The following is a 54,598-nucleotide window of genomic DNA, read 5'->3' as shown; positions in this document are numbered from 1 at the left end:
CGCCCCCGTGCCTGAAGTTATCGAGACCGTCGACGTCGAGGCCCCGCCGGAGCAGGTGTGGGCGGCGCTGGTCGACTGGCCGCGGCAGGGTGAGTGGACGCTGCTCACCGACGTCCGCACCGTGGACGGCGACGGGCAGGGGGTGGGCGGCCGGCTGGCCGCCCGGACCGGCGTCCCACGCCCCGGCGGCGGGCACCTCGGCGTCCTGGACACCATGCTGATCACCGGGTGGGACCCGCCGCGCCGGGTCGACGTGCGGCACACCGGCCGGGTCGTGCGCGGCACGGGCACGTTCGAGGTGCGCCCGCGCGGGGAGTCGGCGTCCACCTTCGTGTGGACCGAGCAGCTGGACCTGCCACTGGGCCGGCTCGGCGCGCTGGGGTGGCCGCTGGTCCGGCCGGCGATGGTGGCCGGCGTCCGGCTGTCGCTCAAGCGCTTCGCCGCCTACGCGGCCGGCCACCCCTACTGAAGAAGGACCGACCTGCTCCCCACCACTCGCGAGCTCGCGGCGGGCCCTGCAGGTCGGCCGACAGCCCGGACGGGAGTCAGGCGGTGCGGCGGGCGCGCCGGACGGCGACGAGGGCCCAGACCGCGGCGACCAGCCAGATGGCGGCCGCGATCAGCAGCAGGTTCCTTCCGTACTCCCGGGGCAGGAACGAGGGGTTGTTCGGGTCGGCGCCGTAGCCGAGCACGAACGGCAGCACGACCAGCGTCAGCATCCCGGTGACCGCGGCGGCCACCACGACCGGCGGGCGGGCCGGGCGGTGCAGGAACCGGGCGGCCAGCCAGCCCAGCCCGATCCAGACCGGCGCGATCACCAGGTCGTGCAGCAGCGCGCTGCCGAGGAACCAGGTGAACCACGAGCTCAGCGGGACCCGGCCACCGGCGCCGAGCAGGCCCTGCGCTCCGTAGACCACCGCAGCCAGGCCGGGCAGCAGGAACAGCCACCGCCACCAGGGCCGCCGGGCGCTGGTCACCGGCCGGTCGGGGTCGGAGGCGTAAGGGTCGCCGGGCACCCGGTCGGCGGCCCGGTCGTCGTACTCGCGGGCGGCCTCCTCGGACAGGGTCATGCCCCGATCCCCCCGCGGCCGGGCGCCACGCGGGTGACCCACTTGGTCTGCATGACCCCGGGGCGGTTGGGGGCGACCAACCGCACCGGATAGCCGTGGTCGAGGTCCAACGGTTTCCCTTCCAGTTGCAGCGCCAGCAGCGTGCGGGAGCTGCTCACGTGCGGTCGGTTGACCGTGGATATCCGGTAGAGGCCGCCCGTCTGCAGCGACTCGACGGTCACCGGCATGTCCCGGGGCAGACCCGCCTGCTCCAGCAGGTCGGCCAGCACCACCCCGGTCCACGTGCCGCTGGCGCTCCAGCCCTCGACGCAGGTGATCGGCAGCCGCACGGTCCGTTGGGGCAGAGCCTGCAGGTCGGCGAGGGTCAGCTCGAGGGGCGTCGGCCCCTCGACGATGAGCCGGTAGGCCGGATCGACGGCGGTCCCGGTGACTCCGGCTCCCTCGGCCGCCTGCCGGACCGGCAGGTCCTGCGGGCCGACGTGCGGCAGCCGCGGCGCCAGCAACGAGATCGGCGCGAGGGGGGAGAGGGACTGCCCCACCGTGCTCAGCGTGACGGCGGCGATGCCGAGCCCGGCGGCGGCCACGAAGGCCCGCCGCGGCACCGGGTTGTCCTCGGCCGCCGCGTCGACGTGGCGCACCTCGGCGGCCTGCTCAGGGGCCAGCCCGACGGTGGCCGCAGCGGATCCGCGACGGGCCAGTCCGCGGCGGATCTCCGGCGCCTTGGCGCCCACGTGCACGGCCACCGCGCCGATGGCGATCCAGCCGGTCCAGTAGTGCGCCACGGTGAAGAAGAACCCGAACGGATACCACTCGGAGATGTTGATGAGCCCGGTGAGCAGCTGCATCGTGGCGGCACCGACCAGCACGAGGATCGACAGTCGGCTCACCGCGCGGGCGAGGGACTGCGCCGGCGGCCACTCGAAGAGCTTCGGGTAGACCGTCCACAGCTTCGCCAACAGCAGCGGGATCGACGCCAACCCGGTGGCCACGTGCGTGCCCTGGGTGACCCGGTAGAGCCAGACCGGCGAGGCGGGCCACATGAACCAGCCCGGCGGGTTCTGCACCAGGTGGCTGGTCAGCCCGGTGAGGAAGCAGACGGTGAACGCGATGCCGAGGAACGCACCGGTGCGGGCGGCGCGGCGCTCGGAGTGCAGCGGGCTGGCGAACGCCCCGGACCGGAACGGGCCGCGACGCAGGGCGTCGGGTGGGCCGGGCAGCCGGGCGCCGAGCACCCGGTCCAGCGCGGACGTCATCGGATCTCCACCAGCCCGGCGGAGACCGCGTCGACGACTCGGCGGGTGCGGCTGTCCGGCGGGCAGAGCGCGGCCACGGCGACCGCGTCGGGGAAGTGGTCTATGTCGGTGAGCGGGAGGAGGTCCAGCACGGCGAGCCCCACCCGCTCCAGCGCGGCGCGGGTCAACTCGGCGGTGTCGTCGCGGGACATCGGGACGTCGGGCAGCACCGCAGCGTCCGCGGCGGAGTGCACGCCGAGAGCCCACCAACCGCCATCGGGCGCGGTGCCCAGCACCGCGGTGCCCGGGCCTGCGGCGACCAGCCGGTCCAGGCTCTCGGTAAGCAGCCCGGGGGAGACCTGCGGGGTGTCCATGCCGATCACCAGGGTGGGCAGCCGACCGTCCGGGCCGGTCATGGCGTCGGCGAAGGCGTGCGCCAGCCGGGTGCCCAGGTTCCCCTCGACCTGGGGGACGACGGTGCAACCGGACAGGTCCAGTTCCCCGGGGGTGCCGTCGAGGGCCACCACCCGGCGCTGCACCGGCGTCGCGCGGACGACGTCGAGGGTGTCGCCGACGGCCGCGGCGGCGATCGCGGCGGCCTGGTCGGGCGTGCACGGCGGGGTAAGCCGGGTCTTGCTCCTCCCGGGCACCGGGGCCTTGGTGATCACCAGCAGCTGTGTAGCGCTCATCGGGCCAGCACCTTCCGCATGTCGTTGATGGTGCGCGCGGTGCCGAGCACGGTGCCGGTGACCTTGGACTTGGTGCCCTCGGCGCGTGGGGCGTAGCCGACGTCGACCTCGGTGATGCGCCAGCCGGCGTCCGAGGCCCGGGTCACCATCTCCAGCGGGTAGCCGAAGCGGCGGTCGGTGATGCCCAGGTCCAGCAGCGCCTGCCGGCGGCCGGCCCGCATCGGGCCCAGGTCGTGCAGTGCGACCCCGGTGCGGCGGCGCAGCATCACGCCCAGCGCGGTGTTGGCCACCCGCGCATGCAGCGGCCAGGCGCTGCGGGAGGTGGGCCGGCGGCGGCCGAGCACCAGGTCCGTGTCACCGGCGAGCACAGGGTCAGCGACCCGCGGCAGCTCGGCAGGGTCCATCGAGGCGTCGGCGTCGCAGAAGCAGACGACGTCGGCGGTGGCGGCCTTCAGGCCGGCGTGCGCGGCGGCACCGAACCCGCGCTGGGGCACGTGCACCACCGTGGCGCCGTGGTCGGCGGCGATCTGCGCCGACCCGTCGGTCGAGCCGTTGTCGGCGACGATGGCGCGGTAGCCGGCGGGCAGCCGGCCGAGCACCCAGGGCAGGGCCCCCGCCTCGTCGAGGCAGGGGAAGACGATGTCCGGCACGGGCGGACGGTACCCACGGTCGGTGTGCATCGCCGGTCGTTCGCAACGAATCGCCGTCCCGGATCACTCAGCCGAGCGACCTAGGCTCCGGCGTCGTGACCACTCGCGCCCCCGTCCCCTCCCGGGCACCGGAGCACCAGGTCCGGGAGCCCCGCTGGCTGCCGCTGCTGGCGGTGGCCGTGGTCGTCAGCTTCGTCTGGGTGGTCGGCCGGGTCGGCCGGCGGCTCGCCCTGGACGGCACCGTGCTGCACCTGCTCGGCGGGTGGGTGCTGCGCGGCAGGTTCGACGTCATCTGGAGCCCGCGGGTCGTGCTGCCGGGGCTCGTGGCGCTGGCCGTGGCGCTGGCCGGCCCGTCGCTGGCCGCGCGGCTGCGCTGGCGGGTGCTGCTGGCCGGCTCGGCGGTGCTGGCGGCCGGATGGGCGGTGGCGCTGGCGCTGACCTCGGGCTGGCACCGGCTGCCCGAGCCGCTGTCGGTGCGTTACGAGTACCCCTTCGACGTTCCACGGGTCGGCTCTATCGGCGCCTTCCTGTCCACCTTCGTCGACTCGGTCCCGGCCGACTCGGCCGACCCGTGGACGACGCACGTGGCGGGCCACCCGCCGGGTGCGTTGCTGGCCTTCGTGCTGCTGGACCGGGTCGGGCTCTCCGGGCTGGGCTGGGCCGCGGCGCTCTGCATCGCCGGTGGGGCCCTGGCGGTCCCCGCTGTCCTGGTCGGGGTGCGCGCGGTCGCCGGGGAGGCGCCGGCCCGGCTCGCCGCCCCGTTCGTCGTCCTGGCCCCGTTGGCGCTGTGGGTGGCGACCAGCGCCGACGCGCTCTTCGCCGGCGTCTCCGCGTGGGGGGTCGCCCTGGTGGCGACCGCCGCGGCCCGGGCGCCGGGCCGGGCCGCCGACGTGCGTGCGCTGGCCGGGGGGCTGCTGCTCGGGTTGGCGCTGTTCCTGTCCTTCGGGCTGACCGCGCTCGGGCTGGTGGTGCTGGTCGTGGTGGGCGTGCACCGCGCCCGGCTGGGCTGGGGCGGGCTGGTCCGGGTGCTCGCTGTGGCGGCTGCCGGGGTGCTGGTGGTGGTCGCCGCCTTCGCCGTCGGCGGCTACTGGTGGGTGGAGGGGTTCAGCGTCGCCGGCGACCGGGTGCGCTCCGGGCCCTCCTACGCCGACCGACCGCTGGGCTTCTTCGTGTTCGCCAACCTCGCCGCCGCGGCCCTGGCGCTCGGGCCGGCGGCGGTGGCCGGACTCGCGTCGCTCCGCCGCACGGGACTGGCGCTGGTCCCGCTCGCCGCCCTGGTCGGGATCGGAGTCAGCGACGCCACGGGGCTGGTCCGCGGGGAGACCGAGCGCATCTGGCTGCCGTTCTACGTGTGGATCCTGGCCGCGACCGCGTTTCTCCCCGCGCGCCAGCGCCGGGCCTGGCTGGCGCTGTCGGCGGTGGTGGCGATCGGGATCGAGGTGATCGTCCGCACCGAGTGGTGAGGTTCGCGTGCCGCTCTCGGCGCCGAAAGCGGGCGCCCGCTTTCGGCGCCGAAAGCGGGCGCCCGCTTTCGGCGCCGAAAGCGGGCGTTGCGGAAGGCGTCGGTGCGGTCGGCGATGATGGGCCGGTGAGCGTGCGGACGACGGCGGTGCAGGCATGAGCCGGCGGGGATGGCTGCTGTTCGCCGTCCTGTCGGTGATCTGGGGTGTGCCCTACCTGCTGATCAAGGTCGCGGTCGGGGAGCTCTCCCCGGTGGTCGTGGTCTTCGCCCGCTGCCTGGTCGGGGCCGCGCTGCTGGTGCCCTGGACGCTGGCCCGCGGGCAGCTCCGCCTGGTGCTGCGGCACTGGCGGTGGCTGCTGGTGTTCACCGTGCTGGAGATGACCGGCCCGTGGCTGCTGCTGTCCTGGGCCGAGCAGTCGCTGTCCAGCTCGCTCACCGGGCTGCTGGTGGCCGGCGTGCCCTTCGTGGCCGCGCTGGCCGCCCGGCTGGCCGGTGAGGGCGACCGGCTATCACCGCTGCGGGTGCTGGGCATGCTGCTCGGCGTCGCCGGCATCCTCATCCTGCTCGGCCTGGACGTCGGCGGCGCCCAGCTCACTGCCATCGCCGCGGTCGCCGTTGTCGTCATCGGCTACGCCACCGCACCGATGGTCATCAGCCGCAAGCTGCCCGACGTGCCGGGGGTGGCGGCGAGCGCGTTCGCCCTGGTCGTCACCGCCGTGGTCTACGCACCCTTCGCCGTCCCCCGGCTGGGCGAGGTGGGCAGGGCTTCCGGTTCGGCGCTGGTGTCGGTCGCCGCGCTCGGCGTGGTCTGCACCGCCCTGGCCCTGGCGCTCTTCTTCGCGCTGATCCGGGAGGCCGGCCCGCAGCGGGCGCTGGTCATCACCTTCGTCAACCCGGCGGTCGCCGTCCTGCTCGGCGTGCTGCTGCTCGACGAGCCGTTCACCCTCGGCCTGGCCGTCGGCCTGCCGCTGATCCTGGCCGGCTGCGTGCTGGCCACCCGCCGCAACGCCGTCCGCAGCACGGCGTCCGAGTTCGGCGACGTCGACGCGGCCGTCCCCTGAGGAGGGCCAAAATGGCCATTTCGGCCCTCGGCGGACGTCAGGGGGCTGGGCGCAGGGGGGCGGTGGCGAACTCGCGCATCCCGTCGGCGAAGGACACCCGCGCCGCGTAGCCCAGTTCGGTCTCCGCGCGCAGCGGGCTGGCCACCACGTGACGGACGTCGCCGATCCGGTACTCCCCGGTGACCACCGGGGCCGGTCCGCCGAACGCCCCGGCCAGTGCCGACGCCATGTCGCCCACCGTGTGCGGCACTCCGGAGGCGACGTTGTAGGCGCGCAGCGCGGAATCCGGGGGAGTCGCCTCCAGAGACCGCAGGTTGGCCTGCGCGACGTCGGTGACGTGCACGAAGTCCCGCTGCTGACCGCCGTCCTCGAACACCGACGGCGCCCGGCCGCCCTCCAGCGCCGACCGGAAGATGGATGCCACCCCGGCGTAGGGGGTGTCGCGGGGCATGTGCGGGCCGTAGACGTTGTGGTAGCGCAGCGCGATGGCCCCGCCGCCGGTCGAGCGCGCCCAGGCGGCCGCCAGGTGCTCCTGGGCCAGCTTGGTCGCCGCGTAGGTGTTGCGCGGGTCCAGTGGGGTGTCCTCGCCGACCTCGCCCCAGGTCAGCTGCCGCCCGCACATCGGGCAGGGCGGGTCGAAGCGGCCGGCGTCCAGGTCGCTGCGCCGGCGCGGGGCGGCCGGGACGACGCCGTGCTCGGGGCATTCGTAGCGGCCCTCGCCGTAGACGACCATCGAGCTGGCCAGCACCAGCCGGCCGACGTCCGCCCGGTCCATGGCGGCCAGCAGCACCGCCGTCCCGAGGTCGTTGATGCCGGCGTAGTCGGGCATGTCCTGCACGTCGACGCCCAGGCCGACCATCGCGGCCTGGTGGCAGACGGCGTCGATCCCGTCCAGTGCCCGGTCCACCGTCGAGGGGTCGCGGACGTCGCCGACCACCAGGTCGACGTCGGCCAGCCCGGGCACGCCGTCGGGGTAGGGCGGGTGGACGGCGGGGAGCAGGGCGTCCAGCACCCGGACCTCGTGACCGGCCTCGCGGTAGGCAGTGACGACGTGCGAGCCGATGAAGCCCGCCCCTCCGGTGATCAACACGCGCACGATCGGCAACGCTAGTCTCGTCGCCCGTGGCCGACCCGGTGAGCGTCCAGCGGTGCGGGTGGGCGACCAGCGCCCCGGAGTACGTGCGCTACCACGACGAGGAGTGGGGCACCCCGCTGCGCGGGGATGACGCCCTGTTCGAGCGGGTCTGCCTGGAGGCCTTCCAGTCCGGGTTGTCCTGGATCACGATCCTGCGCAAGCGGCCTGCCTTCCGGGCCGCGTTCGTCGGGTTCGCCATCGATGCGGTCGCCGACTTCACCGCCGACGACGTCGAGCGGCTGATGGCCGACTCGGGCATCGTCCGCAACCGCGCCAAGATCACCGCCGCCGTCGGCAACGCCCGGGCCGCCCGGCAGGTGCCCGGCGGCCTGTCCGAACTGCTGTGGTCCTTCGCGCCGACCGGGCCGCGGCACCGCCCGCAGACGATGGCCGACGTGCCGGCGACCAGTCCGGAGTCCGTCGCACTGGCCAAGGACCTCAAGCGTCGGGGGTTCTCGTTCGTCGGGCCGACCACGGCCTACGCGCTCATGCAGGCGACCGGGATGGTCGACGACCACGTCGTTCCGTGCTTCCGGGCGAGTGAGCCGGACCACTCCGGAGGCTGACAACCGGAGGCCAGGTTGGTCGAACGTCGACGGATACGGGATCATTGGCCGGAGAGCTCTGGCACGACGCGGATCTCGCACTGAAGGAATGCCACACCGCGGCCACCCTGGCCAGCGGGTGGCCGGCGAAGGAGGCACGCATGGCGGCCATGAAGCCGCGCACGGGTGAAGGTCCCCTCGAGGTCACCAAGGAGGGCCGTGGCCTGGTCATGCGCGTTCCGCTGGAGGGTGGCGGCCGGCTGGTCGTCGAGCTGTCCCCCGACGAGGCGGCCGCCCTCTCCGAGGCCCTGAAGGGCGCGACCAGCTGAACCCCGACGCGAGCCTGCCCCCGGGCAGCCCCGCGAACGACGTCACGGCCCCGGCCGCCGGCAACACGCCGGCGACCGGGGCCGCGCCGTTCCCGCGGGTCGACCTCGTCGCCGACCTCCCCGCATTGGGTGAGGACGACGTCCTCGCCGTGCCGGTCGGCGCCTCCGGGGCACTCCCGGCCTGGCTGACCGAGCCCGCGCCGGGCACTGCCGCCCCGGTCGACGCCGGGCTGCTGGCCGGCGCGCTGGCCGACACCGGCAACGGCGGCAAGCCCGGGGGCATCACCAACGTGCCGGTCCCCGGACGGCGCCCGCGCAGCGTGGTCGCGGTCGGCACCGGCGACGCCACCCTGGCCGACCTGCGCTCCTACGTGGCCGTGGCGGTCCGCCGCGCGCAGACGCTGGCCGAGCACGGCGCCCGCCGGCTCGTGCTGCCCGTGGACACCGTGGTCGCCCCGGCCGGCGCCGATGAGGTGCGCGCCGCGGTGGAGACCGTGCTGCTGGCCGGCTATCGCTTCCGGGACACCTCCACCGCGCACCCGCCCCGGCTGGCCGAGGTCACCGTGGTGGCCGCCGACGCCGCCGACCCGGCCGTCGCCGCCGCCGCGCACGCCGGGCAGGTCACCGCGGAGTCCGTCGCCTGGGCCCGCGACCTGGTCAACACCGCCAGTAACACCAAGGACCCGGCCTGGCTGGCCGAGCAGGCACTCGGCCGGCTCGGCGGGCTGGCGCACGTGACGGTGACCGTGCTGGGTCCGGACGAGCTGCGGGCCGGGGGCTTCGGCGGTGTGCTCGCCGTGGGTGGGGGATCGGCGTCCCCGCCGCGGGTCGTCGTGACCACCTACCGCCCGCCGGCCGCCGGTGCCGCGCACCCGGTGCTGGTCGGGAAGGGCATCACGTTCGACACCGGCGGCATCTCGGTCAAGACCAACGCCGGCATGCGGGAGATGAAGACCGACATGGCCGGCGGCGCCGCGGTGCTCGCCGCCGTGGACGCCGCCGCCCGGCTCGGGCTGCCCGGTGCGGTCACCGCCGTGGTCGCCGCCGCGGAAAACCACCTGGGGGGCGCCAGCTATCGGCCCGGCGACGTGGTCCGGCACGTCGGCGGCCGGACGACGGAGGTGCGGAACACCGACGCCGAGGGCCGGATGGTGCTCGCCGACGCCCTGGCGCATGCCCACCTCGAGCTCGGTGCCACCGCACTGGTCGACGTCGCCACCCTCACGGGGGCCATGAAGACCGCCCTGGGCGCGAAGACGGCCGGGCTGTACGCCACCAGCGACGGGCTGGCCGACGCGCTGCTCACCGCCGGCGCGCACACCGGGGAACGGTTCTGGCGGATGCCGCTGGGCGAGGAACACGTCGCCTCCCTCGGCCCGCTGCTGGACTCCCCGGTCGCCGACGCGAACAACGCCCCCGGCAATCCCGGGTCCACCACCGCGGCGCTGTTCCTCCAGCCGTTCACCGGGGGCCTGCCATGGGCGCACCTGGACGTCGCCGGGCCGGCCCGCGCCGGCAGCGATGACGCCGAGGTGGTCAAGGGCGGCACGGGCTTCGCCGTCCGGACGCTGCTGCGCTGGCTGGAGGCCGGTGCTCCGGTCGACGTGCCACCGACGGTGGTCGACTGATGGCCGGCGACGAGCGCGGGGTCGTCTTCCCCGCCGGCCCCGACGGCCGGCGGAGCACCGCGACCGTGGGCCGGGCCGTGGTCGCCGCCGCGCTTCACCCGGTCGACCCCACCGGTGCCCGGGCGGCCGAGCAGGAGACCAACTGGCGGGCGGGCTACCTGTCGCACATGCGCCGCACGGTCGAGGCCGGGCTGGCGTCCCGGGAGGCCGCGCTGGCCATCGCCGACGCCGGCCTGGACTCGCTGCACGCCCGGATGCGGGTCGCCACCGCCGACGGGGAGGCCGAGCTGGGCACCCTGCGGTCCGCACCGCCGGCCCGGGCGCTGCGCACCGAGCAGGTGACCGGCACCGCCGAGCCCGAGCGGGAGTTCACCCTGCCCTACCGCGGCTCGCGGCTGAGTGGGGACGACCTGTTCCGCCGGCTGGACGCCTGGATCGCCGCCGGAGTCGTCGAGCCTAGCTGCGCCGAGGCGGTGCGCACCGTTGCCGCGCACCCGGAGTGGCTCGCGCTTCCGGGCAGAACCGTGACCGTGCTCGGCGCCGGTGCCGAGATGGGCCCGCTGACCGCGCTGCTGCGCTGGGGCGCCACGGTCGCCGGCGTCGACCTGCCGCGCCCGGCGCTGTGGCAGCGGGTGCTGGAGACCGGCCGGCGGGGCGCGGGCACGCTGCTGGTACCCGCCGCCGAAGATCTCGGCGACCTGGCCACCCGCGCAGGCGCGGACCTGGTCAGCGAGGTGCCCGAGGTCGCCGACTGGCTGGTCGACCTGCCCGGTGCCCCGGTGCTGGGCAACTACGTGTACGCCGACGGCGCCACCAACGTGCGCGTCTCGATGGCCGTCGACGCGCTCACCCTGCGGCTGCAGGCCCAGCGCCCGGACGTCGCGCTGGCCTTCCTGGCCACCCCGACCGACGTGTTCGTCGTCCCCGGGGAGGCGGTGGCCGCCTCGGTGGCGGCCTACGCGAACCGCTCCCGGACGGGGAAGCTGCTCGGCCGGCCGCTGCGCACCCTGTCGGCCGGCCGGCTGCTGCGCCGGGCGTACGTGCCTGGCGCCGACCCGGGCATCAGCGACAGCCTGGTGCCGCAGCAGGGGCCGAACTACGCGCTGGCCAAGCGGCTGCAGCGCTGGCGGGCCTCGGTCGCCCGGGACGGCGGCAGCACCGTGTCGATGAACGTCGCCCCGCCGACCCGCACCCGGTCGGTGGTGAAGAACCGGGCGCTGGCCGCGGCCTACGCCGGTGCGGACCGGTTCGGCGTCGAGGTGTTCGAACCGGCGACGTCCAACGTGCTGATGGCCGCGCTGCTGGTGCACGACCTGCAGACCGGCGGGGGTCCGGTGCACGCCCACCCGTGGCAGGACGAGGCGCACGCGGCGGCGCACGGCGGCCTGTGGCGCGGCCCGTACGCGCCGCGCAGCGCGCTGGGGCTGGCGGCCGTGCTGGGGCTGGGCGCTGCGCGGGGCTGACGACCTCCGCACCCGGGAGGACGGCGGATCTCCGGCGTTCTCAGGGTGCGGTCGGGGTCGGCTCAGGGTCCTTCCCGATGTGGCCGGCGCCGTCCGGACGACAGCATTCTCGGCATGACTTCTGCACCGATCCAGGAGACGTCCTTCGCTCTCGATCTGCTGGTGGGCCGGAACCCGCCGGTGGTGGTCACCGGCGCCATGCGCAATCCGACCCTGGCCGGTCCGGACGGGCCGGCCAACCTCCTGGCGGCGGTCCAGGTGGCCGCGGCCCCAGCCGCCGCGGGGCTGGGCACCGTCGTCGTGGTCAACGACGAGGTGCACGCGGCGCGCTTCGTGCGCAAGACCCACACGTCCAACCCGGCCACCTTCCGCTCGGTCACCGCCGGCCCACTGGGCTGGCTCGTGGAGGGCCGTCCCCGGATAGCGTTCCGCCTGCCGGCGCTGGCGGGCGTCCCCTACGCGCTGGACGGCGGTGCGGTGCCGCCCGTCGCTCTGCTCACCTCTGTGCTCGGTGACGATTCCCGGCTGCTCGCGCACCTGGCGGCCTCGGGGTACGCGGGGCTGGTGCTGGAGGCCTTCGGCGGGGGCCACGTGCCTGCGCCCGTCGTCCCGGCGCTGGCCGAACTCGCCTCGCACCTGCCGGTCGTGCTGGCCTCCCGGACCGGTGGTGGGGAGGCGTTTGCGGCGCACCTACGGCTTCCCCGGGTCCGAGCGCAACCTGCTGTCCCGCGGGCTCATCCCGGCCGGGTTCCTCGACGGCCGTAAGGCCCGGATCCTGCTCAGCGTCCTGCTGGCCTCCAGTAGGGACCTGGCGGGCGTCCGGACCGCGTTCAAGGTGGTGAACGACTCCGTCTCGCTGCCGGACACCGCGCCGGCCGCCCGCTGACGACGGGTCAGGCCGGGCCGATCAGCCCCGCCACGATCTGTGCGGACAGGGTGACCAGCGGCAGTCCACCGCCCGGATGCGCGGAGCCGCCGACGAGGAAGAGGCCGGGCAGGGCGGCGGCGTTGCCGGGGCGCAGGAAGGCCGCCCGGGCGCCGTTGCTGGAGGTGCCGTAGATCGACCCACCGACGCTGCCGGTCTCCCGGGCCAGGTCGGCGGGGGTGCGCACCACCCGCCAGCGCATCCGGTCCCGGACGTCGAGCCCGCGGCGGGCCATCGTCGCGAGCACCGCGTCGGCGTGCCGGTCGGCCAGCCCGGGCGCCGTCCAGTCCACCCCCCGCCCGGGGTCGTGTCGCGGTGCGTTGACCAGCACGAAGCAGGACTCGCTGTGGGCGTCCGGGCGGGTGGCCGGGTCGTCGGGGGCGCTGACGTAGACGGCCGGGTCGGCCACCGGATGCGGCCGGTGGGTGCGGGTGCCGAAGAGCGCGTCGAACTCGGCGTCGTAGTCCGCGGGGAACAGCACGGTGTGGTGCGCCAGGCCAGGCGTCCGGCCGCGCAGCGCCAGCAGCAGCACGAACCCCGAGGACGACGGGGTGACCCGGCGCAGCGCGGCCCGGGCGCGGCGCACCGGCGCCTGGGCCGGGAGCAGGTCGCGGTACAGCGCGGCGGCGTCGGCGTTGCAGACCACCACGTCGGCGGGCACCCGTTCGCCGTCGGCCAGCCGCACCCCGGCGGCCCGACCGCCGCTGAGCAGGACCTCGACCACGGGTGCGTCGGTGCGCAGGGTCGCCCCCCGCTGCACCGCCCGGGCGGCCACCGCCTCGACCAGCCGGCGCAGCCCGCCGGGCACGTACCAGGACCCGAACGCCTGCTCGGCGTAGGGCACGGTGGCCAGCGCGGCAGGGGTGCGCCGCGGGTCGGAACCGGAGTAGGTGGCGTAGCGGTCCAGCAGCATCCGCAGCCGCGGGTCGGTCAGGTACCGCGCACCCAGCTGCCGCAGCGACAGCCACGGCGCGATGGTGGCCAGGTCGGAGGCATCCCGGGCCAGCCGCAGCAGCGTCGCCGGACCGGCGAGCGGGGAACGCAGGAAGGGCTCCTCGGTCACCCCCCACATCGTCGCGGCCCGCTCCAGGAGGGCCGACCACTGGGCGCCCGCGCCGCCGCCCAGGGCGTCGTCCAGGGCAGCCGGGACGGCGTCGAGCCGGCCGGGCATCGACAGCCGGATGCCGTCGGCGAAGCGATAACCGACCGCGGTGTCCAGCCGCCGCAGCTCCAGGACGTCGGACAGTGGTGCCCCGGTCGCAGCGAACAGCTCCTCGAGCACCTGCGGGAGGGTGATCAGGCTGGGGCCGGTGTCGAAGCCGTGGCCGTCGCGGGCGTACCAGCCGAGCTTGCCGCCGACCTGCGGAGCCTGCTCCAGGACGGTGACCGCGTGACCCGTCGCGGCCAGCCGGGCGGCCGCGGCCAGACCACCCAGCCCGGCGCCGACGACGACGACCCGGGCCACTCCGCCACGCTAGGGCACCCAGTGCTCACTCGAATGGGGGAGGGCCCGACTGTGGGCGATTGGAAAGCTCCCGTTCTGGGAATCGGGACCTGTGGGCGGGACAGCTTCCCCGTCGTCCGTCAGTGCCCTGGAGAGGAACGTCGTGTCGAACTACTCGGAGGCTGGCCGCGCGCCAGCCCACAACAACGACCTGCTGCGCATGGCCGCCCGCGTCGTCGGCGTGGTCTTCCTGCTGGTCGGTGTCCTCGGGTTCATCCCCGGCATCACGACCAACTACGGCGACATGAGCTTCGCCGGCCACGACTCGATGGCCCAGCTGCTTGGGGTCTTCCAGGTCTCGGTGCTGCACAACATCGTCCACCTGCTCTACGGCGTGGCTGGGATCGCCATGTCCCGCACCGACTCGAACGCTCGCGCGTACCTGATCGGCGGCGGGGTCATCTACCTGGTGCTGTGGATCTACGGGCTGGTGATCGACATGAACAGCGCCGCCAACTTCGTGCCGCTCAACACCGCCGACAACTGGCTGCACCTCGGGCTGGGGCTGGGCATGATCGGCCTGGGTGTCGCGCTGGCCCGTCGGCCCGCGGGTGCCACCCGCTGACCGACTGACCTGAGCGACGGACGGCCCCGCTCCGCACCCTGGTGGTGCGGAGCGGGGCCGTTCGTCTGACCGGGGTCAGCGGACCAGGCGGATCTCCGCGACGCCCGCCCACTCGCCATCCAGTTCGGTGCGGGCGCCATCGGGGGCGAAGCCGTTGCGCCGGTAGAAGGCGATCGCCCGCGGGTTCTGCTCGGCCACCCACAGCGAGGCCGGCCGGTCGCCCAGGACGGAGCCGAGGAGTGCCTGGCCCAGTCCGCCGCCATGCGCGGCGGCGCGCAGGTAGATCGTGGTCAGCTCCAGCGGGCGGACCGGCGGGTCGTCCCGGCTGGGGCTGATGGCGGCGGCGAATCCGACCACCGCCCCGTCGACGTCGGCGACGACCACCGTCTGGCCATGCGGGTCCTCCAGCACCCGCCGCCAGTTCGCGGCGAAGCGGCTCTCGTCGCGGCGGGCGAAGAAGGCCGGGGAGAGCAGACCGGTGTACGTCTCCCGCCAGCACGCGAGATGGCAGGTGCCGATGCCCCGGGCGTCGTCCGGCGTAGCCGTCCGGAGCGCGGCCGGGAATGCGGTACTCATGACCGGATCATCTCCCCGGCGCATCAGCGGTAGACGACGTCGACGCTCCGGAAGGCCCCCAGGGCGTGGTCGCGGACGAAGTGCCAGTGGTCGATGCGCACGCGTGCGGCGGCCTCCTCGGCGAAGCGCAGCATGTCGTCGACGAACAGGTCGTGGCCGCCGATGGCGTCCAGGATCGCCGGCTCGATGTCGTAGTCGATGTTCCCGGTGTCGTCGGACATGGCATGGGTGTGGGCCAGCACGCGGCCGCAGATCTCGGCGTAGTCCTTCCAGTCGCCGGTGGACAGGCTGCCCAGGCTGATGCCGTCGCGGTAGGGCGCCCGCTCCCGGACCATGAAGCTCATGCCCTCGAAGTCCAGGCTGCCGTAGAAGATGTCGCCGTCGACCAGATGCACCCGCTGGGCGTGCCGGATCCGGTCCGCCTTGCCGTCGACGACATAGTCCGTCGGGGGCACCAGGCCCGACAACGCGGACTGGCGGGCCTGCTTGATCTCCAGCAGCAGGTCGTCCGTGCCGTCGGCCTGGGGGCCTTCGACCAGCACGTAGTAGCGGCTCAACCCCAGCGACGCCGTCCCGGCGCCCTTGCGCTCGGCGACGTCCTTGACCCGCATCCGGCCGGCCCGCTCCGGCACGGCCAGCTGGTCGTCGGTGACGTAGCGGTCGATCAGGCCCTGGAACTCCTCCCGGCGGCTGCTGATCGGGATCAGCCGGTCGGTGGCGCGGAAGCCGCGCCGCGCGTCGTCGAGATAGTCCCCGGCGAGCCACTCGGCCCGGCTCCGGGCCAGGGCGCGCTCGATGAGGTCGGCGATCAGTGCCGGGGCGTTGTCCATCCGCAGTTGCTCGCCGGACTCGGTCCCGTCCGCGGCGTAGGAGGCGATCCCTCCGATGTAGCCGCGGACGAACCGCTCGGCGATCGCCCGCTGCTTCTTGCTCCCGTGCTCGCCCTTGGTCTCGGCGGCGAGCAGAAAGCCGACGGCGCCACGCTTGAGGTCCCAGGTGAAGGGCGCGTAATAGGCCTCGTCGAAGTCGTTGACGCCGAAGATCGGCACGTTGTCCGAGCTGGGCATCACCCCGAAGTTGCTCGGGTGGACGTCCCCGAGGGCCAGCACCGTGGGCATCCGCGCGTCCTCGCCGGCGAGGTCGCGGTAGAAGAGCAGGCTCGTGCCGCGGAAGAACGAGAAGAGCGAGCCGGCCAGTTTGTCGAACTTCTGCCGGGCCTCCACGTTGTGGCCGGCGATCCGGGTCTCGTGGTCCTCCCGCACGGTCTCCCGGACGTGCATCCGGCGATCGTTGCCGGTGAGCATCCGGGGGATCAGCACCATCTCACCCCGCGCGCGGGCCGCCGCCAGAGCCGTGAAGGCGTCGACCCGGGAGCCGACCTCCCGCCGTCCGTCCGCCCGCTTGGCGCCGGATTCCAGCTCCGCGGCGTCCGGCTGCGGCTGTTCCACCTGCAGTGCGGTCACCAGTTGTTGCTTGCTCATGCTCGTATGGCCGCTGATCCCGCGCTCCCGGGCACGGCGCAGGAGCTCGGTGCGGCTGGCGGGTGTGGGCGTGGTGGTGTCCATGGCTCCGCCCTACCCGGGGGCTGCCCCTGGGTCACCGGGACGGGCATCCAGTACCGCGTCCCCGTCTCCGGAGGTGGCTGTCGGCGTCCTCAGTGCAGATCCCGGCGGGCGAAGACGCCGACCCCGGCAGCCACGACGACGGCGGTGACCACGCACAGGAAGATGCCCGACTGCAGGTTTGCCAACACGTACTCCGGCGGTGACCAGCTGTTGTAGTCGGCGCCGTCCGGCGGGTTCCAGTCCAGGACCAGGCGCAGCCCACCCGGCACCAGCAGTCCCGCCGCGTCGTTGGTCAGCAGCCACGGCTGCCAGATCGGGCTCAGCGCGCGCACCGCGGTCTCCAGGACGGCGAAGTACACGAAGCCGATACCCAGTGCCGCCCCGGTGTTGCGGGTCAGGTTGGTCAGCCCGAAGCCGAGCAGCCCGGCGAGCACCGCGAGCAGCAGCCCCCGACCCTGGGTGCCCAGCAGCTCGGGCCAGAAGCCGTCGGGCAGGGCGGCGCCGTCGCCGACGGCGGACTGGAGCCCTCCGGCGGTGGCCAGCCACGCCACGTGCGCCACGACCCCGAGCACCACGCAGGCTACGGCCACGACAGCGGCCTTCGCCAGCATGACCCGGCCGCGCCGCGGCTCCCAGAACAGCATGGCCACCATCGACCGGGTCGACCACTCCGCGCCGACGAACGTCGCACCGATGAGGAAGGTCAGCACGGCGGTCGCGGCGCTGACCGCGACCGCTCCGCCGGTGCCGAACTCGCCGAGGGAGAACGGCCGCGGGTTCAGGAAGTCCTCCACCCGCAGGTCCGAGGCCTGCAGCGGCGGCCCGCACTGGAGGTCGGCGTCCACGCCCGCCGGGCGGGTCGGGTCGTCCAGGCACTGCTGGCGGAACTGCTCCTGCTCGTCGACGACGTCCTGCACACTCGCCCGGGCCTCGGCCAGGCGCTCCGGGGTCACCGACCCGAACTGGGTCAGGGCGAGGAGGACCGCGCCGATCCAGCCCAGGACGGCGAGCAGCAGGAGCACCCGGATGAACCGTCGGGACACGAAGCGGTGTGCCTCGGCCCGCAGCAGGCCGCCGAAGCCGCCGGCGGGGGCGGGGTCGGCCACGGTGGGCCGGGCGGGTGCGACGGTGGTCATGCCGGCTCCGCCGTGAGCTCGAGGAAGGCGCTCTCCAGGTCGGCGGTCACCGGGGTCAGTTCCTCCAGGTAGTGACCGTGCTCGGCGAGCACCCGGGTGATCTCGCCCGGCGCGGGGACGGCGTGCACCAGCAGCCCGCCGTCGGCCGGGCTGACCGCGAACCCGGCTGCGGTGAGAACGGCCGCCGCCTCGGCGAGGTGCGGAACGCGCACGCGCACGTCCCCGGACGAGCGGCTGGCCAGCACCTGACCGACCGGCCCGGTCACGACCCGCCGGCCCCGGGCCATGATCGACACGTGGTCGCAGACCTGCTCGATCTCGACCAGCAGGTGCGAGGAGAGCAGCACCGTGGTCGAGCCGTCGCGGCCGAGTCTGCGGATGAGCTCCCGGACGTCCCGAATGCCGGCGGGGTCCAGGCCGTTGCTCGGCTCGTCCAGGACGAGCAGCCGGGGGGATTTGAGCAGGGCGGCGGCGATGCCCAGCCGCTGTTTCATGCCCAGCGAGTAGCCCTTGACCCGGTCCTCGGCCCGGTCGGTGAGGTCGACGAGGGCAAGCACCTCGTCGACCCGGGTGTAGGGCAGGCCGGCGATGTCGGCGAGCAGCCGGAGGTTGAGCCGACCGGAGAAGCCGGGGAAGAACAGCGGGGTCTCGACGAGGGCGCCGACGCTGCCGATCACCTGCGGCAGGGCGGCGGGGACGGGCCGGTCCAGCAGCCGTACCTCGCCCGCGTCCGGCCGGATCAGGCCCAGCAGCACCCGGATGGTCGTGGTCTTGCCCGACCCGTTGGGGCCGAGGAAGCCGTGCACCCCGCCGGCCTCGACGACCAGGTCCAGCCCGTCGAGGGCACGCTGCGGCGGCCGGCCACGCCGGCGGTAGGTCTTGGACACCCCGTGCATCTCCACGGCTGGCACCGGGGCCTCCTGGCTGCGGACGGACTGGAGGAGCACCGTGGCACAGCTGACGCCCAGGCAACACCACCCACGCCGCGCTCGCCGTCCGGGCCGCCGCTGCAGGCGTTCTCAGTCCAGGTCCCGGTAGGCGAAGACGGCGACCGGTCCCACTTCCCGGTGCCTCCGATCAGAAGTCGGCGTCGAGGTGGCCGAGCAGCGCCGGGCCGTCCCAGGTCGGCGGCGGCATCACCCGGCGGATCGTCAGCATCGGGTAGTCGGGATCGGTGGCGTCGGCGAGCTGGAACGCCGCCCGGTAGCCCGCAGCCGCCACATGCGCCAGGGTCTCGGGCGACCAGACGCCGTAGGGGTAGGCCATCAGGTCCACCGGGTGTCCGAGGATCTCGGCCAGGTCGGCCGCCGGCTGGTCGAGTTGCTGCGGCCACTGGTCGCCGGAGATCCGGTCCAGGCGCTGGTGGTCCCAGGTGTGTGCGCCGATCGTCATGCCGGCCCGTTCCAGCTCGCGGAGCTGGTCGCGGCTGAGCCAGTCCGGTTTGTCGAGCACCACGGTCATCGGGAAGAAGACGGCCGGGAAGCCCAGCTCGGCCAACACCGGCAGGGCGACCGTGGCATGGGTGGCCGACCCGTCGTCGAAGCTGAGCAGCAGGGCGCGCTCGGGCAGCGGAGTGCCGAATCGCAGGTGGTCGATCAGGTCCGGCGCGGAAACCGGCGTCCAGCCGCCGTCCCGGATCGCCAGCAGCTGATTTCGGAAGACGTCGGGCGGGGTGATGAGCGTGCGGGCGTAGGCGCTGTCGTCGGCGCGGAACTCGCGCAGCTGGTGGAAACAGAGGACCGGCACGTTCGACCGGGCCAGGATCTCCGCCACGGTCCCCTCGGTCGGTGGCGCGCTGGAGGTCGGGCTGGCTACCGGGCTCGGCGCAGTGGACGGCGGCGGCGTCGGGCTCGAACCGGTGGACAGCGCCGGCGTCGCCGACCGGGTCGTGCAGCCGGCCAGGAACAGTGCGCCGCCGGCGGCCAGGAAGTCACGTCTGCGCATGCAGCGACAGTCGCTCACCACCGGGGCTCCCGCAAGGAGCCGCTCCGATCGTCCATCGGGGCTGGGTCGGCCGGGAAGGGGCGCGGCGGACGTCGCCGCGCCGATGGCTGGCAGGCTGGGCGGATGGTCTCGCTGCCCGGGCTCGCCCGCCGTGCGGACGACGCGGTGCGGGGCACACTTTCCCGGGTCGCCCGCCGCCGTGGCTGGACGCCGGCGGTGCTCGCCCACCCCGGCTACGGCAGCGGGGGCCGGGTGCGGGTGCTGGGCCGGGTGCTGCTCGCCCCGCCGTCGGCGCACCCTGAGCAGCGCCGCGCGCTGCCGGGCTGGCAACGGTTCCTGACCCTGGAGAGCCCGCGCACCGACGTCGGGGTGGAGATCGGCGGTTCCCACGTCGTGGTGCGCAGCGACGCCGACGGGCTGGTGGACATCACCCTCGATCTGCCGCCGGGGGTCGCCGAGGCGGCGCGGGACCGCGGGCAGCTGCCCGTCGTCCTCCGCGCCGGGACCCGGTCGGCCACCGCACCGGTGCACCTGGCCTCACCGGACGCGGCCCGCGGCGTGGTCTGCGACATCGACGACACGGTGCTGGTCACCGGGATCGCCACGCCGCTGCGTGCGGCCTGGCGCACGTTCGTCCAGCCGATGGGCGAGCGGTCCGCAGTCCCCGGCATGGCCGAGCTGCTGCGCCTGCTCACCGCCGGTGCCCCGCACGTGCCGGTCGTGTACCTGAGCAACGGGCCGTGGAATCTGGCGGGTCCGCTCGCGGTATTCCTCGAGCGCAGCGGCTTCCCGCCGGGCGCGCTGCTGCTCACCGACTGGGGCCCGAGCGCGAGCCGCTGGTTCCGGGATGGCCAGGCGCACAAGCGGGCCGCGCTGCAACGGCTGGCCGCCGACCTGCCCGGGGTGCGCTGGACGCTGGTGGGCGACACCGGCGAGCACGACCCGGAGCTCTACCGCGAGTTCGCCACCGCCGCGCCGGCCCGGGTCCGCGCCGTCCTGCTGCGCGATGTCACCTCGGGTGAGCCGCGGGTCGAGCGGATCGGGGATGTGCCGGTCGTCTACGGCCGGGACGGCGCGAGCCTGTCCGCGGCGCTGCCCCCGCCGGACTGACCTGCCCCGCCGCGGCCCAACAGCGCGGCCAGCGCCGCATCGGAATCGGCGAGCGCCGCGCGGTCGTAGGTGCTGCTGGAGGTGACGAGCTCGGCGGCGCCGGTGCGGGTCAGCAGTTCGCCGAGCCGCTCGGCGACCTGGCCCGGCGTCCCGGCGATCGCCGCCGCGGTCGTCTCCGCCACGTACCGGCGCTGCACCGCGGTCCTGGCGTGTGCCCGGATCACGGCCACCGGCTCCAGCGGCGGGAAGACGCCGGTGGTGCGTGCCTGGGCCATCGCCCACGCCTCGGGGAGCACCAGGTCCCGGGCCTGCTCCTCGGTGTCGGCGACCAGCACGTCCAGGCTGATCGCCACCCGCGGCTCGGGGGCCTCGGCCGAGGGCCGGTAGTCGTCGCGGTAGCGCGCGAGCGCGGCCAGCCCCGGGGCGGGGTCGCCGGCCACGCCCAGCAGCGGCCCGCCGACGATCACCGGCAGCCCCAGCTCGGCGGCCACGGTGAGCCCCCGTCCGGTGGCCAGTACGTGCACCGGGACGGCGCCGGCCGGGCGCGGGTGGGCGATGATCTCCGCCGTCCCGGCCAGGTGGGCACGCACCTCGGCGAGGTCGGCGGCGAAGTCGCGGATCCGGTCCGAGCGCAGCGCCCGGCGCACCGGGGCGGTGAAGCCGGGGGAGCGGCCCAGGCCCAGGTCGACGCGGCCGGGCGCGAACGCGGACAGGGTGGCGAACTGCTCGGCGACGATCAGCGGCTGGTGGTGCGGCAGCATCACGCCGGCCGAGCCCAGCCGGATGGTCGACGTCCGCGCGCTGACCGCGGCGAGCAGTACCGCGGGCGCCGCACCGGCGATGCCCGGGACGCCGTGGTGCTCGGCCACCCAGAACCGGTCGTAGCCCAGCTGCTCGGCGGCGGCCGCGCGCGCGACCGTGCTGTGCAGCGCGGTCGCGTCGTCCTCGCCCGCGCGGGTGCGCGACCGGTCCAGCAGGGAGAGCGCGGCGGAGGTCTCCATCGGGGTCCAGTCCATCAGAACGCGTACCGGACCGTCAGCCACGGGGCGTGCTCGCCGATCAGTGCCCGGATGCGGACCACCGCCGCGCGCTTGACGTCGGCCCGGTACCGGACGTTGTCCTGTCCGTTCTGCGAGCGCTTGGCCTCCTGCACGTCCGGGCGCCAGAGCACCTCCTCGGCCTGCGGGTGCCAGCCCAGGTTGACCTCGTGCAGGCCGGCGTTGTGGGTGAGCAGGATGACCTCGGCGGCGGCCTGGGCCTTCGTCGCGGGGGACAGGACGTCGTCCAGCTGCTGCAGCAGTGCCGTCCAGTCGGCCTGCCAGCCCTCCCGCAGAACCACCGGGGAGAGGTTCAGGTGCACCTCGTAGCCGGCGTCGACGAAGTCGTCGACCGCGGCGATCCGCTCCTCCACCCGGCTGGTGCGCACGTCGAGCAGCCGGGCGTCGCGGTCGGGCATCACCGAGAACCGGATGCGGGTGCGCTCGGCCGGGTCGAGGTCGAGCAGCTGCCGGTTGACGTACTTGGTGGCGAAGGACGCCTTGGCCGTCGGCAGGTCGCGGAAGGTGGCGACCAGGTCGGCGACGTTGTCGCTGACCAGCGCGTCGACCGAGCAGTCGCCGTTCTTGCCGATGTCGTAGACCCAGGCGGCCGGGTCGACCTGGTCGGGTTCGGTCTTGGGCCCCTGCCGGGCGACGTGCCGGCGCAGGTAGCCGGTGATCTGGTCGATGTTGGTGAACACGGTGATCGGGTTGGCGTAGCCCTTGCGCCGCGGGACATAGCAGTAGGCGCAAGCCATCGCGCAGCCGTTCGCGGTCGAGGGCGCGATGAAGTCCGCCGATCGGCCGTTGGGCCGGGCCGACAGCGACTTCTTGACCCCCAGGACCAGCGTCTCGGACTTCACCCGCACCCAGCGGTCGACGTTGCCCTCGTTGCCGTGCAGGTCGGGCACCTGCCAGTGCGAGGGCACCTCGACGACCTCGGCGGCCGGGAAGCGGGCCAGCACCTGCTGGCCGCGGGGGGAGGCCGCGGCGCCGGGCTCGGCGTAGACCCGCCGGACGTCGAAGAGCCGGTTGACCACGGGGGCCTCGGCGGCGACCGGCTCTTCGACCGGGTCGTCGAAGAGGGTGAGGGGCGAGTCGGCAGGGGCCACAGCCGGTACAGCACGGTGCGCGGAGGCGCCATTCCAGGAGCAGGTGTGCGATGCCCCTAGGCTCGGTCCTCCGCCGTCCCCACCCGGAGGTCCTCTGTGCTGGCCAGCATCGGTTACGCCGCCGCCTACACCGGTGTCGGCATCCTGCTCCTCGTGGTGGGCGGGTTCGCCCTCGACCTGCTGACCCCGGGCCACCTGGCCCGGCACATCTACGAGGAGCGGTCGGTCAACGCCGCCATCGCGCTGGCCGCGGGGTTCCTCGGCCAGGGCGCGATCGCGTTCACGACCATCTGGACCAACGCCACCAGCGGGTTCGGGAGGGCGCTGGGCTACACGGTCGTGTTCGGGCTGCTCGGCGTGCTGCTGCAGGTGATCGCGTTCGTCGTCCTCGACCTGTTGACGCCGGGCAAGCTGGGCACCACGCTGATGCAGGTGGACTTCCATCCGGCGAGCCTGGTGACCGCGGCCGCCACGCTTGCGGTCTCGGCGATCATCGTCGCCTCGATCTGGCCCTGAGAGGAGCTGACGATGGCCCGGGTCAACGACGTCGGTGGCATGGCCGGCTTCCCGCCGATCGTGGAGGAGCCCGACGAGCCGCGGTTCCACTCCGACTGGGAGGCGCACGTGTTCGCGCTCAACGGGGCGCTGATCCGGCGCGGGGTCTACAACCTCGACGAGTTCCGCGACGCCATCGAACGGATGCCGCCGCAGGAGTACCTCGCCTCCTCCTACTACGAGAAGTGGTTCACCGCGATCACGACGCTCCTGGTGGAGAAGGGCGTGGCGACGGCCGAGGAGCTGGCGGTACCCGATGACCACACGCACTGAGCGGTTCGCGCCGGGTGACCGGGTGCGCACCCGGTCGGTCGACCCCGCGGGCCACACCCGGCTGCCCCGGTACGCCCGGGGCGCGGTCGGGCTGGTGGTCGAGCCGGCCGGCGCCCACCCGCTCGCCGACGACCGGGCGCGCGGGGTCGCCGGCGCCGCGCAGACCGTCTACCACGTGCAGTTCGCCGCGGCCGACCTCTTCGGCGCCGGCGACCACACGGTCACGGTGGAGCTGTGGGAGCACTACCTGACACCGGTGGAGGAGCAGGCATGAGTGGAGACCACGGCAGCTCGGTGATCTCGGCGCACGTTCGGGAGGTCGAGGCGCTGCTCGAGGAGCGCGGCCTGCTGGACGACGGCGAGATCGACCGCCGGATCGACGAGTTCGCCGCCGGGGGCTCGCCGGCCAACGGCGCGCGCGTCGTCGCCCGGGCCTGGGTCGACCCCGGCTTCGCGGAACGGCTGCTCGCCGACGCAAACGCGGCGCTGCCCGAGGTGGGGCTGTCGATGTCCGGCGGGCTGCAGGAACAGCGACTGAAGGTCGTGGCCAACTCGGCGACCGAGCACCACGTCGTGGTCTGCACGCTGTGCTCCTGCTACCCGATCGCGCTGCTCGGCCCCTCGCCCAGTTGGTACAAGAGCGAGGCCTACCGCTCCCGCGTCGTCCGTGACCCCCGCGGGGTCCTTCGGGAGTTCGGCGTCGAGCTACCGGCGGCGACCCGGATCTCGGTGTGGGACGCCAGCGCCGAGTCGCGGTACATGGTGGTGCCCCGCCGTCCCGAGGGCACGGAGGCGCTGTCGGAGGACGCGCTCGCCGGCCTGGTCAGCCGCAAGGGGCTGATCGGCACCGCCCTCGTCTGATGCGCCGGCACCGGACTCGCGCCGGAGTCGCCGTCCTCACGCTGTGGCGCGAGTCAGGCGACCTCAGGCTGAGGACGGTCAGCCACGGTCAGCGAGCCAAGGCTCCTGAAACGGGTCGGTGAGCGCCGAGCGTCTGACCCCCGCGGGATAGGACGCGGCTCCCGTTTCGGTCGATCATGGTCGGGCACCGAGCGGAGGACAGTTCTCGAGCGGAACGGTGGCACCGGCATGAAGGCAGTGACCTGGCACGGCAAGAAGGACGTCCGCGTGGAAGAGGTGCCCGACCCGTTCGTGCAGGCACCGACCGATGCGGTCATCCGGGTCACCACCACCAACATCTGCGGCTCCGACCTGCACCTGTACGAGCCGTTGGCACCCTTCATGGGCGTAGGAGACATCCTGGGCCACGAGGCGATGGGTCAGGTCGTCGAGGTCGGTGCCGAGTGCGGCGACCTGAAGGTGGGCGACCGGGTCTCCATCCCCTTCCAGATCTCCTGCGGGCACTGCTGGATGTGCGATCAGGGGCTCTACACCCAGTGCGAGACGACGCAGGTCCGCGACCAGGGCATGGGCGCGGCGCTGTTCGGTTTCTCCAAGCTCTACGGCGAGGTGCCGGGCGGTCAGGCGGAGTACCTACGGGTGCCGCAGGCCCAGTTCACCCACATCAAGTTGCCCGAAGGCCCGCCCGACGACCGGTTCGCCTACCTCTCGGACATCCTGCCCACCGCATGGCAGGGCGTGGAGTACGCCTCGGTCCCCGAGGGCGGGACGCTGGTGGTCCTGGGGCTGGGCCCGGTCGGTGACTTCGCCTGCCGGATCGGCGTGCACAAGGGCTACCGGGTGATCGGGGTCGACCTGCTGCCCGATCGGCTGGCCCGGGTGCAGGCCCGTGGCGTCGAGGTGGTCGACCTCCGCGAGCACGAGGACGACCTCGGCGACGTCATCCGGGAGATGACCGGCGGTCGCGGCCCGGACTCGGTGCTCGACGCGGTCGGCATGGAGGCGCACGGCTCGCCGGCCACGAAGTTCGTGCAGAAGGCGGCCGGCCTGCTCCCCTCGGCGATCGCCGCGCCGATCCAGAAAGAGGTCGGGGTCGACCGGCTCAACGCGCTGTACTCCGCCCTGGACATCGTCCGCCGCGGCGGCACCGTCTCGCTGACGGGTGTGTACGGCGGCGCGGCCGACCCGATCCCGATGCTCACGATCTTCGACAAGCAGATCCAGCTGCGCGGCGGTCAGGCGAACATCAAGCGCTGGATCCCGGACATCATGCCCTTGCTCACCGATGACGACCCGCTCGGCGTGGACTCCTTCGCCACCCACCGGCTGCCGCTGTCCGAGGCTCCGGAGGCCTACAAGGCGTTCCAGGAGAAGGCGGAGGGCTACGTGAAGGTGCTGCTCAAGCCGGGGGTCTGAGCCGGCGGCGGGATCGGGTGGTCGGGTGTCACGCGCGGGCGGCGAGCACCGTCTCGTAGACCTGGAGGGTCTGCGAGGCGATCGCCGGCCAGCCGAACTCGGCGAGCACCCGCTCCCGGCCGGCCTCGCCCATTGCCTGTGCCCGCGCCGGGTCGGCGAGCAGCTCGGCCATCCGGGCGGCCAGACCGGCGGCGAACGCGGTCGGGTTCCCGGCGTCGTAGTGCACGAGGAGCCCGGTGCGGCCGTCGTCGACGACCTCCGGGATGCCCCCGACGTCGCTGGCCACCACGGCCGTGCCGCAGGCGGCGGCCTCCAGGTTGACGATGCCCAGCGGTTCGTAGACCGAGGGGACGACGAAGACCGTGGCGCCGGTGATCAGCGGGACCAGCTGCTCGCGGGGGAGCATCGCCTCGATCCACACCACGCCTGAGCGCCGGGTCTGCAGCTCGGCCACCGCGTCGGCGACCTGCTTGCGCTCCGCCGGAGTGTCCGCGGCGCCGGCGCAGAGCACCAGCCCCGCCTCGGGGGGCAGCTGCTCGGCGGCGGCCAGCAGGTGCAGGAGCCCTTTCTGGCGGGTGATCCGGCCGACGAACAGCGCGTACGGCCGGTCGGGGTCCACGCCGAGTGAGGAGACCACGTCGGGGGCCTGGACCGGCCGGTAGGCCTTGGCGTCCACCCCGTTGCCGACGACGAAAACCTTCGCCGGGTCGAGGCCGGGGTAGACCTCGAGCACGTCGGAGCGCATGCCCCGGCTGACCGCGATGACGGCGTCGGCGGCAAGGTAGGCGGTGCGCTCCACCCAGGAGGACAGCCGGTAGCCCCCGCCCAGCTGGTCGGCCTTCCACGGCCGGCGCGGCTCGAGGGAGTGCGCGGTGACCACGTGCGGGCTGCCGTGCACGAGCGAGGCCAGCTGCCCGGCGTGGTTGGCGTACCAGGTGTGGGAGTGGACGACCTCGGCGTCGGCCAGCGCCGCGGCGATCTCCACGTCGACCCCGAGGGCCTGCAGTGCCCCGTTGGCCGACTGCAGGCCCGCCGGCACCCCGTGACCGGTCGCTGGGTACCCCGCCTGGCCCGGGACCCGCGGACCGCCGAAGCAGTGGACGTCGATCTCGGGCCCGTGGGGCAGCCCGCGCAGGGCTGCCACGAGGTGCTCGACGTGGACGCCGGCTCCGCCGTAGACGTCCGGTGGCCATTCCCGGGTGATCACTCCCACGCGCACGGAGTCACCCTAGGTGGTGAACGGCGCAGGCGGATGGGCGTTCGCCCAGCGGACCCGTTACGTTGCGCTCATGCGTGGCGGTCCTCGAGTTCTCGGCATCGTGCTCGCCGGTGGTGAGGGGAAGCGGCTCGCGCCGCTGACCCAGGACCGGGCGAAGCCGGCTGTTCCGTTCGGCGGCAACTACCGGCTGATCGACTTCGTGCTGTCCAACCTAGTCAACGCCGACATCCGGCGGATAGCGGTGCTCACCCAGTACAAGAGCCACTCGCTGGACCGGCACATCACGACGGTGTGGCGCATGTCGACCCTGCTGGGCAGCTACATCACCCCGGTTCCGGCGCAGCAGCGGCTCGGCCCCCGCTGGTACACCGGCAGCGCCGACGCGATCTACCAGAGCCTGAACCTCATCTACGACGACCGGCCCGAGATCGTCGTCGTCTTCGGTGCCGACCACGTGTACCGGATGGACCCGGCCCAGATGATCGAGCAGCACGTGCAAACCGGTGCCGCGGTGACCGTGGCCGGGCTGCGGGTGCCCCGTCGCGAGGCGACCGAGTTCGGGGTCATCGACGCCGACGCCGACGGCAAGGTGCGCGGCTTCCTGGAGAAGCCGGCCGACCCGCCGGGCCTGCCGGGCTCCCCGGAGGAGAGCTTCGCCTCGATGGGGAACTACGTGTTCACCACCGACGCACTGCTGGACGCGCTGCGCGCCGACGCCGAGGACGAGGATTCGGTGCACGACATGGGCGGGTCGATCATGCCGATGATGGCCGACGCGGGCAGTGCCTACGTCTACGACTTCAGCACCAACATCGTTCCGGGGGCCACCGATCGGGATCACGGCTACTGGCGCGACGTGGGGACGATGGACTCCTACTACGACGCCCACATGGACCTCCGGTCGGTCACCCCGGTCTTCAACCTCTACAACGACCGCTGGCCGATCTACACGCTCCCTCCGCAGTTCCCGCCGGCCAAGTTCGTGCTCGGCGGCCGCGCCGAGGAGTCCATGGTCAGTGCAGGGGTCATCATCGGCGGCGGCGCGGTGCTGGGCTCGGTCGTCTCGCCCGGTGTCCGGATGGAACGCGGGTCCTCGGTCGAGGACAGCGTCCTGATGGACGGCGTCCACATCGGCGAGGGGGCCGTCGTCCGGCGGGCCATCCTGGACAAGAACGTGGTCGTGCCGCCCTGGGCTCGGATCGGAGTCGACCTGGACGCCGACCGCGAGCGGTACCACGTGAGCGCCGGCGGGGTGACCGTGCTGGGCAAGGGCGCCCGGGCCATCGTCTGAGCCCCGCCCCTCCGCTGGTCGTCACGCTGCTGCTCGACGAGTCGGCGCAGCAGCGCTTCGACCGGCTGCGGGCCGCGCACTTCCCGGCCCGGCCCCTTCCCGGGGCCCGCCCCGAGCGTGCGAGGGGTGGGGAGGAAGGGGTGTTTCGACTCGCCGCGCACGTCACGCTCTTCCACGCCCTCCCCGGGGCACAGCTGGCCGAGGTCCGACGCGAGCTGGCCGCGGCCGCGGACCGCCCAGCCTTCCCGGTCACGGTGAGCCGGGTGCGGCTGCTGGGCCGCGGGGTCGCCTTCGACCTGGAGTCCGCGGAGCTGACCGGGCTGTGGGCCGGGTTGGCGGACCGGTTCCGGCCGTGGCTGACCCGGCAGGGCCGGCAGCCGGGCAGGGCGCATGTCACGGTGCAGAACAAGGTGGACCCGGCGCTGGCCCGCGCGCTGCACGTCGAGCTGGCGGCCGGCTTCACGCCGGAGACGGTGGCTGCCCGTGGGCTTGGCCTGTGGCACTACCTCGAGGGCCCGTGGGGCGCCGAGGCCGAGTTCCTCTTCCGCTGACTGATTCCAGGCGGTGTGGCGGTCACGTGGAGGTCCCCGCCGCGGACGACGGCGGAGGGTGTGAACGTGGCGTCGACCAGCGGAGCTGCGGGTGACTTGCCGGCACCCGACCCGTCACCACCAGAAGATCGGGCACCGGAGAAGGCTGTCGTCCCGCTGGCGTCAGCTGCGCCGGGCGGCGACGAGCAGGCCGGCACCGATCGGCAGCACCGCCGAGGTCAGCGTCTCGTCCTCACGCACCTTGCGGGCGAGCCCGCGCCAGGCCACCGACTGCGGGTCGCGGGCCGAGCGGTCGGCGATCTTGCCGTCGGCCAGCAACCCGTGGCACACCAGCGACCCGCCCAGGCGCACCAGGGCGAGCAGACCGGGCAGGTGCGGGACGTAGTCGGTCGGCGGGCCCGAGCAGGTCACGAGGTCGTAGTTCGCCGAGGACAACCGCGGCAGCACCTCGGCGGGTGTGCCGAAGATCAGCCGGGTCCGGCCGGTGGGCACGCCGGCGTCGGTGAAGGCCCGCCGCGCGGCCCGCAGCTCGGCCGGGTCGCTGTCCAGGGCGGTGAGAACGCCGTCCGGGCGCATGCCGCGCAGCAGCCACAGCCCGGCGACCCCGCCACCGCTACCGATCGACACGACGGCCCGGGCGTCGAGGCTGGCGGCGAGCACAGCCAGCACGGCCCCCACCGCGGGTTCCACCGGCGCGGGGGTGCCGAAGGCGGTAGCCGAGGTCAGCGCGCGCTGCCGCGCCGCCACCAGCGCGGGGGGCTCGCTGGGGAAGCCGTCGGCATAGGCGGCCGCGCCGTCCCGCCAGCCGCCGGCGGTCGGCGGTCGGGGAGCGCTGGTCACCCGGGAAGGCTAGTGGTCTGACCCTGGCGGGCTCCTGTCGGCGGGTGACGGCGCCGGCCAGCCTGGCAACTGGCTGTGGACCCGGCGCTCCGGGAACACCGGCCCGCGCCCCGACCGTTGGACCGGACGTGCGTCTGACGCCTGCCACCGCAACTGTTCCTCCCGCCACCCCCGGTGGGGAGGTGCCGCCCGGTGCTGCGGTCTGCGATCCTGGGGCAGTGACCGGACCGAGCGACACGACACAGCCGGCTGCCGTGGCCCCGGCCGCGGAGGGTTGGGTGGCTCCGACGTGGGAGCAGGTCGTCCGCGACCACTCCGCCCGCGTCTACCGGCTCGCCTACCGCCTGTCGGGCAACCAGCAGGACGCCGAGGACCTCACCCAGGAGACCTTTGTCCGCGTCTTCCGATCGCTGGCCGACTTCTCGCCCGGCACCTTCGAGGGCTGGCTGCACCGGATCACCACGAACCTGTTCCTGGACATGGTCCGGCGCCGGCAGCGGATCCGCTTCGACGCGCTGCCCGAGGACACCGAGCGGCTACCCGGCACCTCACCCTCACCCGAGCAGGTCTACACCGACACCCACCTCGATCCCCAGGTCCAGGCCGCCCTGGACGCGCTGTCCCCGGAGTTCCGGGTGGCCGTCGTGCTGTGCGACATCGAGGGCCTCACCTACGAGGAGATCGCGGCCACCCTGGGCATCAAGCTCGGCACCGTCCGAAGCCGCATCCACCGCGGCCGCGTGCAGCTGCGCGAGGCCCTGGCCCACCTCGCCCCTCGGCGCGGAGCCGGCGCGGAGGCAGTCACCCCATGAGCATCCCGGAGAGCCACCTGGCCCAGGAGGCGATCGCCGCCCTCGTCGACGGCGAGCTCTCCGGCGGGGCCGCGGGCCGCGCCGCCCGGCACCTGGCCGGCTGCCTGCAGTGCCGGCTGGCCGTGTCCGCCCAGCGCGAGGCGAAGGCGGCCCTGCAGGCCCCGGAAGACGTCGCCGTTCCCGGGGACCTGATGTCCCGGCTGCGTGCCATCCCGTTCACCGCGGAGATGCCCTCGGCGGGTCCGCCCGGCTCGCTCGGCGTGGGCGGCGCCGGCCTCACCGGCACCGGGCCCCGCGGTGCCTTCTCCTTTCCGCTGGCCGCGCCCGCCGCGCCGGCCTCCCGGCCGGGTCAGGCCCGCTGGCTGCGTCGCAGCATGACCGGCGCGCTGGCCGGCATCGGGGTCGGCGTCGCCGTGCTGGCCGTCAGCCTGCCCTCCGGCGACCTGCCGGCCGACGACTCGCCCGCGCGGGTGGCCAACGCCATCCGCCACACCGTCCCCGACGACGAGCGCACCGATATCGTGCCGCCGGTCGTGCGCACCGTGACCGTCGGTTCGACCGCTTCCCTGCCCCCCGGTGGGACGCCCTGACCGAAGACCCCGGGTCCGGCCCGGCCGAGCCGGATAGCAGCGGCGCCTCCCGGACCGGCGAGCAGTCCGCGGCCTACGCCCGACCCGACGGCGCTGCCGGCTCCTTCGCCCCGCCCGCGGACCGGCCGATGCCGCCCACGCCGGGCATCCCGCCCCCGCCGCCTGCTCAGCAGGCGGCCTTCGGTCGTCCCGCGGAGGTGGCCGGCTCCTTCGCCGGTGACCGCCCGACCCCGCCGCCGCGCCCGGTGCCCCCGCCGCCGCCCGAGGCCGTGCTCCGGGCGTTCGCGCCCCGCGACGGCGCCACCGGCCTGGGTGAGCCGCCCGGCGGTCTGCCCGGCCGCCGCCGGCGCACCTCCAGCGGGCCGTGGTGGAAGCCCGACGCCGCCGCCGACCCGTGGCGTGACCCGTGGTCGCCGTCCGGGCTGGGGGCACCAGCGCAGTACCCCCAGGAACCGGGGGCCGTGGAGCCCGCGGTCGCCGACGAGCCGGCCCGGGTGAAGCTGCGGGTCCGCGACCTGCCACTACGGCTGTCCGTGCTCGCGCTGCTGGCCCTGGTCTTCGTCGGCGCCGTCGGCGGCACGACCGCCTGGTTCCTCGGTCGCACCGCCGACGAGGAGCCGCTGTTCGCCCCCGGCACACAGCTTTCCGAGGTCTCACCCGGCACCACCCGCGAGCCCGGCTCCGTGTCCGACATCGCGGCCCGGGTCAGCCCAGCGGTGGTCTCCATCGAGGTGCGGCTGGCCAACGCCGGTGCCACCGGGTCCGGTGTCGTGGTCGACGCCGACCAGGGCTACGTCGTCACCAACAACCACGTGGTCTCCGGCGCCGACGGCGTTGAGGGCGCGGAGATCCGCGCCGTGTTCAGCGACGGCAGCGGCTCGGCCGCCCGGATCGTCGGTCGTGACCCGGCCAGCGACATCGCCGTCCTCAAGGTGGAGAAGCCCGGCCTGATCGCCGCCTCGCTGGGCAGCTCCGACGATGTGGTCGTCGGTGACCCGGTCGTGGCGATCGGCTCCCCGCTGGGCCTGGCCGGCACCGTCACCAGCGGCATCGTCAGCGCGCTGGACCGCCCGGTGCGGCTGTCCGGTGAGGGCAGCGACACCAACGCCGTGATCAACGCGCTGCAGACCGATGCGCCGATCAACCCGGGCAACTCCGGCGGTGCGTTGGTCGACGGCACCGGCGCGGTGGTCGGCATCAACACCGCCATCGCCTCCCTGGGCGGCACCGGCGGCGGCGGCGGTTCGATCGGCCTGGGCTTCGCCATTCCGATCGACACGGTCCGCGACATCTCCGAGCAGCTGATCTCCACCGGCAAGGCGGTGCACGCCACCCTCGGCGTCAATGCCCGGTCGGTCACCGACGGCACTCGCGACGGCGCCCTGGTGGTCAACGTCGAGCCCGGCAGCCCGGGTGCGGACGCCGGCATCCGGGAGCAGGACGTCGTCATCGCCGTGGACGGCGGACAGGTGGGCAGCTCCGAGGAGCTCGCCGTGGCCGTGGACGCGCACGCCCCCGGCGACGTCGTGACCGTGGAGGTCGTCCGCGGCGGCAGCTCCCGCGAGGTGCAGGCCACCCTCGGCGCCGCCTGAAGAAGGACCCCGTCCTCCCCACCCTTCGCAGGCTCAGGGCGGGGCCCTGGACGGGGCCACCTACGCTGAGGTCAACGGAGGAAGGAGCAGCGGTGTTCGACTCGATCGGCTGGGGCGAGATCGTTGTTCTGGGGCTGGCCGCGCTGTTCATCTTCGGGCCCGACCGGCTGCCCGGGCTGGCCAAGGACGCCGCCACCGGGCTGAAGAAGGTACGCGAGGCGATCACCGGTGTCCGCGGTCAGCTGCACGAGAGCCTGGGCGACGACTTCGATGACCTGCGCGACCTGGACCTGCGGCAGTACCACCCGAAGACGTTCATCCGGCAGCAGTTGCTGGCCGACGACGCTCCCGCCCCGGCCCGCCCGGCCAACGGCTCCACCGCCGTGGGGGCGAGCGGGGTGCGGGACCGCCGCCGGGACGTCTCCGTCCCGCCGCCGTTCGACGCCGACGCGACATAGCCGTGGAGAACGTCACGGCCCCGGGTCGGCCGGGGACGGCACGGAGCCGGAGTCCCGCAGAGGCGGGGGCCGGAGCCCTCCCCGCGGTGGGATGGGCAGCGGCTCAGCGCGGGTCGGGGACGGCCATTGGCCGCGGTGTCGTCCGGTAGGACGACGGTGTTACCGCCGGACCGGGGTCAGACCCAGCGACATGCCCGACAGCCCGCGGGAGCGGACGGCGAGGCCCTCGGCGATCTTCTCCAGCGCCTGCGCGGCGGGGGCCTCGGGCTGGGCCAGCACGATCGGCGCACCGGCGTCGCCGGCCTCGCGCAGCCGGGTGTCCAGCGGAATCTGGCCCAGCAGCGGCACCCGGGCGCCCAGGGTCTTGGTGAGCGCGTCCGAGACGGCCTCGCCGCCACCGGAACCGAACACCTCCATGCGGGAGCCGTCGGGCAGCTCCAACCAGGACATGTTCTCGATGACGCCGACCACCTGCTGGTGGGTCTGGGTGGCGATGGCGCCGGCCCGCTCGGCCACCTCGGCGGCGGCCAGCTGCGGCGTCGTCACCACCAGGATCTCGGCGCTCGGGACCAGCTGCGCCACCGAGATGGCGACGTCACCGGTGCCCGGGGGGAGATCCATGAGCAGGACGTCCAGGTCGCCCCACCACACGTCGGCGAGGAACTGCTGCAGCGCGCGGTGCAACATCGGCCCGCGCCACACGACCGGGGTGTTGCCCGGGGTGAACATGCCGATCGAGATGACCTTCACGCCGTAGGACTGCGGCGGCATGATCATGTTGTCGACCTGGGTCGGCTTGTCATCGACGCCCAGCATCCGGGGCACCGAGTGGCCGTAGATGTCGGCGTCCACCACGCCCACCGACAGGCCGCGCCTGGCCAGCGAGGCGGCGAGGTTGACCGTCACGCTCGACTTGCCGACGCCGCCCTTGCCCGATGCCACCGCGTACACCCGGGTCAGCGAGCCCGGCTGGGCGAAGGGGATGACCGGTTCGGGAGCGTCGGTACCGCGCACGGTCTTGCGCAGCTCGGTGCGCTGCTCGTCGCTCATCACGTCCAGGCCGACCTGCACCGACGTCACACCGGGGACGGCGGAGACGGCCTGGGTGACCCGGCTGGTGATCGTCTCGCGCATCGGGCAGCCGGAGACGGTCAGGTAGACCTCGACGCGCACCGCACCCGGGTCGCCCCCGACGCCGATCTGCACGTTCTTGACCATGCCCAGCTCGGGCAGCGGACGGTTGATCTCGGGGTCCTGGACGGTCGCCAGGGCCGCGTTCACGGCGTCGAGCGCCGGTGATCCGGTCAGCGTGTCGGACATGCGGGTTGGGTCTCCTTCGACGGGAAGCCCACGACCGGCGGTCCGCCGACCTGCAGCCGACCGCGCGCGGGCACCCTCACTGTACGGCGGCTGATCAGGCCGTCCCCGTCCGCCGGGTGTGAGCCCCGGCATCCTGGGTCATTAGGGTCGGTCGGGTGCCCAGCTCCGCCCGCACCGCCACCCTGCGGGACGCCCTGGGCCTGGGCGTGGCCGTCGGGCTCTACGGCGTCGCGTTCGGCGCCGCGTCCGCCGGCGCGGGACTGGACCTCTGGCAGTCGGTCGCCCTGTCGGCGCTGATGTTCACCGGCGCCTCGCAGTTCGCGCTGATCGGCGTGCTCGGTGCCGGCGGCGGCGGGTTCGCCGCGCTGGGCAGTGCCCTGCTGCTGGGCACCCGCAACGCCGTCTACGGCGTCCGGCTGGCACCGCTGCTGGCCCCGCGCGGCGTGCTGCGCCGGGTCGGGACGGCGCACTGGGTGATCGACGAGACCACCGCCCTGGCCGTCGCCGCCCCGGACCGGGCGCTGGGCCGGCTGGCGTTCTGGGTCGGCGGCGGCACGATCTACCTGCTGTGGAACGCCACCACCGTCGCCGGTGCGCTGGGTGCGGCGGCGCTGGGAGAGACGGCGCAGGCCGCGCTGGACGCCGTCGTCCCGGCGGCTTTCCTCGCCCTGCTGTGGCCGCGACTGCGACGCTCGGCCGCCGAGCCCGGTGTGCAGCGGCGGGTCGCATTCGGTGGCGCAGTGGTGGCGCTGGCCCTCACCCCGGTGGTCCCGGCCGGCGTGCAGGTCGTGCTGGCCGTCGTCGCGGTCGCGGTGGCCGGCCGGCCGCGCCGCGCGGCGGTCGGAGGGGCGGCATGAGCGACGGGATGCTGTGGGCGGTCGTGCTGGCCGGGTCGCTGGGCTGCTACCTGTTCAAGCTGGCGGGGCTGTCGGTGCCCGCCGCCTGGGTGGAGCGCCCCTGGGTCACCCGGATCGTCGACTTCGTGCCGGCTGCGCTGCTCGCCGCGCTGGTCGCCGTGCAGGCCGCGACGGCGGGGAACCAGCTGGTGGTCGACGGGCGGCTGGCCGGGCTGGTGGTCGCTGCGGTGGCCCTCGCGCTGCGCGCGCCGTTCATCGTCGTCCTGGTGCTGGCCGGGGCGGCGGGCGGGGCCGTGCACGCCCTCGCCGGCTGAGCCGCAGCGCGGCACCTCCCGCAGTCCACCGGCCCCGGCGACCATGCTGCCGACCCCGATTCGGACGACGACCGCGCGCCCCCGATCCGGTCGTGCTCGGGCCCTCGCGCTCGCCGGGATCGCGGCCGGCCCTCGTCGGCCGCCGTCCAGGCGGCCGTCGAGGTGCTCGTCGTGCTCGTGCTGACCGTGGCACTGCCCCGGCACCTGCGCACCCGGCTCTGGTCGCTGGTGCTCACCGTGCCGATGGCCTGGCTCGCCGCCCGGCTGCTCGACGTCCTGTACCGGTGCGTCGCCTGATCCGCCGACAGGCAGGATTACGGCGTGCTGGTCGTGATCGGTGGGCTGCCCGGGGTCGGCAAGACGACGGTGGCCCGGGCGGTGGCCGGGCGGCTGCTGGCCATCCACCTGCGGGTCGACGCGTTCGAGGTCGCCCTGGTCCGCCAGGGCCTGGTCGCCGCGCAGTCCGACGTCGGGCCGCACGGCTACGGGCTGGCGCTCGCCGCGGCCGACACCTGCCTCGCGGCCGACACCGACGTGGTCGTCGACGCGGTGTTCGACGTCGCCGCGGCCCGACGGCCGTTCGCCGAGCTAGCCGCCCGGCACGGCACCCCGGTGCGCTGGCTCCGGCTGATCTGCAGCGATCCGGCGGAGCACCGCCGCCGGGTCGAGGAGCGGGTCGCCGACCTGCCCGGACACGTCGTCCCGGCCTGGAGCGCGGTCCGACGCCGGGACGTCGACCAGTGGCACGAGCAGCACACCGTCGTCGACACCGCCCGGGCCGACCCGCTCACCGTCGTCCTCGCCGCGCTGCGGACCCCGGAGGCCGCAGTCCGGGCCCATGTCGACGCCTTTGACGCCGGGGACCTCGATGCCCTGATGGCCGGGTTCACCCCGGACGCGACGTGGCGCACCGGCCGCAGCGATGCCGCCGGCACCGACGAGCTGCGGGCGTTGTTCGCCGGGGCGCTGGCCGGGCTGTCGCCGCGGTTGACGCTGCGCACGCTCACCGCCCGGGGTGACACGGTCGCGGCCGAGCTCACCGAGACCCTGATGGTCGACGGGGAGACCCGCCACGTGCCGATCAGCGGCTGGTACCAGGTGCGCAACGGCCGGATCGCTCAGGCCCACATCTACCGGGAGGGCAGCGCCGAGATCAGCTGACCGGGTCGGTGGTTGCCTCGCGCCGTTTCTTGCCGCCCTTCTTGCGGCGGTCGGCGCCGTCGTCCTCACCGTCGTCGGGCAGCAGCCGGGTCAGCTCGCCCCGGATGAAGTCGCGAGTGGCCAGCTCGCCGACCGACACCCGCAGCGAGGCCAGCTCGCGGGCCAGGTACTCGGTGTCGGCGCGGGTCGCGGCGGCCCGGCTGCGGTCCTCCTCGGACTGCACCCGGTCGCGGTCGGCCTGCCGGTTCTGGGCCAGCAGGATCAGCGGCGCGGCGTAGGCGGCCTGGGTGGAGAAGGCGAGGTTGAGCAGGATGAAGGGGTAGGGGTCCCAGCGCAGCCGCACCGCCGCCACGTTCAACACGATCCAGATGATCACGATCAGCGTCTGGACGGCGAGGAACCGGCCGGTGCCCAGGAACCGGGCGATCCCCTCGGCGAAGCGCCCCACCGCGTCGGGGTCCAGCCGCAGGATGCTGCTCAGGCCCCGGGTGCCGCGCGGGGTGTCCAGCCGCTGCTCCGGCCGGCGGTCGTCAGCCACGGCGGGCCCGCTCGCGCCAGTCCTCGGGCAGCAGGTGGTCCAGCACGTCGTCCACGCTCACCGCGCCGACCAACCGCCCCTGGACGTCGACCACGGGGGCGGCCACGAGGTTGTAGGTGGCGAAGTACCGGGTCACCTCGGCCAGCGGCGCCTCCGGGTGCAGCGGCTCCAGGTCGTCGAGCACGCCGCTGACCAGCGTGGACGGTGGTTCGCGGAGCAGTCGCTGGATGTGCGCCAGGCCCAGGTACCGGCCGGTCGGGGTGCCTGAGGGGGGCCGGCAGACGTACACCTGGCTGGCCAGCGCGGGAGTCAGCTCGGGGGCGCGTACCCGGGCGAGCGCCTCGGCGATGGTCGCGTCCGGGGTGAGGATCACCGGCTCGCTGGTCATGATGCCGCCGGCGGTGTCCTCGGAGTACTTGAGCAGCTGGCGCACCGGCTCGGCCTCGTCGGGCTCCATGAGCTCCAGCAGCCGGTCGCGGTCGACCTTGGACAGTTCGGCGAGCAGGTCGGCGGCGTCGTCGGGGTCCATGACCTCCAGCACGTCGGCGGCCCGGCTCTCCTTGAGGGTGCCGAGGATGACGATCTGCTCGGCCTCGGGCAGCTCACCGAGGACGTCGGCCAGCCGCTCGTCGTCCAATGCCTCGGCCACCTCGTGGCGCCGCTTGATCGGCAGGTCCTGCAGCGCGTGCGCGACGTCGGCAGCGTTGAGCTCGCGATAGGTCGCGATCAGCGTCTCGGCGCTCTGCCCGGTCTGCGGCAGGGACAGCCCGTCGACCTCGTCCCAGGCGAACTGGTGCAGCTGCCCCCGGCGGCCCAGCCGGCCGGGCTCGGAGACGGCGAGCCGGGACAGCACCCAGTCACCGGTGCGGGTCTGCTCGATAGCGGCGTCGACGACGGTGGCCGGCCGGCCGGCCTCCCTGATCGTCACCGACCGGTCCAGCAGCTCCCCGAGCACCAGGGTCTCCCCGGCGCGCTGCTCGAAGCGCTTGAGGTTCAGCGTGCCCGAGGACAGCACCACCGAGCTGGCGTCCATCCCGGTGACCCGGCCGATGGGGCAGAAGATCCGGCGGCGGGCGACGACCTCGATGATTATGCCCAGGGCCCGCGGCGCCGCGGTGCCCACGCGGAGGGCCACGACCACGTCGCGGACCTTGCCGACCCGGTCGCCGTTGGGGTCGAAGACGGGAAGCCCGGCGATCCGGGAGACGTACGCCCTCGTCACCGTGTTCACGAGGCCGAAGGCTACCGTCGCCGTCGTGGCGTTCTCCGCACCTGACCGGCTGGACTACGAGGTCGTGGACGTGTTCGCGCCCCGGCCCTACGCCGGCAACCCGCTCGCCGTGGTCTTCGACGCCGACGGGCTGAGCACCGCGCAGTGCCAGACGCTGGCCTTCGAGTTCCACCTGTCCGAGACGTCGTTCCTCTGCGCCGCGACCGACGCCACGGCCGACTACCGGGTGCGCATCTTCACCCCGTTCGCCGAGCTGCCGTTCGCCGGGCACCCCAGCGTCGGCGCGGCCCATACCCTGGTGCGCACCGGCCGGCTGCCCGCCGGAAGGCTGCGCCAGGAGTGCGGCGTGGGCGTGCTGGACCTGACCGTGGACGACGCCGGCGCCACCCTCGGCGGTGGCTCGCCCACCCTGGAGCCCGGCCCCGACCCGGCCGCGCTCGCCGCGGCGCTGGGCCTGGCGCTCGATGACCTGGCCGGGGTGCCGGTGCGCGTGGCCGGCTGCGGGCTACCCTTCGCGTTCCTCGCCGTCCGGGACGGTGCCGTGGACCGGGCCCGGCCGGACCAGGCGGCGCTGGACGCCCTCGGTGTGGGGGACGGGGTGTCCGTGTTGAGCTGGGATACCGCCGAGCGGACCGCCTACGCCCGGGTGTTCGCCGGCGACCTGCGCTGGGGCGAGGATCCGGCGACCGGCTCGGCCGCGTTGGGCACCGGTGTGTGGCTGGTCGCGGCCGGTCTGGTCGACCCCGACGGCACCAGCGACTACACGATCCGGCAGGGCGAGGCCCTCGGTCGACCCTCGGTGCTCCGCTGCACGGTGACCGCCGCCGCGGGCCGGGCCACCGCGGCCACGGTCACCGGCGCCGTCGTCCCGGTCGCGGCCGGGACCATCGCCGTCCCGGCATGCTGAAGGACCCTGCTGCCCCCCATCACTCGCAGGCTCGCGGCGGGCCCCTGCAGCAGGGCCGTACGGCCCCACCGGCGTGGGCGGTCAGCCGGCCCGGCGGGCGTGATGCCCTGCTGATGTCGGTCGCCGTCCTGGGGGTGTCCTTCTCAGGTCCCCTCACCACGCTGGTCGCGGCGTCGATCCTGGCGATCGCCTTCTGGCGCAACGCGGCCGGCGCGGTCCTGCTGCTCCCGGTACTGCTGCTGCGCGAGCGAGCGACGCTGACCGGCCTGAGGCCGCGACAACTGGCCAGCTCGCTGGTCGCGGGGCTCTTCCTCGCCGCGCACTTCGCCGCCTGGCTGCCCAGCCTGTCGATGACGACGGTCGCCGCCTCCACCGCCCTGGTCACGACCACGCCCATCTGGACGGCGCTGGCCGCCCGCCTCTCCGGAGTGCGCCTACCGGCCCCGGTCTGGTGGGGGTTGGCGTTGGCCGTGCTCGGGGCGGCGCTGATCGCCGGGGTCGACGTCGCGGTGTCGTGGGAGGCGCTCGCCGGTGACGGCCTGGCCCTGCTGGGCGCGATCTGCGCGGGCGGCTACATGCTCGCCGGCGCCCGCGCCCGGGAACGGCTGAGCACTTCGGCGTACGCGGTCGTTTGCTACTCGGTCTGCGCGGTCGCGCTGGCCCTGGCCGCGTTGGTGGCCGGCGTCCCGCTGGCCGGGTTCAGCGCGCGCGACTGGTGGCTCATCGCGGCGATCACCTTCTGCGCGCAGCTGCTCGGCCACACGCTGCTCAACCTGGTGCTGTCCTCCGTCGGCCCCACCGTGGTGGGCCTGGCGGTGCTGCTGGAGGTCCCCGGCGCCCTGCTGGTTGCGCTGGTGCTGCTGGACCAGGTGCCGCCGCTGCTGGCGGTACCGGGGATGGTGGCCGTCGTCATCGGGGTGGCTTTGGTGATCCGCGCGAGCAGTTCGCCGACGGTGACCGAGCCGGTGACCTGACCTCCGGAGCCCCTCGCTGCTGTTGATCATCGGCGGGTGGCTGTGCGACGCGCCGACGGAGGCAGTCATTTGCCGATGATCACCGCGGTGCGACGGCGCGGGGAGGGCGTCGCTACTCTCCGGTGACCCGACTCGAGAAAGCGGAGGCACCGTGGCCGAGCTCCGATCCCGTCGTTCCAACCTCGCCGTCCCGGGCAGCAACCCCCGGTTCCTGGAGAAGGCCAAGGGCCTCCCCGCCGACCAGGTGTTCCTCGACCTGGAGGACTCCTGCGCGCCGCTGGCCAAGCCCGGCGCCCGCAAGAACATCGTCGCGGCGCTGAACGAGGGCGGCTGGGGCGACAAGATCCGCACCGTCCGGGTCAACGACTGGACGACGCAGTGGACCTACACCGACGTGATCGAGGTCGTCGGCGGCGCCGGCGCGGAGCTCGACGCCATCATGCTGCCGAAGGTGGCCGACGCCGGTCAGGTCCAGGCGCTGGACATGCTGCTCACCCAGCTGGAGAAAGCCAACGGCCTGGAGGTCGGCCGGATCGGCATCGAGGCGCAGATCGAGACGGCGCAGGGGCTGATCAACGTCAACCAGATCGCCTTCGCCAGCCCGCGGATCGAGACGATCATCTACGGGCCCGCCGACTTCATGGCCAGCATCAACATGAAGTCGCTGGTGGTCGGCGCCCTGCACCCGGACTACCCCGGCGACCCGTTCCACTACATCCTCATGCAGATCCTGATGGCCGCCCGCGCCCGCGGTGTGCAGGCCATCGACGGCCCCTTCCTGCAGGTGCGCGACGTGCCGGCCTTCGAGGAGGTCGCCAGGCGCTCGGCGATGCTGGGCTTCGACGGCAAGTGGGTGCTGCACCCGGGGCAGATCGACGCGGCCAACGAGATCTACGCGCCTTCCCAGGAGGACTACGACCACGCCGAACTCATCCTCGACGCCTACGACTGGGCGACGTCGGAGGCCGGTGGCAAGAAGGGCTCGGCGATGCTCGGTGACGAGATGATCGACGAGGCGAGCCGCAAGATGGCGCTCGTGATCGCCGGCAAGGGCCGCGCCGCCGCGATGCAGCGCACCTCTTCGTTCACCCCGCCGGAGGGCTGAGCTCTGGGCTGAGACCGGTGGCGCGCGCCACCGGTCCCAACCCGCCGTCAGGGCCCGAACGAGCCGCTGGTGATCGAGGCGACCGCCACCAGCCAGATGACCAGCCCGAGGGCGAACAGGGTGGTCGCGATGCCGCCGATGATGATCGCGGCCACGGCCAGCCCGTCGCCGGCCTCCCCGGTCCGGGAGATTTGTCGCCGGGCGATCAGCCCGGTGACCAGCCCGGCCGGTGCGAACGCGAAGCACAGTGCCAGGGCCACGATCGCCAGGGTGTTGGTCGGTGGGCGGTAGCCGGCGGGCGCCCAGCCGGGCGGGCCGTAGCCCGGTGCGCTGCCCCAACCGGGCGGCGGGCCGTAGCCGGGTGGGGGGCCGTAGCCGGGTGGGGGGCCGTAGCCGGGTGGGGGGCCGTAGCCGGGTGGGGGGCCGTAGCCGGGCGCGGCCATGGGGCCGGCGTCATTCGGGGGCGGGTCACCCCGGTAGGTGCCTTCGTCGGGCTGGGTCACGTCGTCCTCCTCGGGATGGTCGCCGGCTCAGGCGCCGATGACCGAGGCCGGCAGCTGGCGGAGCCGGCCGGCGATGCGCTGCGCCGCGGTCAGAGTGGCGTCCGGGTCCTCGCCGATCAAGATCGACAGAACCGCGCCGCGCACCTGCGTGACGACCACCTGCGTCACGCCGCCGGCCAGCCGGTACCGCAGCACCAACGTGTCGGCGGTGAGCCCGGAAGCCGCTGGAGAGGGCAGGAACGTGTAGTCCTCCGGCGGGCAGCCGGCGAAGGCGGCGCCCAGCTCGCGCAGCGCGAGGGCGGCGTCCGCGGCGGTGTCGTAGGCGATCGCCTCGCTGCTGATCGCCGGTGCGCCGGTGGGGTCCACGCCGACGACGGGGTACTTCGCCGTCCGGTGCGCCTCCGCGGTGGCCGCCCCGCCACAGATCCCGGCCAGGCTCGGGTCGTCGGACAGGTCGCCGTCGGGCACCGGGTTGGCCTGCACCGACCAGCCGGCCGGGAGGTCTGCGGCGCGCAGCGCGGTGGCCATCGCCGCCTGCGCGGTCGTGGTGACCGCAGCGGGGTCGGCGGCCGCCTCGGCGGAGGCCGCGGCCACCGCCGCCGACGGTTCCAGCGAGGCGGTGACACTGCTCGTGGATGACGCCGCCGCCGGGTCACCGCTGTCGGCACCGCAGCCGGTCAGCCCCACCCCGGCCACCAGCGCCACCAGCAGCACGCGGACCCGGCAGCTGCTCATCCGCCCGACGGTAACCGCCGGACCAGGACCGGACCGGCGGTGACGAGGGACACGGCGAGGCGGCGGCCGGCGTCCGCCATACTCGCGGGTAACCGAGACACCGCCGTCCCGAGGAGGAAGCGATGACCCGCCTGGCCCAGACCGCGGACCTGACCGACGTCCAGCAGGAGATCCTCCTCACCGTCCGCAGCTTCGTGGACAAGGAGATCATCCCCAAGGCCCAGGAGCTCGAGCACGGCGACATCTACCCCACGGAGATCGTCGACGCGCTCAAGGAGATGGGGATATTCGGGCTCACCATCCCCGAGGAGTTCGGCGGGCTGGGCGAGTCGCTGCTGACCTACGCGCTGGTCGCCGAGGAGATCGCCCGCGGCTGGATGAGCGTCTCCGGGGTCATCAACACCCATTTCATCGTCGCGCACCTGATCACCCAGCACGGCACGCCGGAGCAGAAGCAGGAGTACCTGCCGCGGATGGCCGCCGGCGACCTGCGCGGTGCTTTCTCCATGTCCGAGCCCGGGTTGGGGTCCGACGTGGCGGCGATCCGCACCAGGGCCACCCGGGACGGCGACGAGTACGTCATCAACGGGTCGAAGATGTGGCTGACCAACGGCGAGAACTCCACGCTGGTCGCCTTCCTGGTCAAGACCGACGAGGGCAGCGACTCGCCTTACAAGAACATGACCACGTTCCTCGTCGAGAAGACCCCGGGCCTGGGCGAGCGGCTGCCCGGCTTCTCCATCCCCGGGCGCATCGACAAGATGGGCTACAAGGGGATCGACACCACCGACGCCAGCTTCGACGGCTTCCGGATCGGCGCGGACAAGATCCTCGGTGGAGCTCCGGGCAAGGGCTTCTACCAGATGATGGACGGCGTCGAGGTCGGCCGCGTCAACGTCGCCGCCCGCGGCTGCGGGGTGGCGGTTCGGGCCTTCGAGCTCGCCGTGGCCTACGCCCAGCAGCGGGAGACCTTTGGCAAGCCGATCGCCGAGCACCAGGCGATCGCGTTCAAGCTGGCCGAAATGGGCACCAAGGTCGAGGCCGCCCACACGATGATGGTGCGGGCGGCACGGCTGAAGGACTCCGGCGCCCGCAACGACGTCGAAGCCGGCATGGCCAAGCTGATCGCCAGCGAGTTCGCCAGCGAGGTCACCCAGGACTCCTTCCGGATCCACGGCGGCTACGGCTACTCCCAGGAGTACGAGATCGAGCGGCTCATGCGCGAGGCGCCGTTCCTACTCATCGGTGAGGGCACCAGCGAGATCCAGAAGACGATCATCAGCCGGGGCCTGCTCAAGGAGTACGCGCTCAAGCGGTGAGCCGTCGGGGATGGGTCTCGGCCCGCGATGCCGCGGGCGACTGGTGGGTGCTGTCGGTCTACGACGACGGCTGGTGCGCGGTGCCCGCACCGGTCCGGACGGCGGAGGACACCCGCCGGCGGGTCCGGCAGCTGATCGCCACCCTGGTCACGGTGGTCGGGCTGTTCGCCGCGGCGGCCGCCACCGCCGCGCTGGTGCCCTCCGCGCCCTGGCTGTCCTACCTGCTGCTGGCCGCGAGCCTGGGTGTGCTGGTCCTGCTCGGCGTCCGGGCAGCCCGCCGCCGGGTCCGGGACCGACCGCCGGTGTTCGCCACCTCGGGCGAGCAGGCCGCCGCGGTCGACGGTGCCCGGCGGACGGCGCGTGACCAGGTGCGCAGGGTCGCCCTGCACCGGGAGGGGCACGAGGACGTGGTCACGGTGACCGTGCGCCGCGGCGCGCCGCTGGTCTACCGCTCGCCGGACCGCACGCTGGGCCGGTTGCTCTCCGCCTGGGCGCCGACGGCCGGGTGACCCCGACGACGTTGTGCTCTGAGTCGCCGGGCGACTCAGAGCACAACTGCGCTGGGATGACTCAGCCGGCCGGCTGGGTGAGGTCGTACAGCGTGACCCCGTCCACCGTCTGGGCGGCGAAGGTGTCCGACACCCAGGCGGCGATCTCCGCAGGCGCGCTGCTGCCGCCGTCGCTGCCCTCGTGTGGCCGCCGACCGACCGGGGGTAGGCAGGTGCCATGAGAGCTGCTGGAGTCACGGAGTTCGGTGGGCCCGGTGCCCTGCACCTGGTCGACGTCCCGGCGGAGCCCTTGGGCGCCGGACAGGTGCGCGTCCGGGTGACCGCGGCCGCGGTGAACCCGACCGACACCTACGCCCGCAACGGCACCTACGCCGGCCGCGACCCGGTGAAGGAGTTCCCCTACGTCCCCGGCATGGACGTCGCCGGGGTGCTGGCCGAGATCGGTGCGGGGGTGGAGACCGACCTCGCCGTGGGCCAGCACGTGATGGGGATTGTCGTCCCCACCGGGGCGCACGGCGGCTACCGGGAGGACATCGTGCTGCCGGCCGGTTCGGTGACCCGGGTGCCGGCCGGGTCCAGTGACGAGGCCGCGGCGACCCTGCCGATGAACGGGCTCACCGCCCGGCTGGCGCTGAACACCATGGCGCTGCGGCCGGGGCAGGTGCTGGCGGTGACCGGCGCGGCGGGCGCGTTCGGCGGGTACGTCGTCCAGCTGGCCAGAAGCGACGGATTGACCGTCGTCGCCGATGCGGCGGAGGCAGACGAGCAGCTGGTGCGCGAGCTGGGCGCTGACGTGGTCATCCGGCGTGGGGACGACGTCGCGGCCCGGATCCGCGCGGAGTTCCCCGACGGCGTCGACGGGCTGGCCGACGGCTCGGTGCAGGACGCCGCGACGCTTCCCGCTGTCCGGGACGGCGGTGTGGTGACCACGGTCCGCCGCTACCGGGGCGACGGGCAGCGCGGCCTGACGGTGACCCCGGTGGGGGTGCGCCGGTACGCCGAGGAGCAGGCGGCGCTCGACCGGCTGCGGGAGCAGGTGGAGAAGGGCGAGGTCACGCTGCGGGTCGCGGCCACCTTCCCGGCGGCCGACGCGGCCGAGGCGCACCGCCGGCTCGAGGCCGGTGGCGTGCGCGGCCGCCTGGTGCTCACCTTCTGACCGGCTGCCCCGCCCCCCCCTGCCCGACGATCATGGAGCTGCGGTGTCGACACGCCAGCAACGACCGGCGTGTCCCCACGCCAGCTCCATGATCGTCGGGGATGGGCCGAGTCCGGCCGCCGGCAGCGCGTCTCGCCGCGTCCGACGGCCCGTGCAAGGGTGCAGGAGGCCTCGCCGGGGAGGCCGGAGGCGGAGGACACGTGAACGGCGCACAGGCAGTAATCCGCACGCTGGTCGGCGGCGGGGTGGACATCTGCTTCGCCAATCCCGGCACCTCGGAGATGCATTTCGTGGCCGCGTTGGACGACGTGCCGGAAATGCGCGCCGTCCTCACCCTGTTCGAGGGCGTGGCCACCGGCGCGGCCGACGGCTACGCGCGGATGACCGGCCGGCCGGCCGCAACCCTGCTGCACCTGGGGCCCGGCCTGGGCAACGGCGTGGCCAATCTGCACAACGCCCGCCGGGCGGCGGTGCCGCTGGTCAACGTCGTCGGCGACCACGCCCTGGCGCACAAGCGGCTCGACGCGCCGCTGGAGTCCGACATCGACGCGATCGCCGGCGCGGTGTCGGGCTGGGTGCGGCGCTCGCTGGCCACCTCGGCGGTGGGGGAGGACGTCGCCGAGGCGGTGGCAACCGCCTCGGGAGCACCCGGCCAGGTGGCCACGCTGGTGCTGCCCGCCGACGTGTCATGGAGTGAGGGCGCGGAGGTGGCCGCCGTGCCGGGCCGCCGTCCGGCCGCGCTCGTGCCGCCGGCCGTGCTCGACGAGGTGGCCGGCGTCCTCGGCGGCTCGACTGTGCTGTTCCTGGCCGGGGAGGCAGTCACCGAGGAGGGGTTGCTGGCCGCGGCGCAGGTGGCTGCCGGCACCGGTGCCCGGCTGCTCGCGACCACGTTCCCGACCCGGATGGCCCGCGGCGCCGGGGTGCCCGACGTCCTCAAGCTGCCCTACGCGCCGCAGGCGGCGATGAAGGAGCTGGCTGGGGTCGAGCACCTGGTGCTGGTCGGCGCCAAGGAGCCGGTCGCGTTCTTCGCCTACCCGGACCTGCCCGGCCGGCTGGCGCCGGAGGACTGCGCGGTGCACGTGCTGTCCCGGCCGGGCGAGGACGGCGTTGCGGCGCTGCGGGCGCTCGCCGAACGGGTCGCGCCCGAGGCCACCCCCGTGTTGAGCGAGCCGCACCGCCCCGAGCTGCCCACCGGTGCGCTGACCCCGGCGTCCATGGCCGACGTCGTGGGGGCACTGCTGCCCGAGCGGGCGATTGTCGTCGACGAGGCGCTGACCTCCGGGATACACCTGTCCGCGGCCACCGCCGGGGCGCCGCCGCACGACTGGCTCACCCTGACCGGCGGGGCGATCGGCCAGGGACTTCCGGCGGCGACCGGGGCCGCGGTGGCCTGCCCGGACCGGCCGGTGGTCAGCCTGCAGGCCGACGGCAGCGCGATGTACACGATCCAGGCGTTGTGGACCCAGGCCCGCGAGCGGCTCGACGTCACCACCGTCATCTGCGACAACGGCGCCTACGCCATCCTCGCCGGGGAGCTGCAGAACGTCGGGGCGCGCAGCGGCGGCGAGCGCGCGGGTCAGCTGCTGGACCTGGGCAGCCCTGGCCTGGACTTCGTCGCGCTGGCCACCGGGCTGGGCGTGCCGGCCACCCGGGCGACGACGGCGGAGGAGCTGGCCGAGCAGTTCGCGGCGGCGCTGGTCGAGCCCGGCCCGCACCTCATCGACGCGGTGCTGCGCACCGGCAGCTGACCAGGTCGGCGGCCGTCGCCGGCACTAGCGTCCCGTCATGGACATCACCACTCTGAACGACCGGCACCTGTACCGGGGCACGGTCACCGTCCTGGACGACGCGGCGGCCTCCGGGCAGCTCGAGCTGTCGCACCGCACCGTGCGGTTCGGGCCGGCCGGTTGGCTGACCGTGACGACCGGCGCGAGCGGCGAGGACCGGATCGAGATGTACCCGCTGCACCGGGTGCTCCTCGTGGACGACCTCGAGGAGGCGACCCCTGACCCGGCCCTGCTGGGCGGCTGACGGGGCTCCTGCGGCGGCCGGCTGGCATCCGGATGTCGGACGGACGACCATCGACGTCCTGACCCGTCTGGCTGGAGGAACCGATCGTGAACGCCGCTGAACTTCGCACACTGCAGGCCCCGCTCAAGCACCGGTACCGCGACGACCCCGGGACGGCGTGCGCGCCGATGGAGGCCCGCGCCACCTGGACCGATCCCGGTGTGACCGCGACCGTGGAGACCTGGGCCGGCCCGGTGCGCGCCGGGCTGCACCCGTTCACCGGGGGCGACGGCTCGGACGCCTGCTCCGGCGACATGCTGCTGCAGGCGCTGCTCGGCTGCGCCGGGGTGACCCTGCGGAGCGTGGCGACGGCGATGGGCATCGAGGTGCGCAGCGCCTCGTTCACCGCCCGCGGGCAGATGGACGCCCGCGGCACCCTCGGCGTCGCCAAGGACGCGCCGGTGGGCATGCGCGACATCGAGGTGGTTGCCGAACTGGACACCGACGCCGACGACACCGCGCTGGAGAAGCTGGCGTCGCTGACCGAGCGGTACTGCGTGGTCGCCCAGACCCTGGCCGTCACGCCGCACTTCACCGTCCGGAAGACGGCGCCCGTGGGCTGAGCAGGTGGTCGGTCACGAGCCGGGAGCGAGGTTGTAGATCAGGAACATCGCGCCGAACATGACCGCGATGGTGCCGATGAGCAGCAGGAACAGCAGCGAGCTGTGCGCCTGCAGCCGGGTGACCTTGTCGCTGTCGCTGTCGGGGTCGTGGTCGTGGTTCGGTGCGCTCACGGGACCTCCTGGAGATGGTGGTCGAGCCCGACGCCGTCTTGGCCCGGCCGGCTACGTCTTACCCGGCCGGCAGCCGCATCACGCACGCCGGCACGGGGACGCCGCCCTGTGGGCGACGCCCGCGTGACCGACCGGAGGTCTACTTCAGGACCACGACCTCGTGCGTCCCCATGACCGCGTGCGGAACGCCCGTCTCCTCATCGGCGATGAAGCACAGCGGCACGTACGTGCCGCGCGGCAGGTCGTGGGCCACCTGCATCTCGCCCCCGGGCGAGACACGTCATTGCCGCCGCTCGGCCCCTCGACGGAGAAGTCGGGCTCCTGGGTCGCGTTCTCGTCCTCCAGCGCGGCTTGGACGTCGTCGTCCGTGGTGTCCCTCGTCACCGGGACCATGACCATGACCATGACCATGACCATGACCATGAAGTGAATCGTGTGCGACACGTTGGAGAACGTGTACGTGCCCTCGTGCGGCCAGGTTTTCGGCGCCTGAAGTCGTGCGCGAGCGCCGGGCCCGCACCGGCGCCGACGAGCCCACCGCAGGCGACGATGACCATGTCGCTCTCGAGGACCGAACGGATCATGACGTGCCCTCTCCCCAACACACGGCGGCGGCTCGGGTCTCGCCGCCCGGTCGTCCGCCGCACGGGGCCGTTCGGCGGTAGGGGGAGGGTCCCGCTGAGCGCTGGGCATGAACCGACTGGACGCGGATGGACCGCGGCCGCCGGCAGGTCTCTCACCCTTCGTCCGCCGGCATCGCCGGAGCGCAGTCACCGGAGCGAGCGGCCGACGCGGGTGAGCAGTTGTCGGCGGTCCGTTGCGTCGGTCGACGGAGTCGATAGCGGTCGACGTGATCAGGGCGTCGACGGGACAGTCGGATCCGATGTGGAACCAGGAGGCCGTCGCGTTCACCTGATCGGGTGAACGTCGCCGTCCGATGGTCACAGTTGGTCCACAGGGCCTCGGCAGAGGACCGGTCATTCCGCTTACAGTCACCGGACTCAAACGTTTCGATGGCTGCTCAGCGGGGGTGTCGTGCCGACTTCGGTCAGTGCTGTCGACGTCGTCGACGGCGAGGTCCGGGAGCTGATCCGTCGTCGTGGGCTCGACCCGTTCATCGACCCGGCACCGATCCGGCTTCTGGTGCGGGACGCGGTGGCCGATTACTCGGAGCGGTCGCTGTCCTCGACGCTGCCGCCGATCGGCGACCCGGAGACCGTCGTCCGCGACGTGCTGGACCGGGTGGCCGGCTTCGGTCCGCTGCAGCGCTGGCTGGACGACCCGGAGGTCGAGGAGATCTGGGTAAACGAGCCGGGCCGGGTCTTCATCGCGCGGCGAGGCCGCAGCGAGCTGACGACGACGATCCTGGGCGCCGGGCAGCTGGCAGACCTGGTGGAGCGAATGCTGCGGACGTCGGGTCGACGTATCGACATGAGCACGCCTTTCGTCGACGCGACGATGCCCGATGGGTCCCGGCTGCACGTGGTCATCCCGGACATCACCCGCCGCCACATGGCGGTGAACATCCGCAAGTTCGTCCTCCAGGCGCACAGCCTCGACGAACTGGTCGCCCTCGGCACGCTGCCTGCGCACGTGGCCCGGTTCCTGGAGGCGGCCGTCGCCGCGGGGCTGAACATCCTGGTCTCCGGGGGCACCCAGGCCGGGAAGACGACGCTCGTCAACTGTACGAACTGACGTACTTGCGGGGTGACCGCAACCCTCAACGGCCCCACGGTTCGGCCTGGCGCTTCGCTCGCCGACGTTCCTCGCGCCGCGGTTTACTGCCGCATCAGTGACGATCGCCGTGGGCTCGGCCTCGGCGTCGAGCGGCAGCGCCAGGACTGCCACGAACTTGCGCGTCGGCATGGCTGGGAGGTCGTCAGCACCTACACCGACAACGACGTCAGCGCGTACTCCGGGAAGCCCCGCCCTCAGTACGCCCAGCTCATGGAGTTCGTGCAGGCGGGGAAGGTCGACGTCGTCCTGGCCTGGGACCCCGATCGCCTACACCGTTCCCCGGCCGAGCTGGAGAGCTTCATAGTCGCGGTCGAGCGGGCCGGCGTCGACGTGGTGACCGTGCAGGCGGGGGAGTGGGATCTGTCAACGGCGAACGGCCGGCTGACGGCGCGCTTGCTCGGCAGCATTGCCCGTCACGAGTCCGAACATAAGTCGGAGAGGGTGCGTCGAGCCTTGGAGCAGAACGCCACCGCGGGACGTTCACATGGGCGCCGCGCCTACGGATGGCAGCGCCAACAGACGCCGGAAGGTGTCCTCCGCGAGGTCATCGTCCCGAGCGAGGCGGCCGTCGTTCGGCGCATTGCGGAGGCCCTGCTGGCAGGGGAGTCGCTGCGATCGCTTACGGCCGCCCTCAACGCCGAGGGGGTCCCCTCGGCAACCGGGAAGCCCTGGGGCAAGAACATGGTCCGTGCCCTGGTCCTACGCGAACGCAATGCCGGCCTGCGCGTTCATCGCGGCGAGGTCGTCGGCGAGGGGGCTTGGGAGGCCATCCTCGATCGGGGGCGCTGGGAACAGTTGCGGGCGGTCCTGTCCGACCCAGGGCGGAGGACGAGCACGGGCACGGCCGCCGCGCACCTGCTGTCCGGTATCGCCCGCTGTGGTGTCTGCGGAGCCACGCTGCGCGTCGCCCAGAACCGCGGGGTCCCGTCCTACCGATGCTCCGCCAGCGGCTGCGTGATCCGTCGGAAGGGGGACCTTGACGGCCTGGTCGTAGGCGTGGTCACAGCGCGACTGGCGCGGCCAGACGCCCTGGGGCTGTTCACCCCGGATGACAGCGTCGAGCGGTCTGCTGCGCTCGCGGAGGCGGAGCAGCTGCGGGGCCGGCTCGATCACGCTGCAGACCAGTACGCGGATGGCGCCATCGACGGGCGGCAGTTGGAGAGGATCACGGCCAAGCTGCGTCCACTGCTGGCTGCGGCCGAGGGTCGGGCCCGCGTGCTGGACCCCGCGCCCCTCTTGGACGGGCTGGTCGGCGCCGAGGATGTGGTGGAGGTCTGGGAGTCGCTGCCGCTGAGCCGCCGTCGCGCCGTCGTGGACACGCTGCTGACCATCACCGTCTCCCAGACGCGCCAGGGTGCACGGACGTTCGATCCCGAGGCGGTCGCGATCGGCTGGAAGGGACCGGGCGCGTGAGCAACCGTCGGGACGGTGACCCCCGTCCTACCCGGCAAGGCACCGGGTTCGGTGTCGGGCTCGAAGACCCAGAACTACTTCCCCACGTTTGACTGCGTACGATCGTCGACGGTAAGCGCCGCTGAGCTGGACTTTTGCCGTTGGTCGTCGCTAGCCGGTGAGTGTCGCGATTGGCCGTTTTGCGGACTAGTTGCGGACTGGCTGCGGACCAGGATCGCATGAGCTTCGGCCCTCTCACCGCTCTCGAGACACGGTTTCCGCGTCCCCACCCGGATCAGCATGCCGCCTGCGGCAGGCGCCGGAAGGGCGCCGCGCGTCCCTACGGGATGGGCCTCCAGCCCACCCGTCCCCCGCCGCGCCGCAGCCGGACGGAGCGGGTTGCGGGGAAGCAGCCGACGTGGGAACCGACACACGCCCATAGCGGCCCACCTAGGGACGGTTCGTCACGACGCCTGCGCTGTTCCGCTCACCGGGGCCAGGCGGCGAAGGTACGCCTTCTTCTTGAAGAGGGTCGCAATGCCAGACGCCCCGGTCGTCTGCACACGAAGCCGAACGGTCTGACCCGGGGCGACATCTACGTCCACCGGATCGCTGCCTGTCCAGTCGATGTGGGCGCTGACCCGATGACCTCCGGCAGCCACGGGTAGGTCGGCCGTCGATCCTGGCGTGACTTCTCCGACCGGCACGCCGTCCACACGGATCTCGTAGGACCGCAGGCTGTCGCGGTACTTGCCGCCAGGCCGCTCGATGATCAGACATCCTTGATCTGCCATGCGGCCAGCATCGGGCACGCAAGATCACTTCGCGAGTTGGGTGCTGACCTGCGATGCACCGGGTGTCCCATAGGCCGCCTTCAGGGCGAGCCGGCCGGTGTCCCTGAGCGGCCCACTCGGGGACATTTGCGTGGGCGCTACCGACCCATCGACGCGCTCGGGCAAGATCAGCGAGGTGCGATGGGTCAGGCAGATGCGTCAGGCGTCGCGGGCACGGCACTTCGCGCGGCAGACCCAGGAGGAAGCGCGTCGCGAGGAACTGCGCGAAGCGGTCGTCCTACTCATGTCGGATTACGACTGCCAGGTCCAGCAGGGGGTCGACTGGATCGAGGTCCGTGGTCGTCCGGCGGCATGTCGGTTCCGCATCGACCTGGCTGGTGGCTTGGCGCTTTTGGACGCCGGCGACGAGAGCGAGTACGTAGCGGAGTGGGTCCTCGGTACGCCCGGGGAACAAGCCGACCTCGTTGCGCTTCTGCAGCGACTCGTTGAGGGGGACCTCGCGACGCTTCCTCCGGGGCTGAACAACGTGCGCCTCGTGGACTACCGCAGCTATCTCCCCTTGGCACCGCGCCAACGGTCGCCCTGAGGCCGCCCGCTGTCCTTGCGCGGCCCACTCAGGGGTACCTAGTCGTCGACCCCGAACGCGTCCTGACGCAGCCTCGATGCGTCCTCTGCGGTCGTCCATTCGACCCGCAGGGTCTCGCCGAGCGTGAAGCGTCCCGCCGCGTAGTCCCGCAGAGCTTGCTCGACCCCGTCCCGCCCTGCAACGACGTGGTCGCTGAACTTGTCGTCCAGGATGACCCATTCCCAGAAGTAGTCGTACGTCGGCGACCACTTGGTCCACCACCAGTGCCCCGACGCTTGGTCGGCGCGAACGTCGACTCGGACCAGCAGCAGACCGACTTCGGTCCCGTTCCGGTAGAGGCGACCCACGCGCTCCCGCCACGGATCAAGGCGTGGGTCCGGCGTGTGTGCTGACCAGTCAGGCCTCCGAGCCACGCCTCCGACGCTACCGGTCAGGAAGGGCTGGCTGGTTGGCGCTCGTCAGCGTCTCTGAAGCCGCCCTGTGTCTCATAGCGGCACACTCAAAGACAGTCGGGGCGAGGGTGCTTCGCCTGCTGCGGGGGTCTGACGGCAAGGATGCGGCGCGCGGCGCGGCGTTCCCCGAACATTTGTCCCAGCGTACCGCCGAAGGGGTCCTCCAGCAGGCGCAGGAGAACGTCCCGCCGCCCTCGCGAAATTGGCCTCGGTGCCAACTCGTCTCGCGCCCAGTCACGAGCGGCCCTTGTTATTGCAGGGTCGGGATGCGTCTCTCCACGTCGAGCGGCACGCAGGACGGCTCTCTGCTCTGACCACCGCAGGCCGGCCCAGGTGCGCTGGCGGTGCTTGGGCACCACGGGGAAGCCGTCATCGTCGTAGGCCACGGGCCTGCGCCGCTGCCCCGGCTTCTCCTTGCTCCCATCCACGACCGCATCGTGCCCGGCGGCCGAGTACGAAGTGGACTGGAGCGTGTTGGACACGCCCGTCAGGTGTCCCAGAGGCCGCCTTCTGGGACACCTCCGGCCGCACCGCACCGCGCCACACCGGAACTGGTCCTGATACGCCCGGGTCTGCGCCGCGAGCGGCGTAGCTGCGTCATCCCGGACATGATTCAGACTGCCCCACTGACCTGCGCGGACACTCCGGACTAGAGCGTGTCTGCTAACTGCGGACGCGGTGATGGATGATCATGCAGCCGAGGAGGACACCGCCGAGGTAGGTGGTGGCGTATTTGTCGTAGCGGGTGGCGATAGCGCGCCACTGCTTGAGCCGGCCGAACCCGCGTTCGACGGTGTTGCGGTCCTTGTAGAGCTCGGCATCGCAGGCCGGTGGTCGCCCACCGGCCGAGCCCTTGGCCTTGCGGCGTGCGATCTGGTCGCTGCGTTCGGGAATCGTGTGAGCGATCTTCTTCGCCCGCAGGTGCGCCCGCGTACTGGGATGGGAGTACGCCTTGTCCGCCAGCAGCCGGAACGCGCCGGTGTCGCCACTGTGGTGCGCCTCCAGCAG

General features: G+C 73.6%; 62 protein-coding genes (1 of these 62 cut by a window edge). 38 read left to right on the top strand and 24 right to left on the bottom strand.

Going from position 1 to position 54,598, the window contains the following annotated elements; translation table 11 throughout:
• Positions 1 to 15, top strand: partial view of a DivIVA domain-containing protein gene (locus BLW04_RS06080; protein WP_091537881.1) — the final stretch only. It extends 363 nt beyond the left edge of the window; only the last 15 of its 378 coding nucleotides appear in the window; its start codon lies off the left edge, out of view; the stop codon is at positions 13 to 15.
• A complete protein-coding gene (locus BLW04_RS06075) occupies positions 8 to 469 on the top strand; it encodes an SRPBCC family protein (protein ID WP_091537880.1) in 462 nt (153 codons plus the stop codon). Before BLW04_RS06080 ends, BLW04_RS06075 begins: the two co-directional genes overlap by 8 nt.
• A gap of 76 nt (positions 470 to 545) precedes the next feature.
• Here BLW04_RS06075 and BLW04_RS06070 read toward each other — a convergent pair whose 3' ends face one another.
• From BLW04_RS06070 to BLW04_RS06055, 4 genes are read right to left on the bottom strand one after another with little or no spacing between them, the layout of a single operon-like run.
• Positions 546 to 1,070 carry a hypothetical protein gene (locus tag BLW04_RS06070; RefSeq protein ID WP_091537879.1) on the bottom strand — a complete coding sequence of 175 codons (525 nt, stop codon included), beginning with the start codon at positions 1,068 to 1,070 and terminating at the stop codon, positions 546 to 548.
• Complete coding sequence (locus BLW04_RS06065; protein WP_091537878.1) at positions 1,067 to 2,323, bottom strand: molybdopterin-dependent oxidoreductase; 1,257 nt, start codon at positions 2,321 to 2,323, stop codon at positions 1,067 to 1,069. Before BLW04_RS06065 ends, BLW04_RS06070 begins: the two co-directional genes overlap by 4 nt.
• Entirely contained in the window at positions 2,320 to 2,991 is a 672-nt protein-coding gene (locus BLW04_RS06060; protein WP_091537877.1) for a TIGR04282 family arsenosugar biosynthesis glycosyltransferase, read from the bottom strand. Before BLW04_RS06060 ends, BLW04_RS06065 begins: the two co-directional genes overlap by 4 nt.
• Positions 2,988 to 3,641 (bottom strand): glycosyltransferase family 2 protein, encoded by a 654-nt coding sequence (locus BLW04_RS06055; RefSeq protein ID WP_254781114.1) that lies wholly within the window; start codon positions 3,639 to 3,641, stop codon positions 2,988 to 2,990. The genes BLW04_RS06060 and BLW04_RS06055 overlap by 4 nt, the downstream gene beginning before the upstream one ends.
• Positions 3,642 to 3,736: 95 nt before the next feature.
• Between BLW04_RS06055 and BLW04_RS06050 the strand changes: the two genes are divergently transcribed.
• Together BLW04_RS06050 and BLW04_RS06045 are read left to right on the top strand one after the other, a co-directional pair.
• Positions 3,737 to 5,104 (top strand): hypothetical protein, encoded by a 1,368-nt coding sequence (locus BLW04_RS06050; RefSeq protein ID WP_091537875.1) that lies wholly within the window; start codon positions 3,737 to 3,739, stop codon positions 5,102 to 5,104.
• A 154-nt stretch (positions 5,105 to 5,258) separates the two neighbouring features.
• Positions 5,259 to 6,164: a DMT family transporter gene (locus tag BLW04_RS06045; RefSeq protein WP_091537874.1), complete on the top strand. Its 906-nt coding sequence runs from the start codon at positions 5,259 to 5,261 to the stop codon at positions 6,162 to 6,164.
• A gap of 37 nt (positions 6,165 to 6,201) precedes the next feature.
• Here the strand turns inward: BLW04_RS06045 and BLW04_RS06040 are convergent, their stop codons facing one another.
• Positions 6,202 to 7,260 carry an NAD-dependent epimerase/dehydratase family protein gene (locus BLW04_RS06040; RefSeq protein ID WP_091537966.1) on the bottom strand — a complete coding sequence of 353 codons (1,059 nt, stop codon included), beginning with the start codon at positions 7,258 to 7,260 and terminating at the stop codon, positions 6,202 to 6,204.
• Positions 7,261 to 7,286: 26 nt separating this feature from the next.
• Between BLW04_RS06040 and BLW04_RS06035 the strand changes: the two genes are divergently transcribed.
• The 5 genes from BLW04_RS06035 (at position 7,287) to BLW04_RS06015 (ending at position 12,029) form a co-directional block, all read left to right on the top strand.
• A complete protein-coding gene (locus BLW04_RS06035; protein ID WP_091537873.1) occupies positions 7,287 to 7,865 on the top strand; it encodes a DNA-3-methyladenine glycosylase I in 579 nt (192 codons plus the stop codon).
• A 140-nt stretch (positions 7,866 to 8,005) separates the two neighbouring features.
• Positions 8,006 to 8,173 (top strand): DUF3117 domain-containing protein, encoded by a 168-nt coding sequence (locus tag BLW04_RS06030; protein WP_012947303.1) that lies wholly within the window; start codon positions 8,006 to 8,008, stop codon positions 8,171 to 8,173.
• 125 nt (positions 8,174 to 8,298) lie between these two features.
• Positions 8,299 to 9,801: a leucyl aminopeptidase family protein gene (locus BLW04_RS06025; protein ID WP_254781113.1), complete on the top strand. Its 1,503-nt coding sequence runs from the start codon at positions 8,299 to 8,301 to the stop codon at positions 9,799 to 9,801.
• Positions 9,801 to 11,264 carry a hypothetical protein gene (locus BLW04_RS06020; RefSeq protein WP_091537872.1) on the top strand — a complete coding sequence of 488 codons (1,464 nt, stop codon included), beginning with the start codon at positions 9,801 to 9,803 and terminating at the stop codon, positions 11,262 to 11,264. Before BLW04_RS06025 ends, BLW04_RS06020 begins: the two co-directional genes overlap by 1 nt.
• 114 nt (positions 11,265 to 11,378) lie before the next feature.
• Positions 11,379 to 12,029, top strand: coding sequence for an asparaginase domain-containing protein (locus tag BLW04_RS06015; RefSeq protein WP_217630868.1), 651 nt, complete (start codon positions 11,379 to 11,381; stop codon positions 12,027 to 12,029).
• A gap of 128 nt (positions 12,030 to 12,157) precedes the next feature.
• On the opposite strand, the gene BLW04_RS06010 is transcribed toward BLW04_RS06015, so the two are convergent.
• Positions 12,158 to 13,654 (bottom strand): phytoene desaturase family protein, encoded by a 1,497-nt coding sequence (locus tag BLW04_RS06010; RefSeq protein ID WP_091537871.1) that lies wholly within the window; start codon positions 13,652 to 13,654, stop codon positions 12,158 to 12,160.
• Between the two features lie 142 nt (positions 13,655 to 13,796).
• On the opposite strand from BLW04_RS06010, the gene BLW04_RS06005 reads away from it, so the two are divergent.
• Entirely contained in the window at positions 13,797 to 14,258 is a 462-nt protein-coding gene (locus BLW04_RS06005) for a DUF4383 domain-containing protein (RefSeq protein WP_217630867.1), read from the top strand.
• Between the two features lie 75 nt (positions 14,259 to 14,333).
• On the opposite strand, the gene BLW04_RS06000 is transcribed toward BLW04_RS06005, so the two are convergent.
• The 5 genes from BLW04_RS06000 to BLW04_RS05980 form a co-directional block, all read right to left on the bottom strand.
• On the bottom strand, positions 14,334 to 14,834 hold the full coding sequence (locus BLW04_RS06000; protein ID WP_091537870.1) for a GNAT family N-acetyltransferase: 501 nt from the start codon (positions 14,832 to 14,834) through the stop codon (positions 14,334 to 14,336).
• 23 nt (positions 14,835 to 14,857) lie between these two features.
• Entirely contained in the window at positions 14,858 to 16,399 is a 1,542-nt protein-coding gene (locus tag BLW04_RS05995; protein WP_175483915.1) for a DUF2252 domain-containing protein, read from the bottom strand.
• Positions 16,400 to 16,488: 89 nt separating this feature from the next.
• Complete coding sequence (locus BLW04_RS05990; RefSeq protein WP_091537869.1) at positions 16,489 to 17,535, bottom strand: ABC transporter permease subunit; 1,047 nt, start codon at positions 17,533 to 17,535, stop codon at positions 16,489 to 16,491.
• Positions 17,532 to 18,446 carry an ABC transporter ATP-binding protein gene (locus tag BLW04_RS05985; protein WP_091537962.1) on the bottom strand — a complete coding sequence of 305 codons (915 nt, stop codon included), beginning with the start codon at positions 18,444 to 18,446 and terminating at the stop codon, positions 17,532 to 17,534. The genes BLW04_RS05990 and BLW04_RS05985 overlap by 4 nt, the downstream gene beginning before the upstream one ends.
• A 166-nt stretch (positions 18,447 to 18,612) precedes the next feature.
• On the bottom strand, positions 18,613 to 19,479 hold the full coding sequence (locus BLW04_RS05980) for a polysaccharide deacetylase family protein (RefSeq protein WP_091537868.1): 867 nt from the start codon (positions 19,477 to 19,479) through the stop codon (positions 18,613 to 18,615).
• 123 nt (positions 19,480 to 19,602) lie between these two features.
• Between BLW04_RS05980 and BLW04_RS05975 the strand changes: the two genes are divergently transcribed.
• Entirely contained in the window at positions 19,603 to 20,589 is a 987-nt protein-coding gene (locus BLW04_RS05975) for an App1 family protein (protein ID WP_091537867.1), read from the top strand.
• Here the strand turns inward: BLW04_RS05975 and BLW04_RS05970 are convergent.
• Together BLW04_RS05970 and BLW04_RS05965 are read right to left on the bottom strand one after the other, a co-directional pair.
• Positions 20,538 to 21,632, bottom strand: coding sequence for an MsnO8 family LLM class oxidoreductase (locus BLW04_RS05970; RefSeq protein WP_254781112.1), 1,095 nt, complete (start codon positions 21,630 to 21,632; stop codon positions 20,538 to 20,540). The two genes, BLW04_RS05975 and BLW04_RS05970, sit on opposite strands and share 52 nt — an antisense overlap.
• Positions 21,605 to 22,738, bottom strand: a complete 1,134-nt coding sequence (locus tag BLW04_RS05965) for a spore photoproduct lyase family protein (protein WP_091537866.1) — start codon at positions 22,736 to 22,738, stop codon at positions 21,605 to 21,607. The genes BLW04_RS05970 and BLW04_RS05965 overlap by 28 nt, the downstream gene beginning before the upstream one ends.
• Before the next feature lie 96 nt (positions 22,739 to 22,834).
• Here BLW04_RS05965 and BLW04_RS05960 point away from each other — a divergent pair, with 96 nt between their 5' ends.
• The 5 genes from BLW04_RS05960 (at position 22,835) to BLW04_RS05940 (ending at position 25,843) form a co-directional block, all read left to right on the top strand.
• Entirely contained in the window at positions 22,835 to 23,254 is a 420-nt protein-coding gene (locus BLW04_RS05960) for a DUF350 domain-containing protein (RefSeq protein ID WP_091537865.1), read from the top strand.
• A gap of 12 nt (positions 23,255 to 23,266) precedes the next feature.
• A complete protein-coding gene (locus BLW04_RS29490; protein WP_091537864.1) occupies positions 23,267 to 23,566 on the top strand; it encodes an SH3-like domain-containing protein in 300 nt (99 codons plus the stop codon).
• Positions 23,550 to 23,840, top strand: coding sequence for an SH3-like domain-containing protein (locus BLW04_RS29485; RefSeq protein WP_091537863.1), 291 nt, complete (start codon positions 23,550 to 23,552; stop codon positions 23,838 to 23,840). Before BLW04_RS29490 ends, BLW04_RS29485 begins: the two co-directional genes overlap by 17 nt.
• Entirely contained in the window at positions 23,837 to 24,427 is a 591-nt protein-coding gene (locus tag BLW04_RS05945) for a nitrile hydratase subunit alpha (RefSeq protein ID WP_091537862.1), read from the top strand. The genes BLW04_RS29485 and BLW04_RS05945 overlap by 4 nt, the downstream gene beginning before the upstream one ends.
• A gap of 228 nt (positions 24,428 to 24,655) precedes the next feature.
• Positions 24,656 to 25,843: a zinc-dependent alcohol dehydrogenase gene (locus tag BLW04_RS05940; protein WP_091537861.1), complete on the top strand. Its 1,188-nt coding sequence runs from the start codon at positions 24,656 to 24,658 to the stop codon at positions 25,841 to 25,843.
• Positions 25,844 to 25,871: 28 nt separating this feature from the next.
• Here BLW04_RS05940 and glgA read toward each other — a convergent pair whose 3' ends face one another.
• Positions 25,872 to 27,062, bottom strand: a complete 1,191-nt coding sequence (gene glgA, locus BLW04_RS05935) for a glycogen synthase (protein WP_091537860.1) — start codon at positions 27,060 to 27,062, stop codon at positions 25,872 to 25,874.
• A gap of 70 nt (positions 27,063 to 27,132) precedes the next feature.
• On the opposite strand from glgA, the gene glgC reads away from it, so the two are divergent.
• Both glgC and BLW04_RS29480 read left to right on the top strand, forming a co-directional pair.
• Positions 27,133 to 28,353 carry a glucose-1-phosphate adenylyltransferase gene (gene glgC, locus BLW04_RS05930; RefSeq protein WP_091537859.1) on the top strand — a complete coding sequence of 407 codons (1,221 nt, stop codon included), beginning with the start codon at positions 27,133 to 27,135 and terminating at the stop codon, positions 28,351 to 28,353.
• Entirely contained in the window at positions 28,251 to 28,904 is a 654-nt protein-coding gene (locus BLW04_RS29480; RefSeq protein WP_371327775.1) for a 2'-5' RNA ligase family protein, read from the top strand. The genes glgC and BLW04_RS29480 overlap by 103 nt, the downstream gene beginning before the upstream one ends.
• Positions 28,905 to 29,066: 162 nt before the next feature.
• On the opposite strand, the gene BLW04_RS05920 is transcribed toward BLW04_RS29480, so the two are convergent.
• Positions 29,067 to 29,744, bottom strand: coding sequence for an O-methyltransferase (locus tag BLW04_RS05920; RefSeq protein ID WP_091537858.1), 678 nt, complete (start codon positions 29,742 to 29,744; stop codon positions 29,067 to 29,069).
• Between the two features lie 182 nt (positions 29,745 to 29,926).
• Between BLW04_RS05920 and sigE the strand changes: the two genes are divergently transcribed.
• From sigE to BLW04_RS05900, 4 genes are all read left to right on the top strand, one after another.
• Positions 29,927 to 30,556, top strand: coding sequence for an RNA polymerase sigma factor SigE (gene sigE, locus BLW04_RS05915; protein ID WP_371327774.1), 630 nt, complete (start codon positions 29,927 to 29,929; stop codon positions 30,554 to 30,556).
• Entirely contained in the window at positions 30,553 to 31,146 is a 594-nt protein-coding gene (locus BLW04_RS05910) for an anti-sigma factor family protein (protein WP_091537856.1), read from the top strand. Before sigE ends, BLW04_RS05910 begins: the two co-directional genes overlap by 4 nt.
• Before the next feature lie 128 nt (positions 31,147 to 31,274).
• Positions 31,275 to 32,738 (top strand): S1C family serine protease, encoded by a 1,464-nt coding sequence (locus BLW04_RS05905; protein WP_091537855.1) that lies wholly within the window; start codon positions 31,275 to 31,277, stop codon positions 32,736 to 32,738.
• Between the two features lie 92 nt (positions 32,739 to 32,830).
• Positions 32,831 to 33,196 carry a twin-arginine translocase TatA/TatE family subunit gene (locus BLW04_RS05900; RefSeq protein WP_091537854.1) on the top strand — a complete coding sequence of 122 codons (366 nt, stop codon included), beginning with the start codon at positions 32,831 to 32,833 and terminating at the stop codon, positions 33,194 to 33,196.
• Positions 33,197 to 33,355: 159 nt separating this feature from the next.
• Here the strand turns inward: BLW04_RS05900 and BLW04_RS05895 are convergent, their stop codons facing one another.
• On the bottom strand, positions 33,356 to 34,516 hold the full coding sequence (locus BLW04_RS05895) for an Mrp/NBP35 family ATP-binding protein (RefSeq protein WP_091537853.1): 1,161 nt from the start codon (positions 34,514 to 34,516) through the stop codon (positions 33,356 to 33,358).
• 155 nt (positions 34,517 to 34,671) lie between these two features.
• Between BLW04_RS05895 and BLW04_RS05890 the strand changes: the two genes are divergently transcribed.
• From BLW04_RS05890 to BLW04_RS05880, 4 genes are all read left to right on the top strand, one after another.
• A complete protein-coding gene (locus BLW04_RS05890; RefSeq protein ID WP_091537852.1) occupies positions 34,672 to 35,373 on the top strand; it encodes an AzlC family ABC transporter permease in 702 nt (233 codons plus the stop codon).
• Positions 35,370 to 35,687 carry an AzlD domain-containing protein gene (locus tag BLW04_RS05885; protein WP_091537851.1) on the top strand — a complete coding sequence of 106 codons (318 nt, stop codon included), beginning with the start codon at positions 35,370 to 35,372 and terminating at the stop codon, positions 35,685 to 35,687. Before BLW04_RS05890 ends, BLW04_RS05885 begins: the two co-directional genes overlap by 4 nt.
• Before the next feature lie 171 nt (positions 35,688 to 35,858).
• Positions 35,859 to 35,984, top strand: a complete 126-nt coding sequence (locus BLW04_RS29125; RefSeq protein ID WP_256375468.1) for a hypothetical protein — start codon at positions 35,859 to 35,861, stop codon at positions 35,982 to 35,984.
• 24 nt (positions 35,985 to 36,008) lie between these two features.
• On the top strand, positions 36,009 to 36,848 hold the full coding sequence (locus BLW04_RS05880; protein ID WP_091537850.1) for a nuclear transport factor 2 family protein: 840 nt from the start codon (positions 36,009 to 36,011) through the stop codon (positions 36,846 to 36,848).
• On the opposite strand, the gene BLW04_RS05875 is transcribed toward BLW04_RS05880, so the two are convergent.
• Positions 36,841 to 37,386, bottom strand: coding sequence for a DUF1003 domain-containing protein (locus BLW04_RS05875; RefSeq protein WP_091537849.1), 546 nt, complete (start codon positions 37,384 to 37,386; stop codon positions 36,841 to 36,843). The genes BLW04_RS05880 and BLW04_RS05875 overlap by 8 nt on opposite strands.
• Positions 37,379 to 38,617, bottom strand: coding sequence for a magnesium transporter MgtE N-terminal domain-containing protein (locus tag BLW04_RS05870; protein WP_091537848.1), 1,239 nt, complete (start codon positions 38,615 to 38,617; stop codon positions 37,379 to 37,381). Before BLW04_RS05870 ends, BLW04_RS05875 begins: the two co-directional genes overlap by 8 nt.
• 25 nt (positions 38,618 to 38,642) lie before the next feature.
• Between BLW04_RS05870 and BLW04_RS05865 the strand changes: the two genes are divergently transcribed.
• The 3 genes from BLW04_RS05865 to BLW04_RS05855 all read left to right on the top strand — a co-directional run bounded on the left by BLW04_RS05865 (position 38,643) and on the right by BLW04_RS05855 (position 41,603).
• Positions 38,643 to 39,524, top strand: coding sequence for a PhzF family phenazine biosynthesis protein (locus tag BLW04_RS05865; RefSeq protein WP_217630866.1), 882 nt, complete (start codon positions 38,643 to 38,645; stop codon positions 39,522 to 39,524).
• A complete protein-coding gene (locus BLW04_RS05860) occupies positions 39,518 to 40,498 on the top strand; it encodes a DMT family transporter (RefSeq protein WP_254781109.1) in 981 nt (326 codons plus the stop codon). The genes BLW04_RS05865 and BLW04_RS05860 overlap by 7 nt, the downstream gene beginning before the upstream one ends.
• 151 nt (positions 40,499 to 40,649) lie before the next feature.
• Positions 40,650 to 41,603, top strand: a complete 954-nt coding sequence (locus BLW04_RS05855) for an HpcH/HpaI aldolase/citrate lyase family protein (RefSeq protein WP_091537847.1) — start codon at positions 40,650 to 40,652, stop codon at positions 41,601 to 41,603.
• 47 nt (positions 41,604 to 41,650) lie between these two features.
• Here the strand turns inward: BLW04_RS05855 and BLW04_RS05850 are convergent, their stop codons facing one another.
• A complete protein-coding gene (locus tag BLW04_RS05850; protein WP_254781108.1) occupies positions 41,651 to 42,106 on the bottom strand; it encodes a DUF4190 domain-containing protein in 456 nt (151 codons plus the stop codon).
• Between the two features lie 27 nt (positions 42,107 to 42,133).
• The gene (locus tag BLW04_RS05845) at positions 42,134 to 42,841 is read right to left on the bottom strand and encodes a hypothetical protein (RefSeq protein WP_139306747.1); all 708 of its coding nucleotides are present in this window, start codon (positions 42,839 to 42,841) and stop codon (positions 42,134 to 42,136) included.
• 122 nt (positions 42,842 to 42,963) lie between these two features.
• Here BLW04_RS05845 and BLW04_RS05840 point away from each other — a divergent pair, with 122 nt between their 5' ends.
• From BLW04_RS05840 to BLW04_RS05810, 6 genes are all read left to right on the top strand, one after another.
• The gene (locus BLW04_RS05840; RefSeq protein ID WP_091537845.1) at positions 42,964 to 44,160 is read left to right on the top strand and encodes an acyl-CoA dehydrogenase family protein; all 1,197 of its coding nucleotides are present in this window, start codon (positions 42,964 to 42,966) and stop codon (positions 44,158 to 44,160) included.
• Entirely contained in the window at positions 44,157 to 44,669 is a 513-nt protein-coding gene (locus BLW04_RS05835; RefSeq protein ID WP_091537844.1) for a phage holin family protein, read from the top strand. Before BLW04_RS05840 ends, BLW04_RS05835 begins: the two co-directional genes overlap by 4 nt.
• Before the next feature lie 217 nt (positions 44,670 to 44,886).
• Complete coding sequence (locus BLW04_RS05825; RefSeq protein ID WP_091537842.1) at positions 44,887 to 45,825, top strand: NADP-dependent oxidoreductase; 939 nt, start codon at positions 44,887 to 44,889, stop codon at positions 45,823 to 45,825.
• 200 nt (positions 45,826 to 46,025) lie between these two features.
• Complete coding sequence (locus tag BLW04_RS05820) at positions 46,026 to 47,573, top strand: acetolactate synthase large subunit (RefSeq protein ID WP_175483914.1); 1,548 nt, start codon at positions 46,026 to 46,028, stop codon at positions 47,571 to 47,573.
• 37 nt (positions 47,574 to 47,610) lie between these two features.
• Positions 47,611 to 47,856 (top strand): hypothetical protein, encoded by a 246-nt coding sequence (locus tag BLW04_RS05815; protein WP_091537840.1) that lies wholly within the window; start codon positions 47,611 to 47,613, stop codon positions 47,854 to 47,856.
• Between the two features lie 86 nt (positions 47,857 to 47,942).
• Positions 47,943 to 48,458, top strand: coding sequence for an OsmC family protein (locus tag BLW04_RS05810; protein WP_091537839.1), 516 nt, complete (start codon positions 47,943 to 47,945; stop codon positions 48,456 to 48,458).
• 12 nt (positions 48,459 to 48,470) lie between these two features.
• Here BLW04_RS05810 and BLW04_RS26515 read toward each other — a convergent pair whose 3' ends face one another.
• Complete coding sequence (locus tag BLW04_RS26515) at positions 48,471 to 48,629, bottom strand: hypothetical protein (RefSeq protein ID WP_175483913.1); 159 nt, start codon at positions 48,627 to 48,629, stop codon at positions 48,471 to 48,473.
• 1,035 nt (positions 48,630 to 49,664) lie between these two features.
• Here BLW04_RS26515 and BLW04_RS05805 point away from each other — a divergent pair.
• Positions 49,665 to 50,324 carry an ATPase, T2SS/T4P/T4SS family gene (locus BLW04_RS05805; protein WP_254781107.1) on the top strand — a complete coding sequence of 220 codons (660 nt, stop codon included), beginning with the start codon at positions 49,665 to 49,667 and terminating at the stop codon, positions 50,322 to 50,324.
• Positions 50,325 to 50,336: 12 nt separating this feature from the next.
• Positions 50,337 to 51,779: a recombinase family protein gene (locus tag BLW04_RS05800; protein WP_091537838.1), complete on the top strand. Its 1,443-nt coding sequence runs from the start codon at positions 50,337 to 50,339 to the stop codon at positions 51,777 to 51,779.
• 443 nt (positions 51,780 to 52,222) lie between these two features.
• Here BLW04_RS05800 and BLW04_RS25725 read toward each other — a convergent pair whose 3' ends face one another.
• Positions 52,223 to 52,570 (bottom strand): hypothetical protein, encoded by a 348-nt coding sequence (locus BLW04_RS25725; RefSeq protein ID WP_175483912.1) that lies wholly within the window; start codon positions 52,568 to 52,570, stop codon positions 52,223 to 52,225.
• A 112-nt stretch (positions 52,571 to 52,682) separates the two neighbouring features.
• On the opposite strand from BLW04_RS25725, the gene BLW04_RS05795 reads away from it, so the two are divergent.
• Positions 52,683 to 53,138 carry a hypothetical protein gene (locus BLW04_RS05795; RefSeq protein ID WP_091537837.1) on the top strand — a complete coding sequence of 152 codons (456 nt, stop codon included), beginning with the start codon at positions 52,683 to 52,685 and terminating at the stop codon, positions 53,136 to 53,138.
• Positions 53,139 to 53,176: 38 nt separating this feature from the next.
• Here the strand turns inward: BLW04_RS05795 and BLW04_RS05790 are convergent, their stop codons facing one another.
• Together BLW04_RS05790 and BLW04_RS05785 are read right to left on the bottom strand one after the other, a co-directional pair.
• A complete protein-coding gene (locus tag BLW04_RS05790; protein ID WP_091537836.1) occupies positions 53,177 to 53,485 on the bottom strand; it encodes a hypothetical protein in 309 nt (102 codons plus the stop codon).
• Positions 53,486 to 54,253: 768 nt separating this feature from the next.
• Positions 54,254 to 54,598 (bottom strand): transposase (locus BLW04_RS05785; RefSeq protein WP_139306745.1); only part of this gene is annotated, 345 nt, incomplete at its 5' end.

The sequence above is a fragment of the Modestobacter sp. DSM 44400 genome (assembly GCF_900107175.1).
Taxonomy (GTDB): domain Bacteria; phylum Actinomycetota; class Actinomycetes; order Mycobacteriales; family Geodermatophilaceae; genus Modestobacter.
This window is presented reverse-complemented; position numbering and strand designations above follow the sequence as displayed.

Coding starts and splice junctions, on each gene's coding strand:
- BLW04_RS05905 (WP_091537855.1), top strand. CDS start 31,275: ATGCCGCCCACGCCGGGCATCCCGCCCCCGCCGCCTGCTCAGCAGGCG.
- BLW04_RS05980 (WP_091537868.1), bottom strand. CDS start 19,479: ATGCGCAGACGTGACTTCCTGGCCGCCGGCGGCGCACTGTTCCTGGCC.
- BLW04_RS05975 (WP_091537867.1), top strand. CDS start 19,603: ATGGTCTCGCTGCCCGGGCTCGCCCGCCGTGCGGACGACGCGGTGCGG.
- BLW04_RS06060 (WP_091537877.1), bottom strand. CDS start 2,991: ATGAGCGCTACACAGCTGCTGGTGATCACCAAGGCCCCGGTGCCCGGG.
- BLW04_RS05860 (WP_254781109.1), top strand. CDS start 39,518: ATGCTGAAGGACCCTGCTGCCCCCCATCACTCGCAGGCTCGCGGCGGG.
- BLW04_RS06065 (WP_091537878.1), bottom strand. CDS start 2,323: ATGACGTCCGCGCTGGACCGGGTGCTCGGCGCCCGGCTGCCCGGCCCA.
- BLW04_RS29490 (WP_091537864.1), top strand. CDS start 23,267: ATGGCCCGGGTCAACGACGTCGGTGGCATGGCCGGCTTCCCGCCGATC.
- glgC (WP_091537859.1), top strand. CDS start 27,133: ATGCGTGGCGGTCCTCGAGTTCTCGGCATCGTGCTCGCCGGTGGTGAG.
- BLW04_RS05825 (WP_091537842.1), top strand. CDS start 44,887: ATGAGAGCTGCTGGAGTCACGGAGTTCGGTGGGCCCGGTGCCCTGCAC.
- BLW04_RS29485 (WP_091537863.1), top strand. CDS start 23,550: ATGACCACACGCACTGAGCGGTTCGCGCCGGGTGACCGGGTGCGCACC.
- BLW04_RS05945 (WP_091537862.1), top strand. CDS start 23,837: ATGAGTGGAGACCACGGCAGCTCGGTGATCTCGGCGCACGTTCGGGAG.
- BLW04_RS06020 (WP_091537872.1), top strand. CDS start 9,801: ATGGCCGGCGACGAGCGCGGGGTCGTCTTCCCCGCCGGCCCCGACGGC.
- BLW04_RS05910 (WP_091537856.1), top strand. CDS start 30,553: ATGAGCATCCCGGAGAGCCACCTGGCCCAGGAGGCGATCGCCGCCCTC.
- BLW04_RS06015 (WP_217630868.1), top strand. CDS start 11,379: ATGACTTCTGCACCGATCCAGGAGACGTCCTTCGCTCTCGATCTGCTG.
- BLW04_RS06070 (WP_091537879.1), bottom strand. CDS start 1,070: ATGACCCTGTCCGAGGAGGCCGCCCGCGAGTACGACGACCGGGCCGCC.
- BLW04_RS05845 (WP_139306747.1), bottom strand. CDS start 42,841: ATGAGCAGCTGCCGGGTCCGCGTGCTGCTGGTGGCGCTGGTGGCCGGG.
- BLW04_RS06045 (WP_091537874.1), top strand. CDS start 5,259: ATGAGCCGGCGGGGATGGCTGCTGTTCGCCGTCCTGTCGGTGATCTGG.
- BLW04_RS06030 (WP_012947303.1), top strand. CDS start 8,006: ATGGCGGCCATGAAGCCGCGCACGGGTGAAGGTCCCCTCGAGGTCACC.
- BLW04_RS05885 (WP_091537851.1), top strand. CDS start 35,370: ATGAGCGACGGGATGCTGTGGGCGGTCGTGCTGGCCGGGTCGCTGGGC.
- BLW04_RS05840 (WP_091537845.1), top strand. CDS start 42,964: ATGACCCGCCTGGCCCAGACCGCGGACCTGACCGACGTCCAGCAGGAG.
- BLW04_RS05815 (WP_091537840.1), top strand. CDS start 47,611: ATGGACATCACCACTCTGAACGACCGGCACCTGTACCGGGGCACGGTC.
- BLW04_RS05895 (WP_091537853.1), bottom strand. CDS start 34,516: ATGTCCGACACGCTGACCGGATCACCGGCGCTCGACGCCGTGAACGCG.
- BLW04_RS05990 (WP_091537869.1), bottom strand. CDS start 17,535: ATGACCACCGTCGCACCCGCCCGGCCCACCGTGGCCGACCCCGCCCCC.
- BLW04_RS05995 (WP_175483915.1), bottom strand. CDS start 16,399: ATGGACACCACCACGCCCACACCCGCCAGCCGCACCGAGCTCCTGCGC.
- BLW04_RS06000 (WP_091537870.1), bottom strand. CDS start 14,834: ATGAGTACCGCATTCCCGGCCGCGCTCCGGACGGCTACGCCGGACGAC.
- BLW04_RS05940 (WP_091537861.1), top strand. CDS start 24,656: ATGAAGGCAGTGACCTGGCACGGCAAGAAGGACGTCCGCGTGGAAGAG.